This window comes from Tessaracoccus sp. OH4464_COT-324, from assembly GCF_003932855.1.
Classification (GTDB): domain Bacteria; phylum Actinomycetota; class Actinomycetes; order Propionibacteriales; family Propionibacteriaceae; genus Arachnia.
Map to the genome: position 1 here is coordinate 1 of NZ_RQYZ01000009.1, position 54,534 is coordinate 54,534.

Below are 54,534 nucleotides of genomic sequence, written 5' to 3' on the forward strand. Positions count from 1 at the left end.
GGTTGGGTGTCGTCGGCGGGTTGTTGGCGGTGTTGGTGGGGTTGCTGGTGGTGGTTGTGCTGCGGCCAGCTTCTCCCGATTCGTCGGCTCTTGGTCAGGGTTCGTCGTCGGCTCCGAGGTCTTCGATTGTGTTGCCGTCGCCGAGTGTGTCGGATGCTTGGCGGTCTTGGCAGGTGTGGGAGGTTATGCCGCCTGCGGAGATGTTGCCGCAGCTTTATGGCGGGGATCCGCTTAAGGGTGGGGAGCCGCGCGATGATTGGCGGTTGCCTAAGACTTTGCAGGGCTGGACGTTGAACGACCGCGACTATAGCCTGCCCGGCTTGAATGACTGGTCTACCGTTGTGGGCTATGAGGAGGGCGATGAAGAGCCTGATCGGGTCCTGAGGGTTGAGACACAGAGCTTTGAACTGCCTGACCTGTTTAACCGTTATCTGCGGCAGTTGGAAGATGTGCACTACACCGGGAGATTCACCTGTGGAAAGTCGGTTCTTTCCAAGAACATGGAGTGTTTTGCGTATGCGGAAGACACTCTGATCGGCGTGTGGCCATTTACGGGTAGGTTCACGGAGCAGGAGATCGTGGATGCGATGGATGAATTGGTGGATCATCTGTTGGCCACCAGGTGAGCTGTTTCGACGCAGGCGAAACCACCTGGGTCATACCGCTTCTGCCTCGTCAGGCAAACGCTGGCGGGACGGATGATCTGGACTCATAACGCCCGGCGCCGTCACCGAGGTGACGGCAAGGCCGGTCTCGGAAGAATCGACGCGATAATCCGCCTCGCGAGATCAGCCCACCGGCCGGCGCGATCCCCCCGGACACTCGGCCCTACGCCGCGGGCTAAGAGCCGTGAATCTCCTCACCGGCCAGCGAATAATGCCGTTGAGTGCCGTCGCAGCCAACGGTGATCCTAGGCTGCGCCTTCTCCGCAGCGCGGACGACCACCTCGCAGGACCCCTCAGGCAGCAGGCCCGTGATCACCTGAACATCAATCTGAGAAGCCAAAAAAGCCCGACCAGTGGGCCGCTGCGCGGGAACGATGTAGGCAGGCAGCCCGCCCATCCGCTGCCGGAGCACCGTCTCCCGGCCCCGATCGTACACAGCCCAATAACCCCGCTGGGCGGAGAAACCGACCTCCAGCAGGTGCGTCGCCGTGCCAATCACTGTGCTCAACCCACGCTCCACATCCGTGGGATCGGTCGTCCCGAGCTGCTCGACCGCAGTGGCGTCCTCGTTGAAGAACACCGTCTTGGTTTCCGGCTGGGAGGAAACGCTCTGCACCACCTCAAGATCTCGGAACTGCTGAACCTGGTAAACCACCCGACCCTTAACCCCCAGCATGTCCGCAATGTCCAGCATCAGCGGGAGCTGCGTCAACGGGAAATCCGCAGGGCGGAAAGTCTTCTGCCCCAGGAAAGCAAAGTCAGTGATCGTGCTGTCTACCACCCCGTCGTACCAGCGGTAGCTGAGCACGCGGTTCTCCGGCCCGAGGGCGATAAGCGTGGCATCGGTATCCGACACGTTCAGCTTCAGGATCGGAGCATGCTCCGTCACCCGGTCCAGCTCCGCCACCACCCGGGCCGCGTTGTCGCCCCGCGTGAGCGGGCCGTCAATCGGAAACGTATTGGGCAGCAACTCGCTCGGCCTGGGTGAGGCGCTCAGCGAGGGCGAGGCGGGCTCGACCGTCGGCTCAGCCGAAGAGCCGGCCGAACAGGCCGCGAACAACAGCGCAGCAAAGCCACAAAGAAGACGTTTCACCCTGTCAGTCTAGTCCCGGAGGGCTCAGTCAGCGGCCACCGGACGAGCGCGGGTCCCGCCCGCGCAACCTGTCGATCTCCCGACGGTCCTTCTTCGTCGGCCTGCCGGCCCCGGGATCGCGGCGCGCCATCGGGCTGGACAAATAAGCGGGCCGCGGCGGTGACTGATCGGTGTAGCAGGTCACCGCGATCGGTGCCCCAACCCGCTTGGTGATCACCTGCACAACCACAAACTTGCGCTCCCAGCCCGGCTCACGCACGGTCACCACGTCGCCAGGCTTCACGGGGTGCGCGGGCTTAGCATTCGACCCGTTCAGCTTCACATGCCCGCCGGAGACCGCCTTGTTCGCCGCCGAGCGGGTTTTGAACAACCGAACGGACCAAAGCCAAACGTCGAGCCTGCCTGTCATGGAGGCAGAGTCTAGCCGGGGAAAGCCGACAATGGCCCTAAGGTTGAGCCATGACCGCACCTCAAGCAGTACTCTTCGACCTCGACGGCACCCTGACCGACACAGTCGCCCTGATCGCCGAACACATAGCCCGCGTCCTAGACAGCCCCGAACGCCCGGTGACCACCCAAGCCGTCTACCCGTTCATCGGGCAGCCCCTCGCGGCCGCCTTCGAACATCTTGCGGGAGTGAAAGCCGACGAGCCACGCTACGAAGAACTGGCCGACGACTACCGGGCCGGGGCCCGTCGGGCCATTGAGGAACGCGGTCCGAGCCTGGTGCTGCCAGGAGTGGTGGAAACCCTCGACTGGTTGCGCGAGCGAGGCACCAAAGTGGGTGTGGTCACCGCGAAGAACAACTCCCAAGCCCGACACCTGCTCGACTACACCGATCTCACCCCGCTGATCGACATCATCGTCGGCACCGACGACGTGGCCCGTGGCAAACCCGCACCCGACCCGGCGCTGCTCGGCGCCAAGCGGCTCGGCGTCGCCCCCGGCGAATGCGTCTACGTTGGCGACGCCGCGACAGACGTGCAGATGGCGCTGGCCGCCAACATGGAATGCTGGGCCGTCACCACCGGGGCCTCACCGGCCGAGGAACTCCACACGGCGGGCGCCGCCGTCGTCGTGGACCGGCTCGACCACCTGATCCCGCGCTGGTCCACCACGTAGCCGGGGGCGCGACCAGGCCGCGAACTCAGCTCAATAGGATGACCGCAACGCCGCAAGCGAGAAAGCAGGAACCCGTGCTAGCCGAAACCATCGCCCGCATCCAACCCATCTCCGCTGAGCATCTTGCCGCAGCCGAGCGGCGCCAGGCCCAGCTCACCAAGCCGCCGGGCAGCCTCGCGATGCTGGAAGAAGTGGGCAACCGGCTGGCCGGCATCACCCGCCAGTGCCCGCCCCCCGTGCCGCGCCGCGCCGTCGTCGGGGTGTTCGCAGGCGACCACGGCGTCTGCGCCCACAACCTCACGCCCTGGCCCCAGGAAGTGACGCTGCTCATGCTCGCCAACATGGCCCGCTCCGGCGCCGCCATCAACGTGCTGAGCGACGAGCTGGGAGCCACGACGATGCTGACCGACGTCGGCGTCGCCGGCGAATACGATCCCCACCCCAACATCCGCAGGCGCAACGTCGGCAAGGGCGCCAGAGACTTCACCATCGAGCCCGCGATGACCCGCGACGAGACCACCCGGGCCGTCGAGGTAGGCATCGAAGCCGCCAACGAGGCCATCGACGGCGGGGCCGAGGTGCTGCTCACCGGCGAGATGGGGGTGGGCAACACCACGCCGTCGAGCGCGCTGATCGCGGTGTTCACCGGGCGGCCGCCCGCAGAGGTGACCGGATTCGGCACCGGGATGAGCGACGAGTTCCGCCAGCGCAAGCAGGCCGTGATCGAGCAAGCCCTGGCGCTGCACCACCCCTCGCCGCTCGACCCGCTGGGTGCGCTGGCCGCCGTCGGCGGATACGAGCAGGCCGCGCTGGCCGGATTCATCCTCGGCGGCGCGGCACGTGGCGTGCCCATCATCCTCGACGGAGTGATCGCCTGCGCGGCGGGCCTCGTCGCCGCCGCCCTCCACCCCGAGGTACGCGGCTACCTCTTCTCCGGCCACGCGGGCGCCGAGCCCGGCATCGAAGCCGCACTGGAAAAACTGGGGCTCACCCCGCTCGTAGACCTGGGGCTACGGCTCGGCGAAGGCACCGGGGCGGTGCTGGCCCTGCCGACGCTCCGGTCGGCGGCGCGCATCCTGACAGACATGGCCACGTTCGCCGACGCCGGGATCGAGAGCTAAATGGAATACCGCGTGCGCGTCAACGACGCCGACGATCTGGCCCGACAGCTGCTGGCAGCGCTGGCTGCGCGCGGCGAAGTTGAGCCGCTGGGCGGCGCCGCCGGGCGGGTGCTCGTCGTCGGGGGCGCCCGCTCCGGCAAATCTAAGTGGGCCGAGGAACAACTGCTGGATCGGGAGATCGACTACGTGGCCACCAGTTGGCTTGACCCTGCGGATCCCGAATGGGTGGAGCGAGTGCGCATCCATCGGGAGCGCCGCCCCGCGCACTGGCGAACCGTCGAAACCATCGACGTGGCACAACTCCTGGCCGCCCCCGGCCGGCCGATGCTGGTGGACTGCCTGGCGGTGTGGCTCACGCGAATCCTCGACGGCGTGGGCGCCTGGGCGGAAACCCCCGGGTGGCGCGAGGCGCTGGCGGGCCGGGTAGACGAGTTGGTGGCGGCCGTCGCCGACACCGGTCGGGAGGTGCTGTTCGTCAGCAACGAGGTGGGCTCAGGTGTCGTGCCCGCCACCGCGTCGGGGCGGATGTTCCGCGACGAACTGGGCCGACTGAACGCTCGCATCGGCGCCGCCTGCGACCAGGTGTGGCACGTCGTCGCCGGGGTGCCCAGGCGGCTCAAGTGAGGCCGATCACCGCGCTGAGCCTGTTCACTATCCTGCCGATGCCGATGCAGGAAATCGACCGGAGGTCCGCCGCCGGCGCGCTCGCCGCGCTGCCGCTGGTGGGGCTCGTGCTGGGCGTCGTCGCCGGCGCGGTGTTGTGGGGCGCGGCGGTGCTCGGCCTGACCTGGCTGGGCGCCGTGGCGGCGCTCGCTGTCCTGGCGGGGGCGACGGGCGGGCTACACCTCGACGGCGTCGCCGACACCGCGGACGGCCTCGGCTCGCGCAAACCTGCGGAGCAGGCCCTCGACATCATGAAGCGATCCGACATCGGGCCGATGGGGGTGATCGCCCTGGTGCTGGTGCTGCTGGCGCAGCTGGCGGCCATCGTCGACGCCGCTGCGGCCGGGCCGCAGGTGGCGGCTTGCGCGCTGGCGTTAGCGGCCGCGACGGGACGCGCTGGGGTGCTGTTGATCTCGCGGGGCCCCTCCGCCAGGCCGGGCGGTTTCGGTTCGATGCTTTCGGGCGCTCCCGCGCCAGGCTGGGTGGCGGCCAACCTGCTCGCGTTGGCCGGGCTGACTGCAGGCTGCGGCTGGTGGTTGTGGGGCCCGGTGGGCGCGCTGGCCTGGGCGGCGGCGTGGGCCGGTGCGCTGCTCGTCGGCTGGTGCTGGGCCCGCCACGTGGTGCGGCGCCTGGGCGGTACGACGGGCGACGTGTTCGGCTCCACGATCGAGATCACCCAGCTGGCGGTGCTGGCCGCGCTGGCCGGCGCGGCTCAGCTATTGTGACCCTGGTGAACCCGCCCGTTGCCAGGTCGAAGCGGCCCTCGACGCGCAGCTCGCCCGCAATATCCCTGGTGGCATAGCTCAGCAGATGCAGCTGCTCGACGAGCCACCCGCCCGGTGGGGGCACCGCAGCCAGCGCGTCGAGCACGCGCGCGACCGGCCACCGACCGGAGTAGAACCCCAGAGTGATGTGCGGACGGTAGGGGCGCAGCCGACGCACCTCGTCTTCACCGGCCAGCAGCGCGTGTGCGCCTTGCAGCCAGTCGCCCGTGACCTCCAGCATCGGGGAGCCGAGGAAGCTGCCCCATCCGAGGGGGCGGAGCCCGACAGGCCCGTCAGCCGCGCGGCGCAGCCGGGCGAGATCCGCGGCGAGGCGGGCATCGTCGAACTCCATCTCCGCCAGTCCGCAGTAGGCGAGCGTCACGTGCGGCTGCCGCTCGTAGCGGGGCAGGAGCAGCCCGGCCAGCGCGGCTCGGGCCGGTGCGAGATCCATGTCGACGAGGAACCCCCACAGGTAGGCCCGGTCGATGCCGCGGTGCCATTCGGGGTGGTCGCAGTCCTCGCAGGCGACGGTGTAGCTCACGCGAGCGCGATCAGGCTGGCGGCCATCACGATGATGCCGAGGAAGGCCCACAGAGAGACGGTGGTCTTCTTCTCGGTCTCCAGGGCCAGGGGCAGCAGCTCGTGGAAGGAGATGAACACCATGATTCCCGCGATGCCCGCGTTGATCGTGGCGTGGACGCCTTCGTTGAGGAAAGGCCCGACAGCCGCGTACAGCAGCAGCGCCCCGACGGGCTCGGCCAGCCCGGAGGCGGAGGCGTAGGCCCAGGCCTTCAGCCGGTGTCCGGAGGCGTGGTAGATGGGGATCGCTACGGCGATGCCTTCGGGGATGTTGTGGATGGCGATAGCCACAGCCACCGGCAACGCCAGGACGGGATCTTGCAGGGCGGTGATGAGCGTCACGAACCCCTCGGGCGCGTTGTGCGCGGCCAGCACGAGGGCCATCGTCAGGCCCAACCGGGTGAGTTTTGCCGGGCTGGGCTGCTCGGGGGCGCTCGGCATTCCGTGCTCCGCCACGGCCTGGCGCTGGCGCTCGCGGTCGGCCGGGGACCAGCGTCCGGCTACCCGTTCGACGAGTAGAACCAGCCCGGCGCCCGTCCCGAACGCGCTCAGCGCCAGCCAGGGGCTGCTGCCCGCCAGCGCCCCGGGCAGCAGCTCGATCAGGGAGACGCCGATCATCACGCCCGCGCTCAGCGCGACACCCGCGGACAGCATCCGGTGCGACGTATGCGGGCCCCAGACACCGATCAACCCGCCGAGCGCCGTCGCGGCCCCGGCCAACACAGTCATCACGATGGCCACCCACATACCCCCTTTAATAGCGCACCCGCGCCGCTTTTGGGGCGTGCCTAGAATTAGTCCATGAAATTGAGTGTTTATGGCGCCGATTGGTGCGGGGACTGCATCCGTACGAAGCGACAGCTCGACAACCTCGGTGTGGACTACGACTACCTGGACATCGTGGCCGATCCCGCGCTGGCGGATCGGGCGCGGGAGATCTCCGGCCGGACGAACATCCCGGTGGTGTGCTACCCGGACGGCACACACCACGTGGAGCCGCGCGACGCGGAAGTGTTCGCCAAGCTGGTAGAGCTGGGCATCGTCGATGGCTAGGGAGCCGGGCGCCCCGCTCAAGGTCAGCTCGGCGGAACTGGTGGCGCGCGCCGACGCGGTGGTGCCCGGGATCGACGTCGAGGAGGCCGCAGAGCTGCTGGGCGACGACGGCTGGCTCGTCGTTGACATCCGCGACCCGCGGGAGCGGGCCGGGACGGGCACCATTCCGGGTGCCTATCATGCGCCGCGCGGGATGCTGGAGTTCTGGGTGGATCCAGCCAGCCCCTACTATCGCCCGGCGCTCGACGACGGGCGGCGGCTGCTGCTCTACTGCGGGTCGGGTTGGCGCTCGGCGTTGGCCGGCGCCCAGCTGATCGGTATGGGGCGCGACGACGTGGCTCACCTGCGCGGCGGCTTCTCGGCTTGGCGGGAGGCGGGCCAGAGCGTCGAACCCGTGGCCATCGAGCGCTGACGATGGCGGGGGCGGCCGCGGGCGGGTAGGAGGTCCCGCTCGCGGCCGCCCGTCGCTCACATGGGAAGGGCCTGGCGGCCGCGAACAGGCAGCGCGGGTAAGGCACGTCGACAAAGAACCTTTTGGTAGGTCAACCCCCACGCTGCCGAGAACGGTTCTCATTATAGGCCATGTTGGGCCGCCCCGCAACCTGCCCTACACCGGCGGCCCCCGCACATCAGGACCCCTTCGGCGCCGCCCGCAGATCGATCAGCGCCGTAGCACACGCCGCCACCACCGTCGCCGAGATCAGGCCGAAGGCCGCCAGGAAGGCGAACTCCCACCCGTGGGTCGGCGTCAGCACGAAGAACACCGCCGTGATCGCCGCAGCACCGATCGCGCTGCCCACTCGCTGCCCCGTCTGGATGACGCCGCCCGCAGCGCCAGAGTCCGCGGGAGCCACCTCCAGCAGGCTCAACGTCTGATTCGGGCTCACCACTAGTCCCTGCCCAACGCCCAGCAGCGCTACCGTCGCGGCAAGCCACGCCGGATGCACGCCGTAGGGCCGAGCCCAAACCACCAGCATTGAGGCCAGCATCGAGGCCAATACCACCAAAAGCCCGACGAGCACCAGCCGCCGCCCCACCTCCAGCACCCGCCGCCCCGCATAGGACGAGAAGACGCCCGTCGCGAGCGCAGCGGGCAACCCGATCAGCGCCGCAGCCAGCGCACTCCAGCCGTGGCCGCGCTGCAGGTAGAGCGCCAACACGACGTGCACGCTGGTCACTCCGGTGAACTGCAACCCGATCAGCGCCGTGCCGAACGCGAAGCTGCGAATCCGAAACAGGCTGATCCTCACCATCGGTTGCCCGCCGCGCGCCGCATGGCGTTGCTCCCAGTGCACCCAGGAAGCCAGCAGCGCAAGCCCCACCGGCACCACGGCGAACACCACCGGTCCGGGGCCCCGCTCCAGAAAAGGCAGCATCAGACACAGCATGGCTACGGTAAACAGCGCCACCCCCACCGGGTCCAGGTCCGCGCGCGATTCGCGCCGTGCGCCGAACGCCTCCCGCGGAAACCACGCGAGCGCCAGCCCGACGATCAACACCGTCACTGGGACGTTCACCAAGAAGGTGAGCCGCCAGCCGAGATCATCGCCCAACAACCAGATCGCGGCCCCGCCCATCAGCGGGCCAACCGAAACCGAGAGCCCCACCGCCGCGCCGAAGCTGCCGAAGGCCCGCGCCCTGGCTCGCCCCGAGAAGAACTGCTGGATCAGGCCGATCACCTGCGGATTCACCATGCCCGAGCCCACGCCCATCAGCAGGCGCGCGGCATCCAGCAGTATGCCGCCTGAGGCCAGGCCTGCGATCAGCGAACTGAGGCCGAAAATTGCGATGCCGCCGACGAACAGCCGACCTCGGCCGTACACATCACCGGCCCGGCCCGCCGGCACCAGCACCACGCCGAAGGTCAGTGCGTAGCCAGCCAGCACCCATTGCAACTGCGAGTCGGTGGCGGAGATGGACGACTGGATCGCGGGCAACACCACGTTGATGCTGGAGACCGACATCATCGTTAGGAAGACGGTAGTCAGGCTCACCGCGAGCACCCTGCGCTGAGCCGCTCCATCGTCGGACATCCGGGATCTCCTCTCTGGAGGTAACCTACCCTCAGTGGCGGGCTCGGCCGATGGCGGGCTCACAACGTGGGCCTACACTGGGTGCCATGTACGTGCCCAACCATTTCCGCATCCCCGACGATGAGCTTGCTCGTATCCTGTCGGTGGCCCGCGGTGGAAACCTGGTGACGGTGCACCCCGACGGGCCCCGAGCCACCTACATTCCCGTGCACCTAGAGGAGCGCGACGGTCAGCAGGTGGTGGTGACGCATCTGGTGCGCAACAACCCGTCAGCCCGCGACATCATCGCCGATGGGCTGGTGATCATCGACGTGGCCGACGCCTACGTCTCGCCGGCCTGGTACGCGACGAACGAGCAGCTACCCAACGTGCCTACCTGGGACTACATCACGGTGCACCTCACGGGCAAGGTCACGGTGGATACCTCTCCCGAGGGCGCGCTGCGTGCGGCGCGGGTGCTCACCGAGCGGATGGGCGAGGAGTGGTGCCTGGAGCTCGTCGGCGAGGAGAAACTGGCGAAGATGGCGCGGGCCATCGTCGGGGTGGAGCTGGTGGTGGAGCGGGTCGAGGCGAAGGCCAAGATGAGCCAGAACCGGCATCCCGACGATGTGGCCAGCCTGCTCGCGCACTTCGACGAGCACGGGCCAGGGGAGCTGGCCGACTACCTGCGCGACGTGAGCCTGCCCTATGCGCGCAGCCGATTCGAGTCGATCGAGCGCACTCGCGCCCGGGAGCTTCGGGCGTTCGGCAAGTGATGCTCAGCACCCTGTCCTCGGCAGTTTGGGCCGGGGATGGTCAGGTCCGGAGGGCCGGGCGGGCTGTGGCGAGGCACTTCCGCTGGACGTCGCGCTCGGATGCTGGGTGGGTGTGCCGGGGCAGAGGCTCGGCGACGCGCTTGCCGGCGTCGGTGGCGGTGGCAAGCACGGTCCCGTTGTTGGCGACGTCCCAGGCGACGCCGAGGCCGTCGGCGTTCGGGGAGGGCAGTCGGGTGATGGTGCTCCGCCAGCTGACCGGGACGTTGCGGCCGCTCGCGTTGAAAGCTTCGCCGGCGACGGTGCCGTCGGCTCCGATATCGAAGGCCCGGGCGAACTTGGAGCCGGCCAGGTGAGGAAGTGGCTGGGCGTCGGCCTTGCCGGGGAGCCAGAGCGCTGCCTCCTGTGGCTGGGCGCTGGCGCCGGGGCGGAGTAGCCCGACGATGGTGCCGTCATCGTTCAGGCCGTTGGCGGCGGCCGCCGCGTGGCCGGGGGAGCCGAGCAGCAGCAGGTCGTATTCGACGGTGTCGCCCCCGGTGGGGCGTGGCGGCCCGGCCCTCAGGACAGGTCGTGGGTGACGTCTCGCGTCACGATGTGCTTGGGAGATGCCGGCAACTCCGCCAACTCCGTGGCGAAAAACCGTGGGTACGCCGGGTAACTGGCAAACTCGGCCACCGGGAGCCAAACCGCATCCTCGGGTTGTCCATAGGCATCGCAGCTGTTCACCTCGAAGGACTCCCCGGCATAGCGCATCAGAAAGTAGAGCGCCACCTCGTGGCACAGCTTGCCGCGAAGCACGTCAGTGGTGGCGTCAGTGAAGACGTTCTCGTGCACGAACAGCAGTCGGTCAACCTCAAGATCCAGCCCGAGTTCCTCGCGCACCTCCCGACGCACCGCGTCCTCAGCGCTCTCGCCGTGCTCGATGGCGCCGCCCACCGAGTAGAAGTAGGAAGTGGCTGGATTCGACATCATCAGCACCTGCGAGTCATGCATAATCACTGCGGCCGCCCGCAACCTGAACCAGGCGCCGCCCTCGTCGTAGGCGCACTCTCGACATTGCATGGCGCCAAGTGTAGATCGGGCCGCGAAAAGGCCGTTGGCGCGAGGGCGTCCTGGAGGGGGGGCGATCCAGGCGTCGAAGAAGGTGGGAGACCGGCCAGAATTGGTTGCGCGAGCACAGAACCTTTCCGTCAGGTGGATCGTTTGGCGGGGTGAAAGGAGGGCGAAATGAACAAGGCTGACGCCCGATCGAACTTCGAAGAGTTCGTGGCCAGCAACCTGAACACCTTAGTACGCATAGCGCGCTCGCTCACCGGCGACGCCGACGCGGCCGACGACCTGACCCAACTGGCCCTGGAGAAGGCCTACCGCTCTTGGGCGAAAGTGATGCTCCTGTCCGACCCGCTCGCTTACGTTCGGCGCATCCTGGTGAACAGCGCATACGACTCCTGGCGGCGAAAGAAGCGATTCCGAGAGTTGTTCGGGGCCAAATCCGACGCGGCCGACCTGCCCGCGCAGAGCAGGTGGGGAAACCCGGAGCTGAGCTTCGACGCCTCGGCGCAACTGGACGAGCTGCTGCGTCCCCTGACCGAGCGCGAACGCGCAGTGATCACGCTGCGCTTCCTGGTGGACCTGTCCGAGGCAGCCACCGCCGACGAACTGGGCATCGCCGTCGGCACCGTCAAATCAACCACAGCCCGCGCGCTGAACCGTATGCGGTCGGCCAACCCGCTGAAGATTGGAGCCTGACATGGATCCGCGAGACCTGAAAGACCTGTTCGATAACCAGAAAGTGACCACCAGGCTCACCCCGTCCGCAGTGGCCGACAGCGCCGAACGAAAGATGAAAGTGCGACGGGTGGGCGTCGTCGTGGCAGCCCTCGCGCTGGCCGTCGGCGGCGGGATCGGGGCAACGCAGGTGGGCAGCTGGCTGCGAAGCGATGTGATCCACGTCAACCCGGCAGAAGCAAGCCCGAGTATGACGCCCGCCAGCGAAACTCCCGCCAGCGAAACTCCCGCCAGCGAAACTCCCTCCGAACCAACACCCTCAGCTACGACGCAGGATCCCGCCACGCCCGATCCCACACCCACCGATCAGCCGACAAAGGAGGACCCGCCCGCCCCGGCATTCCCGGAGCAAAAGTGCAGTGTCAAAGCCCCAAAGGGCTGGCTGGCGATGATTGATCAGGTGCAGTTCCGGCGCTACTACGGAGGAATCGGGCTAAGAGAGGTTGATACCCGAATCAACTTCGTGTTCGACGGCGAAAGGATTACAGAAGCCCGCTGGAAGTCACCAAACGGCGAAAACCTGCTCATCAGCAAGACTGATGACTTCTCGGGCGAAATGCAGTCCGACGGGCGGTTCGTTACCTACCTGAAGGCCGTCGATTCCGGAGACGTGCGGCTGTTCGTCTGGGATTCGCAGAACCCGGAGAACACAATGCAGATCGGCGACATGGATTTCGGTCAACCCAGCGATTACGGCGCCTACCTCAGCAAGGGGAAGCTCTGGGTCTTCTCCGACGATGGTGCTAAAGCCACGATCTGGCTGGCGGACCTCGCAACCGGGCCCGAACTCAGGCAAGTGATCGAGGGGAAGAATCTGTCGATCTTCCCCGCCCTCAACGGCAAGTTGCAGGTGACGAACAAGGGCAAAACCAGCTGGCTCACCCCGGACGGCGAATTGACCCCGCTGCCCGCAGGAACCGAAGGCTACTTCTTCGACGGGGAGTCGAACGGGGTGTACCTGCTGCGGACCACCGCGCCGAACGAAGTGCAGACGGCGCTTTGGCACGACTCCTGGGGCAAGAAGTTCCCATTGTCAGCCATAGAAATGGTGGGCGACTGGGTGGAACTGGACGACGGCCTATTCAACTACCGCACCGGCGTCACGATCAAGCAAGATCACGCCAGCCAGTACTGGAGCTTGCTCAACGGGCACGACGGGGGATACCTGGAAGTCCATGGCAACCGGGAGGACGCGGCGGAGCGCAAACTGATCCGGCTGGATGAGTTGCCCGAGGTGGGCTGCTAGCGCCAACTGGGGCCGACGAGGTGGCGGGGAACAAACACCCGCCACCTTCCCTCCGGGCCGGTCCGTGGTCAGTCGGCCGAAGGGCCGCACCGCACACCGGTGGCATGAACGGGGCAGTAGCCGTCGGGATTCTTGTGCAGGTACTGCTGATGATCCTCCTCGGCGTAGTAGAAGGTTTGGCCCGGAGAGATTTCGGTGGTGATCTCCCCGAAACCGGCCGCAGACAGCGCCTGTTGGAACGCCGCCCGCGAAGCCTCAGCGGCCGACAGTTGCGCGTCGTCAACGGGGAACAGCGCGGAGCGGTACTCCGTGCCGACGTCCGCACCCTGCCGATTGAGCTGGGTGGGATCGTGAGCCTCCCAGAAGGCGCGCAGCAACTCGTCGTAGCTCACTCGCAGCGGATCAAAGATCACCTGCACAGTCTCCGCATGACCAGTCCGGCCCGTACAGGACTCCCGGTAGGTGGGGTTGGGCGTGAAACCGCCCATGAACCCGACCGCGGTGTTGAGCACGCCGTCGGTGGTCCAGAAGAGACGCTCCGCTCCCCAATAACAGCCGAGCGCGAAGTACGCCACCTCAGCGCCAGACGGCACCTCGTCAAGCGGCAGCCCAAGGACAGCGTGGCGGGGGATGGGCTGCAGGATGGGCGTCTCGCGCCCCGGAAGCGCCTGCTCAGGCGCCACCATCTCGGGGCGCAGCCTGCGTTTGATCCAACCCTGCACGTCAATTTCCATGCGCCTCAGCCTACCCAGCCCACCCAAGAGCGCCGCCTACACTGGCGGCGTGCTCAAGAAGATCTGTGCGGGGACGCTCATCCTCCTCGGCGCGCTGAGCCTGGGCCACGTCGCCCGGGCCGTGGTGCCCGACATGCGCGGGAGCGACGTGGTGCGCGACCAGCTGGGCTGGCTGGCGGGCACGCTGCCGGCCGCCGCGCCCGAGATGCAGGAACTGTTCCCCGAGGGCGAACTGTTCATGTGGCTGCTGCCGGGCCTAGCGGCCGGGGCCGTCGGCGGCGACGAAGGCGCGGCCATCGTCGAACGCGCCTGGGAAGCGGTCAATGCCGGGCACGTCGCCCGTCGCTTCGGCACCGGGCACCGGCTGGAGTGGGGGACCTTCTACCGTGGCTGGCGGTTGCTGCTGATGGTGGAACGGGCCAGGCTGGCGGGCGACGAGCGGCGGCCCGCCCTGCTGGCCGAACTGAGCACCGAGGCGACGGCGGTGCTCGACGCGCTGCGGACGGAACCCGTCCCCACCTCCTACCCGGGAAGGTCCTGGCCCTGCGACGCCGTGGTGGCCATGGCGGGTGTGCACCGGGCGGCTCAGCTCGTCGAGCTGAGCGGGCTGCGCGAGGCCACGGAGGGCTGGTTCGACAGGTTGCAGCCGCACCGCGACGCCGCCGGCCTGCTGGTGCACGAGGTGGGCTCGCCGTCGGCGAGGGGATCGTCGCAGGCGATCATCCAGGTCTTCCTGCCCGACATCGACGCGCGGCGCGCGGCCGAGGAGTGGCGGGTGTTCCGAGAGCGTTTCGTATCGGCGACGTTGGGCCTGGTGGGGGTGCGGGAGCACCCCAAGGGCATCGACCTGCCCGGGGACGTGGACTCTGGGCCGCTGATCAATGGGGTCTCTGCCAGCGCGTCGGCGGTCACCCTGGCGGCAGCGCGTCGCAACGGCGACCACGAACTGGTCAGGGTGCTGGACCGGGAGGCCGACCTACTCGGCCTGCCGCTGCCGACGGGGCGCGGCCCCGCCTACGCCTTCGGCTTGCTGCCGGTGGGGGACGCTTTCCTGGCCTGGGCGCGCTCCACGGAGTTGGCACCGCCCACGGGGGCGGGCGCGCCGCAGCCTGTGTGGTGGCTGTTCTGGCTGGCGGCCGCGCTGCCCGGGGCCCTCGGTGGCTGGTGGCTGTGGCGGCTCAGAGCGCCCAGTCGATCGGGTCGGCTCCTTGCCGGGCGAGGGCCTCGTTGACCCGTGAGAAGGGGCGCGATCCGAAGAATCCGTTGTGCGCGGACAGTGGAGAAGGGTGCGCCGACTTGATCACTGGCACGCCGCCCAGCAGGGGCTCAGCGCCCTGCGCGTCGCGGCCCCAGAGCAGAGCGACGAGCGGGCCGCCTCGCGCGGCCAAGGCTTCGACGGCGCGGGTCGTGACCAGCTCCCAGCCGTGGCCGCGGTGTGATCCGGCCGAGCCGGGCCGCACCGTGAGCACCCGGTTCATCAGCAGCACGCCCTGCTCGAACCAGTGGCTGAGGTCGCCGTGCTGGGCCGGCGGGATGCCGAGGTCGTCGTGCAACTCGCGGTAGATGTTGATGAGGCTCTTCGGCAGCGGGCGGACGTCGCGGGCCACGGAGAAGCTGAGCCCGACGGCATGGCCGGGCGTGGGGTAGGGATCCTGCCCGATCACCAGCACCCGCACGTCGGCCATAGGGCGGGTGAAGGCGCGCAACACGTTCTCGCCTGCGGGCAGATAGCCGCGGCCCGCGGCCAGTTCCGCGCGCAGGAAGTCACCCATCGCGTGGATCTGGCCTTCGACGGGGGCTAGCGCCTCCGCCCAATCAGGGGCAACGAGCTGGGTCAGTGGTTTCGGCATGGCCCAAACTCTGCCATGCTCGCCGCCCGAACGAGGAAAGCCTCGCAGACTCTTCCAAAATGGAAAGAAGTCCTTTATAATCTCGCATATGAGCAAGCCAAACTTTGAACCGATCCTCGCGGAGCTGGCTGAGGGGAAGATTTCCGCCGAAGAAGCCCGCCGCCGCATCGAAGAGCTCAAGCAAGTGGCCGCACTCGCCGCCCAAGCCGAAAAAGATCTCGGCCTCGACGACGAGCCGGTCGCAGAAGAGGGCCCCCGTTTCCGCCCCGGCGGGCTGGAGCGAGTGCGCATCCAAGCCACCGGGCGCCGCGTCCGGGTGGAAGGCGACTCGACCATCTCGACACTCAGCGTGGAGGGCCAGCACCTGCTGCGCCGCACCGGCACGGTCATGGAAATCACCGCCAACGGCGAGATCGGGCCCCGTTTCGACGGCTTTTCCCTGATCCGCCCGCCGCGCTCTATGGACGACCTGAGCGACATCGCGCTCGGCAAGGAGCTCGTGATCAAGGTCAACCCGAAGCTGATCGTTGACGTGGAGATCACCACCGGTGGCCTCAAGATCACCCGAGTGCCCCGCGTCGGGCGCATCCGGGTCACCGCGGCCGCCTGCACCATCGAGGGGGCGGCGGAGGTGTCCGACCTGCTCGCGCAGGCCGCGGGCGTCACCGTCGAAGGACCCATCAGTGTGGGCCGCTCGCGGCTGCGCGTCGAATCAGGCTCGCTGACGGTGAACCTCACCCCCGGCGCCAACGTGGCCGTCCGAGGCGAGGCCAAGGTGGGGCGCATCTCCTGGCCCGGCGAGGCCTCCGACGTGAACGAGTACGTGATCGGCAACGGCTCCGCGTCGCTGGAGGTCAGCGCGTTCATGGGCATGGCCACCATCCGAGCGGAGGAGTGAGATGAGCCTGCACCGTGCTCCCGCAGACTGCCCGGTGTGCGGCGACAACCTGATCGTCATTACTAAGGGCTGCCAGCAGTGCGGCACCGAGCTGCGCGGACAGTTCGCCGGCACCGAGTTCGACCTGCTCGACGAAGCGGAGCTGGAGCTGCTGCGCGTGTTCCTCGCCTCCCGCGGCAACCTCCGGGAGGTGGAGAAACACCTCAAGGTGTCCTACCCGACGGCGCGCTCCCGCTTCGATGCGGTGCTGGCCAAGCTGGGCCTCACCCCCGGCGGGGAGGAACCCTCCGGCGATGCCCGGGAGGCAGCAGCAGCGGACACCGACGATGTGCTCGCCCGCGTGGCCCGGGGAGAACTGAGCGCCCACGAGGCCGCAACCCTGCTGGGCTAGGGGCTTCGAAAGAGCTGCCGACGCTTGAGTCGTCCGGGCCCATGAGCGTGAAGCGTCCGCCCAGCTGACTGGGCGGACGCTTCACAAGCCGCTTCAGAGTTCAGAGGGTGTCGACGGCGGTCACCCTGACGTGGATCGTGCGCCCATTCGGCGCCTCGTAGCTGACATCGTCGCCCACCTTGTGGCCGATGACGGCCGCCCCCAGCGGGGACTGCGGCGAGTACACCGGGTGCTCGACGGAGCCGTCCACGCCCAACACCTCCCGGGAACCGAGCAGGAAGGTCTCGGTGTCGTCGGGGTCACCGTCGAAAGCGATGGTGATCAGCTTGCCGGGCGCCACCTCGTCGCGTCCACCGGTGGGCTCACCCACCTGGGCGCGGCGCAGCAGGTCTTCGAGCTGGGCGATTCGGCCTTCCATCTGGCCCTGCTCCTCGCGCGCGGCATGATAGCCGCCGTTCTCGCTGAGGTCGCCCTCCTCGCGGGCGGCAGCGATCCGCGCGCTGACCTCCGGGCGGCCAACGGTCTTCAACTCGTTGAGTTCGGCTTCAAGCTTGTCGTAGGCGTCTTGAGTGAGCCAGACGACATCAGTGGTGTCGGACATCCGGCAAGCCTATCACTGCGCAAGCCGACAGCCCTGAACATCGACCGCGGCGGCCTGCTTGGTGGTGGCGAGCGTGACGATGTGCGATGAGACGTGCTCCGGGCTGGGCGGGAGTATCACCAGCTTTTCACCCACCTGCTCGTAGCTGGCGGCCTGCGCGAACACCTTGCACTCGGCAGGCTTTGTAGGGTCAGTGCGCTGCAGCAGTAGGTCCACCTTGACTTGGTTGGGGGAGAGCACCTCGAACGCGCGGATGGTGGCCTGCGCCGGCGGGTTGGAGCGCACCAGCCCGGAAAGCAAAGCGGACACGATCACCGCACCCACCCCGATGGCCACCCCACCGTAGATCAGGTAGTCCCAGACGGTGCGCTTCGGGTAGCGGCGGGCGATGCGTTCTTCGTCGGTTGGGCTCACAGGGTTCATCCTGCCGTACCGGAGCCGGAGCGCACCGGCCTGGCATAGATCAGCCAGGCCGCCAGCACGCCACCGATGGCGCCACCGAGGTGGGCCTGCCAGGAGACCCCGGGCGTCGTCGGCAGCACGCCCCAGAGCAGGCCGCCATAGACGACGAACACCAGCACCGCGATGAGAATCTGCGAAAGCTGCTTGGAGAACAGGCCGCGCACCAGCACGTAGGCGAGGTAGCCGAAGACGACCCCCGACGCGCCGAGCGTCACCGTGTGCGCGGGCGCGATCAACCAAACGACGATGCCCGAGGCGAGGACGCTGAGCACCGTCACCGTCAGGTAATTCCGCCAGCCCGACAGCAGGATCAGGGTGCCCAACAGAATGAAGGGCACCGAGTTGCTGAGCAGGTGCCCCCAACCGACGTGCAGCCAGGGCGCTGCGAGGATGCCGCCCAGCGCGGTGAAATCGCGCGGCAGGATGCCGAAGCTGTCCAGGGAGGCGGGGGTAAGGGCGTCGAGGACCTCCAACACCCACATGATGCCCACCACCACGAGGTTGGGCACCAGAGCGGTCATGGTGGCGGATCGGGGCTGCGCGGGTTGAGTCATGCCCCCATTGTCCCACCAACGGGCAAACCTCACGTCGGCCAGCCCATCATCGTCGTCTAACGTCCCGTGGGGGTGGGCCGCTAGCCTAGGGCGCATGGTCAACCGTCTCGCCGAATCAGCCAGCGACTACCTGCGCATGCACTCCACCCAGCCCGTTGACTGGTGGGAATGGGGGGCGCCCGCCTTCGCGGAGGCCGCCCGCTTGGACGTGCCGGTGCTGTTGTCCATCGGCTACGCCTCGTGCCACTGGTGCCATGTGATGAACGACGAGTCCTTCGCCGACCGGGAGATCGCGCAGCTCATCAACCACAACTTCGTCGCGATCAAGGTAGACCGGCAGCAGCTGCCGGACGTCGACGCCGTGTTTATCACCGCCACCCAGGCCATGAACCAGGGGGCCGCAGGCTGGCCCATGACCCTATTTCTCACTCCCGAGGGCATCCCCTTCTTCTCGGGCACCTACTTCCCCGTGGAGGGCGGCCCGGGCCTGCCATCGTTCCGCCAGGTGCTGGAGGTGATCGCCGAGGGGTGGCGCGAGCGTCGCGAGCAGTTCACCGCCACCGGCGAGTACGTGTCCCGGCATCTGGCCGAGTTGGTTCCCGAGGTGGCCGACGCCGCGCCGGAGCCCCGCGAGATGATCGAGAAGGTTGAGGGCAAGTTCGACGTCGCGCACGGCGGCTTCGGCGGCGCTCCCAAGTTCCCGGCCCCAACGCTGATCGACGCGCTGCTGGTCAAAGGTGACCGGCAGAGCCTGGAGCTGGCGCAGCGATCGCTGGAGGCGATGGCCCGCGGTGGCATCCACGATCAGGTGGGCGGCGGCTTCCACCGGTACAGCGTCGACGCGGGCTGGGTGGTGCCGCATTTCGAGAAGATGCTCTACGACAACGCGCTGCTGCTGGGCAGCTATGTCCGCGGTTGGCGGCGCACCGCCGATCACGATTCCGGGCTGCGTGCGCTGCTGGAGCGCACCGCCTACGGCATCGTCGAGTGGCTGCAGCGGGAGATGACGAGCGAGGAGGGCGCGTTCCATTCGGGGCTCGACGCTGACTCCACCGACATCCGCGGCTCCGTGCACGAGGGCATCTTCTACCTGTGGAACCACGAGCTACTCGCGGACGCGCTGGGCGAGGAGGACGGCAGATGGGCCTCCGAGGTATTCCACGTCACCACGCAAGGCACCTTCGAGCACGGGCTGTCCACACTGCAGCTGCGGGGCCGCCCCGACTTTGAGCGGCTGCAGCGGGTGTGCGACGCGCTGCTGGCTGAGCGCGCCAACCGGTTCCGACCGGGTACCGACCGCCTGGTGGTGGCGGCCTGGAACGGGTGGATGATCTCCTCGTTGGTGTCGGGGGCGCTCATCTTTAACGAGCCCGGCTGGCTGGAACTGGCGCTCGGGGCCGGGCGCTACCTGGAGCGGGTGCACGTCGTCGACGATGTGCTCGCCCGTTCCTCCTACGCCGGGCAGGCCGCCCAGCACGAGGGGGGAGCGGAGGACTACGGTGCGGTGGCGGAGGCGTTTGCGCACCTGGCTAGCGCGACGGGTGAGGCCGGCTGGCTGCGGTTGGCCGAGCGGCTGCTGGAGCGCGCGCTGCAGCAGTTCGGCCACGACGATGGCGGTTTCTACGACGCCGCAGAAACGGGCCTCTTCATGAGGCCGCGGTCGCTCACGGACAGTGTCACTCCGTCGGGCACCTCGACGATGGTGTCGGCCTTGCGGCTTGTCGGCCTGCTGGCGCAGCGGCCAGAGTTCGTCGAGCGCGCGGACCTGGCGGCGCGGACCACCTGGGCGACGCTGGCCGACTTCCCGCACTTCGCTGGATCCGCGCTGGCGGATCTGCTGGTGGCTGACGAGGCGCGGCGGGGTCTGAAGCCGGCGGTGGCGGTCGTCGTGAGCGATGACCCGTTCGACGAGCTGGCACGGGCCGCGTGGCGGCTGGCGCCGCCGGGATCGGTCGTGCTGCGGGCCTCTGCGGGCGCGGAGGGTTGGGGCAGCCACCTGGAGGGCCGGGCCGAACGGGCGGTCCACGTGTGCCGTGGCACGGTGTGTTTCGACCCGGTGAGCGACTACACGCAGCTCAAGACTCCGTTGTGGAGCCGGGTCTAGCCTGCGGCTGATCGTCCGGCTCGGCCTCGTCGGCGTAGGTGCCGGTCTCGTAGTCGTACTCGACGGGGCTGCCGTCGAAGTCGGTGCGCTGATACCACCGGGTGTATTCCTCGGCTGAGGTGTCGAAGCTCGTTCCCACGCCGCTGCCGGGGGCGGCCGATTCGACGCCCAGCACGAAGTCGTCGCCGTGTTTCTCCAGGCCCTGGCGCACGGCCTGGTCAACGGCGAGTTTGCCGAAACGGTCGCGGATCATCATCGGGTCGCGGCGCAGTTCCCGCATAAGGGCCACGGCCATGAGGATCAGGATTGCGGAGAACGGCAGCGCGGTGACGACGATCAGGTTCTGCAGCCCTTGCAGCGCATCGCGGCCGGCGAGCAGCAGCATGACGGCGGCGATGCCGGCCATGCAGATGGCCCAGAACGCGGTGACCAGCCGGTTGGGCTCGGGATTGCCGCCCTGGGAGAGCTGGGAGTTGACGATGGAGGCGGAGTCGGACGAGGTGATGAAGAAGATGGCGAGCAGCACCATCACCAGGGGCGTGATCAGGTGGCCGCCGGGCAGCTGATCGAGCACGAGGAAGATGGTCTGTTCGATGGGCGGCAGGTTGTCGGGCGAGTTACCCGGCGCGAGCGATCCCGTTTGCCGTTGGAGCCAGATGCTCGTGCCGCCCATGATGGTGTAGGCGGACACGGTGACCGCTGCGGGCAGGAACAGCACCCCCAGCACGAATTGCCGGACGGTACGGCCGCGGGAGATCTTCGCAGTGAAGACGCCGACGAACGGGGCCCAGCTGACCCACCAAGCCCAGTAGAAAGTGGTCCAGTAGCTGAGGTACTCGATGGTAGGTTGCCCGTCGGAGGTGGTGGCGCTGAGCATGGCCGGCGCGTTCGACACGTAGGTGGCAAGGACCCCGGGCACGAGATTGGTGAGGAAGATCGTCGGCCCGAGGAGGAAGATGGCGAAGGCGAGAGCGACAGCGAGGCCGAGGTTGATCGTCGAGAGGCGCCGGATGCCCTTGGCCACGCCCGATACGGCGGAGATGATGGTGCCGATGGTGAGCACGACGATGATGCCGAGCGCGAGGGCGTTGGCCTCGACGCTCCACCCGCTGATCAGTTTTACGCCTTGGCCGATCTGGAGCGCGCCGATACCGAGCGAGGCTGCGGTGCCGAAGAGGGTGGCGATGATGGCCAGCCCGTCGATGATGCGCGCGCCGGGGGCGGTGCGGTCGGTGAAGCCGAACAGTGGCTGGAGCACCGAACTCATCAGTGGGACTCGGCCCTTGCGGTAGGAGACGTAGGCGACGGAGAGCCCGACGATGGCGTAGATAGCCCAGGCGTTGACGCCGTAGTGCAGCGCGGTCTGGGCGAGGGCCCCCTTGACGGCGGCGTCGGTGGCGGGCTCATAGAGGCCGGGCAGCGGCCACAGGTAGTGCGAGAGCGGCTCGTAGGGGCCGAAGACGATGATGCCGATGCCGATGCCGGCGCCGAAGAGCATGGCCACCCAGGAGAGCGTGGAGTATTCGCGTTGCTCCCCGTCGAGGCCCAGCGGGATGCGGCCGTAGCGGGAGGCGGCGATTGCGAGGAGGAAGATCCCCATGCCGAGCGCGAGGCTGTTGAACAGCCAGCCGAAGTTGAGCACCGTCCAGTTGAGCGCGGTGGAGCTGACGGAGCGTAGGTGCTGTGGGGCCACTATGCCCCAGATAATGAACGCCAGGATCAATGCGCCGACGCCGATCAGCAGGGGGCGGTCGATTCCGTAGCGCACGCGCTGGTCGTCAATGGAGACTCCGGGGACGAGGGCGGGGTGGATGCCGTGGGGGTAGTCCATGTCACGGATGACGCGGCCTGCGCGTCGTGCGGTGGCCCGGGCCGCGTCGGCCGCGGGCTGAAAGGGTGCTCTGTTGGGGTGCTTGCTCGTCATCGAATGCCCTGCTCAAGTTGGTGTTGGTGTCAAGCACCTTAGCGGATACTTGACCACCGTTAAGACTGTATATACACTGTATATACAGATAGAACGGAGTTGAGATGCGCATCGTGCTGTCGAACACTTCTGGCCAGCCGATCTACGAGCAGATCGCCCGGCAGGCGAAGTCCGCCATCCTCTCAGGCGAGCTGGCTGAAGGCCACGCGCTGCCCTCGATCAGGGCGCTAGCCAAGGATCTGCGGGTGAGCGTGATCACCACCAAGCGCGCGTACGACGAGCTGGTGGCGGAGGGCTTCGTCGCCAACGTTCCCGGGAAAGGGTGTTACGTGCTCCCGGTCAACCGGGCACTGGTGCGGGAGAGCGTGCTGCGCGACATCGAGGCGCTGCTGGCGGAAGCCGCGGTCAAGGCGAGAACGGCGGGCATCGGCAGAGCCGAGATGGACGAAATCTGGCAACTTGCGATGGAGGAGTGACATGATTCCCTTGGCTGTAACCGGGCTGGTGAAGCGGTTCCCCGGCTTTGAGCTGGCCCTTGATTTCGAGTTGGCGCCCGGCTACGTGACGGGCCTCGTCGGAGCCAACGGCTCCGGCAAGACCACTCTGATCAAGGCGGCGCTCGGCGCCGTCATCCCCGACGCGGGTCGCGTGCACCTGCTGCCACGCGAGCACGTCGGCACCGTGTTCGACGCCGTTCCCTATCCACGCGGTTGGCGAGTAGGGATGGTGGCGCGCTACGTCGCCGGATTCCACCCAGGGTGGGACGAGCAGCGCTTCCAAAAGCTTTGCGCCCGCTGGGAGATCCCGCTCGATGCCCGGGTGAAAGAGCTGTCGCGCGGCCTCGGCATGCGCCTGCAGCTCGCGACAGCGCTCTCGCGCGACGCGCGGCTGCTCATCCTCGACGAGCCCACCGCCGGCCTGGACCCGCTGGTGCGCGACGACCTGTTGGAGACGCTCGCCGAGCACATCACCGACGACCGAAACACCGTGCTTATCTCCACGCACATCACGAGCGACCTGGAGAAGATCGCCGACTATGTCGCGATCCTCGACGGTGGTCGCCTGATCGAACACCGCGCCGCCGACGAACTACACGCGACCTATCGGGCGGTGCGCGGCGGAGCATTGCCGGACGACAGCAGTGCGCTGATCGGCCTGCGGCAGCATCGCTCGGGCTGGGAGGCGCTGGTGCGTGCGGAGGACGCGCCTAGGCTTGGGCCGGGCGTCGTCGTCGAACGCCCCACCCTGGAAGAGATCACGATCCGGCTCGCCAGGCGCGGGCTGGAGGCGAGGAAGGAACGCTGAAATGGTTAACCTGAAAGCCGTGCTGCGCGGCGATCTCTACACCGCGCGCGGCGTGGCGCCATACGTTGCAGGCTACGCGCTGCTCGGGGTGGCGCTCACGGTGGCGTACCCGTCGGCGGGTATCGCTTGGCTGTGCACAGTGGTGCTTGTCATGCTGCCCACGAGCGTCGGCCCACGTTCCTCGCGGGGGGGTGACGCGCCCAGCGGATTGCTGCTCAGTAGCTTGCCCACCACCCGGCGAACCGTGGTGGCCTCCGGCTTCATCCTCTCGGGGTCATTCGTTGCCGCCGTGCAGCTGGTGCTCGGACTGGTGCTGGCCCTGACGCCGGTGGGTGAAGGGGCGAGTATAGGCTGGCTCGGGTTCGCGCTGCTCGCGCTGCCTGCAGCGCTGTTTGCCGTCATGACGCCTGCTCAGGCGCGCTTCGGACAGCGATCCGTGTCTTTTGTGTTGCTCGCCATCTTCGGCTGCATGGTGCTGGTTGCGCTCGGCGTGACCTGGGCCCTTCCCGGGTGGGGAGACTCCTTGGAGGCGGTGTTCCGGGCGGCGGCGGCCCGCCCGACGGTCACCATCGTCGGCGCGTGGACAGTGGTGGCTGCCGCGTGGGCGGTGTCCTACCTGGCAACGGCCCGGGTGTTCGAGTCCAAGGACTTTTAGGGTTTGTCTACGACAATGCTGCGAGGCGCAGTGCGCCGGATCGAGTGATGGTGATCTGGAGCCTCCGCAACTTGACTGCACGTCCAGCGCAGGAGGCAGCTGCTTTTTCAGTGTCCGTCTTGTTCCGCTCGGAGAGTCCTCGCTCGACGGCACTTTCGGGTCCTAGGCGAACACGGCCAGCCAGATGGCGATCATGTGGCAGATGGCGGCGATGATCGTCGCGGCATGGAATACCTCGTGGAAGCCGAACCACTTGGGTGAAAGCCTCGGCCACTTGGTGCCGTAGGCGACGGCTCCCAGTGAGTAGACCACGCCGCCGACGATGATCAGCACCACGACCGCCGGGCCACCCGCCTGCCACAATGGCACTAGCCACCCGAGCGCAACCCAGCCCATCGCGACGTAGAGCACGGTGTAGAGCCAGCGCGGGGCGCTCAGCCAGACGAGTCGGAACACGACCCCTGCGACGGCGAGGCCCCAGATCAGTCCGAGCAGCACCCACTGGCTGGTGCCCTCCAGTAGGGCGGCGGCGAGCGGGGTGTAGGTGCCGGCAATGAAGATGTTGATGTTTGAGTGGTCCATGCGGCGCAACACTGCCTCCATGCGCGGAGACCAGTTGCCGCGGTGGTAGACGGCGCTGGTGCCGAAGAGCTGCACCGCGGCCAGTGTGTAGGCCGCAGAGGCCAGCCTGGTCTCCAGAGTGGGGGAGAGCGCGGTGAGGAGCAGGCCGACGATCATCGCCACGGGGGCCATGCCGAGGTGGAGCCAGCCGCGCATGAGGGGCTTGGTATCCTCCGCCTGATCAGCAGATTCGAGGGAGGCCTGCGAGGAAAGGGTGTCGATCATGGTCTTACCTACGGACTAGTAACTTACGTATCCGTAGGTTACCTGTTGGGCAGTCCGAGGACAACCCATACTGCAAGCGACGGCTAGAATCGCACCATGTCACGGTTGAGCCGCCTGATGGACCGGATCTTGCCGCCACGCTTTCTCTACTCGACCTACGAGAGAAGCGTGCTGGCCAAGCTCGACCGCGCCAGCCTGCCCAAACACGTCGCCGTGCTCGCCGACGGCAACCGCCGCTGGGCCCGGCTCAACGCCCCGGGCCAACCGCTCGTCGCGGGCTACCGTGCTGGAGCAGCGAAACTCGTCGAGTTCGTCAACTGGTGCGACGAGGTGGGCATCGAGGTGGTCACCCTCTGGGTGCTCTCCACCGACAACCTCCACCGATCCAACGACGACGAACTGAGCCCCCTGCTCGGCGTGATCGATCAGCTGGTGGCCGACCTCGCAGCCACCGGAAGGTGGCGCGTCGGGGCCGTCGGAGACCTGGATCTGCTCCCCGCCGACGTGGCCGCCTCCCTGCGCCGCTCGTCGCAGATGCCCGCGCCCGCCGACGCGATGCAGGTCAACGTCGCCGTCGCCTACGGCGGGCGGCACGAGCTGCGCGACGCCGTGCGCTCCCTGCTGCGCGCCAAAGCAGAGGAAGGCGCCACGCTAGAGAGCGTCGCCCAGGCCCTCGACATCGAGGAGATCTCCAGCCACCTGTACACCAAGGGCCAACCCGACCCCGACCTCATCATCCGCACCTCCGGTGAGCAGCGGCTCTCCGGGTTCCTGCTGTGGCAATCCGCGCACAGCGAGTTCTACTTCTGCGAGGCGCTCTGGCCCGACTTCCGCCGCACCGACTTCGTCCGCGCGCTGCGCTCCTTCAGCCAGCGCGAGCGGCGCTTCGGGCGCTGAGAATCGACGCGTCCCCGCCAGCCGTGGGAAGATGAGCCCATGGCCAGGCCGAACCTGAACTCGCGCTCCAGGGACATGATCATCTCCTTGGGCGTGCTCCTGGTACCCATCTTGCTGATCGTCTGGTTCTTCACCAGCAACCCGGAGGCGAAGCCCGAACCCGTTGACGTGCGCGACAAACTCGCCCGCGCCGAGGCCGAATCGCCCTACCCGGTGCTGCGCGCCACCAACCTGCCCGACGGTTGGGTGCCCGTGCGCGTCGCTTGGGCCAAAGCTGGATCGCCCTGGCTGGACGACAAACCCGCCGACAGCAACATCTGGCTGCTCGGCTACCTCGGCCCCGACGGGATCTACTACGGCATCCAGCAAAGCGACTCCGCCGCCGACGTCGTCGAGCGTGCCACCCGACAGGGCAAGCCCACCGGGGAAGAGATACAGGCCGCAGGCCGCACCTGGCAAGGCTACGAGTCGCTCGACGGGCGCACCCGGAGCCTGGTCAGCAGGCAGGAGGGTGTCACGTCGGTGGTGAGCGCCGACACCAGCGGCGACGCCGTGCGCGCCTTCGCCGAGACCCTCACCACGGGCTAGCTCTCCTCGGCCTGCGCCCGTGCCACCCGCTGCTTCGCACCGTCGAGATGCGCCTGACAGATGCGCGCCAGCTGCTCGCCGCGCTCCCACAGCGCCATCGAATCCGCCAGGGACTCCCCGCCCGACTCCAGCCTGCGCACCACCTCAGCCAATTCGTCACGTGCCTGCTCATAGGTTGGTTCAGCCATCTCGGTTCCTTTCCTGGGCGGCCACCACGTCGAGAGTGAGCTGGCCATCGGCCAGATGGGCCTTGATCCGGTCACCGGGCTGGGCGGCGGCCACCGACGAGACCGCGCCGTCGTCGCCGACCAGCACGGCGTAGCCGCGCTCCAAGGTGCCCTTCGGGGAAAGCGCGCGGGTGGCGGTCAGCAGCCGGAGCACCTCGGCCGACTCCGCATTCAGCAAACGACCGATCGCGGCACGCAGCCGAACGGTGAGCAGCGCGACGCGCTCGCGGTGCGCGACGAAGGCGCGCGTCGGGTCCAGCAGCACCGGACGAGAGCGCAGCTCCGCCAGCCAACGCTCCTCCTGCGCCACCTTCGCCTGAAACGCCCCACGAAGCCGCGCACGCGCGGTGGCGAGGCTGGCCAGCTCAGCGGCCGCGTCCGGGACGATGCGTTTCGCGGCATCCGTCGGGGTGGACGCCCGCAGGTCGGCCACCAGGTCGAGAATCGGCGTGTCCCGCTCGTGGCCGATGGCCGACACCACCGGCGTTCCGGCGGCCACGACCGCGCGCACCAGCCCCTCGTCGGAAAACGGCAGCAGGTCCTCAAGTGAGCCGCCACCGCGGGCGATCACGATGACATCCACGTCGGGGTCGGCATCCAGCTCGGCCAGCGCACGCATCACCGACGCCGCAGCCTCCCTACCCTGCATCAGCGCGTGTTCGACGCGGAACTGCGCCGCCGGCCAGCGCAACTCGACGTTGCGCAGCACGTCGCGCTCCGCGTCCGAACTGCGTCCCGTGATGAGCCCGATCTGGTTAGGCAGCACAGGCAGAGCACGCTTCAGCGAAACGTCGAACAGCCCCTCGGCCTGGAGCTTGCGCTTCAACTGCTCCAGCTCCATCAGCAGCCGACCCTCGCCCGCGACGTGCAACTCCAGCACCTCGAACGTCAGCGCCGCCGACCGCTCGAACACGCGCGGCTTCAGGCGGGCCACGATGCTCGATCCCTCCGGCAGCGGGCCGGCCAAATCCAGCACGTACGCCGACGACGTGGCCTGGCAGGAGAACTGGCCGGTCAGGTCGCGCAACGTGAGAAACTGGGTGGGTGCGTTGCGCCGCTTCAACTCGACGATCTGAGCGGAAACCCAGACCTCGCCCAGCCTGCCCACCCAATCCTTGACCGCAGCGACCACCCGCCCCAGGGGCAGCGGTTCGTCGCGGGAGTTGGCCATGCTCATGCGCGTTCCCACAGCCCGGAGGAGGCGCTCAGCGTGAAGGTGCCGAGCACGACGTTGCCCGGCACCACGTCGAGGCCTGCGGGCAACGCGAAGGCCAGCGGCACCACCGAGCGGCCCACCCCGTACCAGAACTCCAGCCCGGACAGCTCGGTGGTACGGGGCTCGGCCCGCTCCACGGTGAACCCGACGAGGGCGCGGGCCGTCAACTCCTGCTCGCCCAGCAGCCCCACCGCAGCCACCGAAGGCGACACGAGCGTGCGCGACGACCAGGGCCGGTCGTCGTCGGGGCGGCTGGCCAGGAAATGCTCCTCGTCGCGGTAGACATCGGCGCGCACGCAGATGGCGCCCAGGGTGAGCGCCGAGATGAGCGCGAACTGGCCGGTCTCGGCCAGCGGGTACTGCGTCGGATCGTCCACGCTCACGATCAGCTCGACCGCGTCGTCGTCGAGCAACACCGACGCGTGCGCCAGATGGTCGTTCAGGCGGCGGACGCTGGCTCGGGTGGCCTGAGCGGAGACCAGGGCGGGCGTCACGACGACGTCGTGGCCCCGGCGGCGCACCAGGCCGAGGCGGGCCCCCGACGGGTCTGTGTATGCGCCGATCAGATCGAAACCCGGCACCCGCTGCAGCCCGCGGACACGGCCGCTGGCGATGGCTGCGTCCACCAGCTTGGTGGCGGAGGACGTTGCGAAACCGAGGCTGGCGTACTCACTGACCTGCATAGCCCCAGCCTAGCGGCGTGCTCCGGCAGTTTCGATTACGTAGACTGGGGCGCATGTCTGGCACCAAACGAGTCATCCTGGCCGCGCCGCGCGGGTACTGCGCGGGCGTGGATCGGGCCGTGATCACCGTCGAGAAATCCCTCGAACTCTATGAAGGCCCGGTGTACGTGCGCAAGGAGATCGTGCACAACAAGCACGTGGTGGAGAACCTGGAGGAACGCGGAGCCATCTTCGTTGACGAGCTAGACCAGGTGCCGCAGGGCGCCACGGTGGTTTTCTCCGCGCACGGCGTGTCGCCGGCCGTGCACGCCGAGGCGGGCGTGCGGCAGCTGAAAACCATCGACGCCACCTGCCCGCTGGTCACCAAGGTGCATCACGAGGCCAAGCGTTTCGCAAAGGAGAACCTCACCATCTTGCTGATCGGCCACAATGGGCACGAAGAGGTGGAGGGGACGATGGGGGAAGCCCCCGACAACACGATCCTCGTCGAGAGCCCGGACGACGTGGACAGGCTCGACCTGCCCGCCGACGCCAACGTCGCATGGTTGTCTCAGACCACGCTCTCCGTCGACGAGACGCTCGCCACCGTGCAGCGGCTGCGGGAGCGCTTCCCCCAGCTGATGGATCCGCCGTCGGACGACATCTGCTACGCGACACAGAACCGGCAGATGGCGGTGAAGCAGATCGCCAGCAGGGGCTGCGACCTCATGATCGTCGTGGGCTCTCGTAACTCCTCCAACACGCGACGGCTCGTCGAGGTGGCATTGGAGAGCGGCGCCAAGGCTTCATACCGGGTGGACAACCACACCGAGATCGCCGACGAGTGGCTGCTCGGCGCGGACGTGATTGGGGTCACCTCCGGCGCCTCGGTACCCGACCGGCTGGTGCAGGGGGTACTCGATCTCCTGGAGAGCAAGGGATACCCCCCGGCGGAGGAAGAACGGCTCACTGAAGAGACGTTGCACTTTGCGTTGCCCCCGGAGCTGCGCAAAGATCTGCGGCGCGCGCTCAAGCACTAGCGGCGGGCGCAACTGATGACCGGGCAGAACTGGGTGCGGGAGACCCCGCCCAGGACGGGGGCGTGGTTCTGGCGGCTGCTCGCGGTGCTCGTCGTCGTGGTGACGATCGTCGCCCTCTGGTTCAATGCGCCGTGGCGCTCTGGCGTGGAGAAGGCGGAGGACGGGCACGACCCGACGGCCCTCAGACCGTCGGGGACGCCGTGGAATGAGCTGCCGAACAGGCCGCACTCGCCGAGCCCCACGTCGCCGGCCCCGGCCGAGCCGTCGAGCGGCGGCCAGTCGCACTCGCGGCGGGACTGCCCGCAGGCCACCCTCCAGCAGTTCTCCTCACCGGCGGGGCTGCTGACTGCGGGCAAGCTGCGCGTGGATCTCCCGGGAGACTGGTCCGAGGCCGGGCGCGTCTCCCAGGTGCTGGGTGTCAGCAGCACCAAGACCCAAAAGGTGTCGAGCCGGTGGGCCAACTTTGCCGAGGCCGGTGTGGTGGCCGCCGAGCGGGGGTTCAACCAGCCGCAGGAAGCGGCGGAGAACATCATCGCCTGCCACGTGACCGGCGGGTTCTTCACCGGCTACGCCGACCACGAGATCATCGAATCGGAGCCGGTGACCATCGATGGCTTCAGCGGCCACCGGGTGCGGGCGCACGCCGCGAACGAGCGGGTGCCCGGCGGGGGAGCGGTCTACGACGCGGTGGTGCTCGATGTCGGAAACCTGGCGGGCCTGGAGGTGTTCTGGTCCGGCGCGGTGGATGAGGACGCGCGCGCCGGCGAGGCGCTCGTCGCGGCCCGTAGGTCGCTGCGCGTCGGTTAGCACCTGCCGCGAAAGTGCTGCCTGAGCCGTCCAAAGCAGCAGCCCCCGAACCCTTAGCTCATCTCGAAGAGTTCCCCGCGATGTGGGAAAGCCAGCCGCCGGCCGGGCGGCAGCAGGAAAGCGTGCTCCCTATGCACCCGCAGCGGCTCGCAGTCGCCGTCGGTGATGATGAGCAGCGGCCCGTCGGGCGGGAAGTCGCCGGCGTTCTCCAGCAGATTTATCGCGGGTTGCAGCACCGTGCCGCCCCGGCCGCGGATCTGCACCCGGCCCGCGATGTCTCCGGCAGGCATCCAGCCCAGATCGTAGGGCGCGGCGTCGCAGCACACCACCCTGACCACCGGCACCTCCTTGGCTTCCGCGAAACTGGCGATCGCGCCCAGCGCCTTCGCCAGCGTCTGCCGATCCATCGAGGCCGACGTGTCCAGCACCACGCCGAAGGTGCGGCCCTCGCGCTTCTCCGGGTCGGGCACGACGCGTGGCCGCGGAATATCCGGGGTGGCGGACTGTCGTCGGCTCAGCTGGGTCCAGCGGCGCACGGTCTCCACGGGCGGGAAGTTGTGATCGAACCAGCGCGCCAACCGCACCTCCCAGCCGATTGGCGGCTGCAGCACCGCGTTGATCTCCTCCAGCAGGCCGGCGGGCAGCAGCCCGCGCCCCTGCTGCTGGTGCAGCAGCAGGCCCTTGCCGAGCTGTTCGCGGCAGAAGGCGTCCAGGTCGGTGAAGTAGGGCGCAGACTCCACGATCCTGCGCCGCAGCATGTCGCCCTGGCGGCCGGCGAGGGTGAGCAGCTTGCGGTAGCGGCGGAGGTCGTTCACCATCCGGTCGTAGACCTCCTCCGCGGACAGGCCCCGCAGCTCGTCGTCGTGCAGCAGCCCGAGGCTCGGCGGCTCGCCGACGCGCATCTGGATCAGCCAGTCGTTGATCACGAAATCACAGGCGACGTTCCACAGGAAGAAGTCGCGCCCCCGGCGCCGGGCGTCGTGCCGCAGGGCGACGTGCAGCACCTCGTGCGCAATCACGAAGCGTAACTCCTCCTCAGACAGCTGGGCGGCGGGGTTTAAGTAAACGGTGCGGGACAGCTCGTCGACGGCGGCCACCAGGATGTTCTCCCGGCGGCAGATCTCGGTGTCCTCGACGAACTCGAAGGCCGCCACCATCGAACCGAGCAGCGGATAGCTGCTGATGAACCAGTCGCGGGCCCAGCGCGTCTTCTTGCTCAGCTTGCCGCGCCGGGCGTCGTCGGGCTCGGCACCCAGCTCGGAGCGGATCCCGGCCGCCACCTCGACGGCCTGCCGCACCGACTCGGCGATGCCGGCCGCAAAGTCATCCCCCCAGGGCACGCTCCAGATTGAGCGGTGCTCGCGCCAGCGGCTGGGCGGGTCCATCGTCGGCTCGCTCGGCCCACCCAGGCTCAGCGCGTGCGCCCAATCCGGCACCCCCTCCTCACAGAACTGGCGGTACCAGCGCTCCTCGTCCCACAGCGGAAGGCCCGCGGGCAAGCTCATTCCACCGGGAGCCAGGCCAAACTTGATGCCCTGCACGAACCTCGCGGTCACGACATCGCAGGCCGCGCTCCATCTCGGCCAGTCGCCGCGGTCGCGCCGCCACAGGCCCATCGCGTGGATCAGCATGGCCCGGGCCATGAGCTGAGCCCACTCCTCGGGGCGAGCCAGCCGCTTGGGGTGCACGTGCACCGTCTCCTGCCGCTCGACGAGCAGCCACCCGTCGGGCGGCACCGGGCCCTCCGAATAGCGTGACCACGTGAGCCTGCCCCGCAGCCGCCTAAAGATCGGGTGCGCGTTGACAAGGACCGCGGCGTCGTCGAAGGCCTTAGCCGCGGGCTTCTTCCGTGAGGTCTCCCGGCTCACTGCTTCTCGCGCCGCTCCGCCAGGCGCGGCAGGTCGCGCACCACCTCGACCAGGTACCAGGTGGGCAGCGTGGTGCCCGCGTCGTCGGCGATCACGATCTGCGCCATCTCCAGGCTGATCTGGGCCAGGTCGCGCAGCAGCCCCTTCGACGTGTGCACCAGCTGCTGCGTCTCCGGGCTGGCGTCGGCCTTGGCGGGCGGCAATAGCTTCATCAGCCGCGCGCGGAAGGCCTGCGCCAGGAAGTACAGCAGGTCGCGTTCCTCCGGCGAGCTCGGCCACCGCGCGTCGCCCTTGAGGATCGCGTCGAGGCGGTGCCGGTCGTCGGCGAGTTTGCTGAACGCCTTGAACTGGGCCGCGTGCTGCGGGGTCAGGCAGCCATCGGCGACGGCGGCCACCAGATGCTCCGCTGCGGCCTCACCCAGCGTGAACAGCGCGTCGCTCACCATGTGCCAGGAGCGCGGCGTGGAGAACGGTTCCTCGTGGCGTGGGGGTTTGCTCCACAGGTGATCGGGGCGCTGCGACAGGTACTCGATCACCAGCGGGTGCAGCCCGGCGCCGGTGGCCCAGTCGAGCCACTCGCTCGCGGAGACGCGCAGGTGGACGTGCACCATGCGGTTCATCAGCGCCGACGACATCGGCTTCACGATCGCCGAATCCTGCGCCCGGTTGCCCGCGCCGACCACGATCGAGCCCTCGGGGAGGGAATATTCGCCGATGCGACGGTCGTGGATCAGGCTGTAGAAGGCTTTTTGCACGTCCTGCGAGCAGGCATTCAGCTCGTCGAGGAAGAGGCAGTAGGGTTCGGCGCGGGCGATCAGCGCAGGCGGGAAGAACCGGGTCACCCCGTCGGCGATCTGCGGAACGCCCATCAGGTCCTCGGGGGCCAGCTGGCTGCCCAGCATCGACACGCACTCCAAGCCGACGTCGTGCGCGAAGCGTTCGACGAGCGACGACTTCCCGATGCCCGGGGCGCCCCAGATAAACACCGGGCGGGCCGTGGCGACGCTCAGTAGGAAGTCGCTGAGCTGGGTGGGGGTGAGAGAATGTGCGGCCTGCATGGCGTCCTCTGGATTTCAGCTTCACTGATCGATGTACACGATACTGCACGTTCTTGGCCTCAGGCGCGCTTTAATGGCCAGTATGAGTGACCACGAGGCCGGTGCATACCAAAGGTTTCGACGACCGGGCGAGGAGCTGGGAGGAGCCGAGCCGAAGCCGAATGACTGGCTGGCCGAGCCCGGCGAGCCGGCCGAACCTGCGCGGGGGTGGGCGGAGGTCGTAGCGGGCGGGACAGCACCGTCCGAGGCCGGCGCCCCGGGGCAACCGGCCCAGTCGGGGAAGCCGACGGCGGGCTTTCCCTGGCTTGCGCTGGCTGCCCTGATCGCCGCAGTGGTGGCGGCCGTGGTGTGGGCCTGGTGGCCGCGGCCGCACGTCGCGGTGGAGGTGGGCTTCAACGGCGACGTGTGGCCAGTGGACGCCACGCGCGCCCTGGTGGTGGGGGAGCGGGTGGCGCTCGTGGACTGGCGGGCGCAGCAGGTCCTTTGGGAGACGAATGTGCCGGGCTCGCACGTTGCGCTGGACGCGGCGAAGAGCCGGGTCGTGGTGGGTAACGGTCTTGATGTGCTCAGCCTGAACATGGTTGACGGGAAGCAGACGGGCTCCGCGCCCCGACTGGATCCGAACAGCCTGCTGGTGGCCTGTGACGAGGAAACGCTTGAGTTCGTTCACGATCACGGCCTGCGTTACGGAGACCGCTCGCTGAGCGCGCCCGCCGAGGTGAGCTACGACTCCGGCAGCTCTTTCTATGCGCTTGAGGGTATCGTCTGCGAGCGGGAGGGCGAGAAGCTTACGATGAGCATCGCGGACCACCACGCCGGGACGGTGGATGCCGACAACGTCTTTCGCGGGAGATTTGAGCAGGTCAGGGTGAACGGCACCTGGCAGAACACCAGCCTGTTCACCGGGCAGGTGAACGACTCCGGTTTCGACATTGAGGGAATGGTGCAGACCAGCAAGGGCTGGCGTCTGATCTCGTCGCCGCTGGGCCCCGGGGATGACTACGAGTTCGATCCGAAGTGGGCTCTAGCGAACCGAGAGTCGCTGGGCATCAAGGTGTACGAGATCGACGACCAGCTCTCCGTGACGAACGCGGTCACGATGCCCGCGACTCAGGTGAGCCCGGATGGGGAACTGGACCATATTCGTGGCGACCGGATGCTGTACCGGACGCTGGACGGGGCGTGGGTGGTGGTGGACCTGGCCGAGAAACGGGTGCTGCTGACGCTGCCCTCCGAAAACGCGCCACACGCCTACCTCGATCTCGACTCCCACCTGTGTTTCGTCGAGGTGCAGCAGCGCGGCGGCGACTACCTCTCCGTGAAACGCTGTCTCGACCCGGGAAGCGGCGAGGAATTGCCGAGCGTCGATCTGCCGCTCGGTGCCGCCTACACCGAGCAGCATGGCGTGCTGCGGGTCACCAAGGGGGCAGGCGGGTTGCTGCTCTACCCGTGAACCGACGGGAACCCGCCCGGGCTGCGCCGCGAGAGCGCTGCCGGAGCGAGAACCTGCGGGCCGAACCGTCCCGCAGCTGCTTAGATCAGGAACCGGAACAGCGGGGAGCCGTAGGTGATCAACTCCACCTCCATGCCGACCTCGTTGATGCGCTGCATCAGGAACGGGTAGTCGCCGGGGTTGTGCAACTCGATGCCGACGACGGCAGGCCCCGTCTCCCGGGAGCTGCGCTTGATGTACTCGAAGTGCGTGATGTCGTCCTCCGGGCCGAGCACGTCGTCGAGGAAACGGCGCAGCGCGCCCGGCGCCTGCGGGAAACTCACCAGGAAGTAGCGCTTGCGGCCCTCGTGGATGAGTGAGCGCTCCACCACCTCGGCGTAGCGGGCCACGTCGTTGTTGCCGCCGGAGACCAGTACCAGAACCTTGGAGCCGGGCGGGATCTGCACGCGGTGGCCGACGCCACCCGTCGGGAGGGCCGCCGCAGCCAAGGCGCCGGCGGGCTCCGCGATGATGCCGTCCACCTGATACATGGCCAGCATTTCGGAGCACACCTGCCCCTCGGGGATGCGCACCAGCTCCGGCCTGGCCTCGCGGATGATCTCGAAGGGAACATCCCCCACCCGGGAGACGGCCGCGCCGTCGACGAATGTGTCGATCTCCTGCAGCTTCATCGGCCGCCCGGCGGACAGCGCTGCGGCGACGCAGGGCGCGCCCTCCGGCTCCACACCCACGATGCGCACCGACGGGTGGTTGGACCTTAGCCAGGCGCAGCACCCCGCGAACAGCCCGCCGCCGCCGACGGGTACCGCCACCACATCGGGCACGAAACCCAGCTGGTCAACGGCCTCGACGATGCAGGTGGCCTGGCCCGCGATGGTGCGGGGATCGTCGAAGGCGGGTACCAGCACGCGGCCCTCCTGAGCGGCGAACGCCTTGGCGGCCTCGCTGGCCTGGTCGTACGTTGAGCCCGCGAGCACGAGCTGTACGCTGCCCCGGCCGATGGCCAGGATGCGCTCGCGTTTCTGGCGCGGGGTGGTGTGCGGGACGTAGATCGTCGCCTGGATGCCGAGCTGGGCGCAGCTGAACGCAACACCTTGGGCGTGGTTGCCGGCGGAGGCGCACACCACGCCTGCCGCCTTTTCCTCTTCGGACAGCTGCGCGATGAGGTTGTAGGCGCCGCGCAATTTGTACGAGCGCACCGGCTGTAGGTCCTCACGCTTCAGCCAAATCTCGCTTCCCGTGGCCTGGCTGAGGCGGGGATTGTGCAGCACCGGGGTGCGGGCGGCGACACCGTCGAGGCGCTCCAAAGCGGCCGGGATTGCCTGGGCGAGTTCGGAAAGCGTTGTCATGCAGGCCATTGTTGCGCAAGTTTCCCGAGGGGAGTGCATCGCATCCTGTCAGCCGGGAGGGGCCCCGCCCGCACCGCCCGTGAACAACTCGGGGAAATCGCGTCACGGCCAGGTCTGGAGCGCTACTCTTCCCCCATGCGCCCGCCACAGTTTCCCGCTCAGCCTTCCGGCCCCCGCCCGCCGCAGAATCAACCCGGTGGGATGCCGCCTATGCCGCCCGGGGGAGGCCCCGGTGGTGTGCCGGGCGGGATGCCGCCTATGCCGCCCTCTGCGGGACGTCCCGGCGGTGTGCCCGGTGGGATGCCGCCAACTGCACCACCCGCAGGCCAGCCGGGGAGCTGGTCACCGATGCCGCCGCAGCAGAGCCAGCCCGGGGGCTGGCCGCCGGTACCGCCGCAGCAGAAGTCGCGCATCAAGTGGCCGTTGATCGTCCTGGCTGGTGTGGGGACGTTCGTGCTCGGTGTTGGTGGCGCGCTGTGGGCGAACGGGGTGCTCGGCTACCTGCTCGACTTCGAGGCCACCCCGGCGAAGCCGACCTCGTCTGCCACACCGAGGGCAACAGCCTCTGCCAGTCCGACGCCTAGCGAAACTCCGTCGCCGAGTCCCAGCCCGAGCCCCAGCCCCCCCACTGTGCTGTCCCCGCCACCGGACAGGCCCAACCCGACGGCGAGCTTCACCATGGCGGGGGAGGCCTGGGCCAGCATGGTGGACGAGAACCGAGCACTGATCCACAGCGAAACGGAGACGCAACTCGTCGACTTCGCCACTGGTCAGGTGCTGTGGCACAACAACTTCGGGGGTGTTTTCTCCGGTGCCGATGCGCGCACCGACAGCTTCGCCATGGTGGCGGATGGCAAGATCCAGGTCAGGAAGATCAGCGATGCCAGCCTTTACGCTGAGACACCGATTTCCGAAAGCTACCTGAATGTCGTGCACTGCGGCGGCCAGACCGTCGTGCTCACCGACAATGCTGCCACGCTCTACCCATCGCTCGCGCTGAGCGGCCCAGTGGAGTTGACCGACAGCGGCTACAGCGGAGCAGAAGGCAACCCGGTGTGCCGTGCGGTCGGCGATACGGTAGTTGTCGGCTGGGACGATTTCTCCGTTTTCCTGCTGGTCCGGCCCGACGGGTTGGCCCAGACGGACGGAGTGATCCTCGATGAGTACATCCTGGATGCCGGCGAGGTTGAGCAGATGTTTGCCTCCGTGGGGCCCGAAGCCATGTTCCTGGCTGCGGTTCGAACCGAACAAGGGTGGAACATCGCGGCCGCCAGCTTCGAGGCGAAGAAGACCGCCGTCCTCTCCGTCGACGGCGAAGCCAACCCAATCGGTGAGCCGGTGGTCTTCGACGGGCAGGGCTTCGAATCGGGCGGCGCGGTCCTGGCCGTCCACCGGGAGGGCAGCGTCGAGATCATCGACCTAGCGCAGAAGCGCTCCCTGAACACAATCGCCGTGGGAGACGACAACTCCCTCAAGGTCGATCGCTACGGCAACGTGTGCCGCATAAGCGGTGGGGAATCCAGCGTCTACTCTTGGGATGGTCCGGGTACCGTCAGCTGTCAGAATCCCGCGACCGGCGAGACCGTGTTCACCCAGGAGCTGGCCCAGGGCGACTCTCTCAGCTACGACGGTGAGCTGTTCCTGAGGTGGGCTGGGCAGCAGACGACGGTTTTCCGGTAGATCCTGTTTCGGAAACGCCGCCCTGAGCGACGGGATCGTCGCCCTGGGCGAGTTCCGGCGCGCTGGGCCAGGCGGGGAGCACATCGAGTGGCTCCGGGGACGGCAGCTGAGCCGTGGCCGCGTCCAGGTCCGCGAACTTGCGGGCCGTGACGAGCACGCGCCGCTCCAGGCTGCCGATCGCCCGGTTGTAGTCGGTGACCGCTTGGGTGAGGCCCCGCCCGAGCTTGGCGAAATGCTCGCCCATCGTGCCCAATCGCTTGTGCAACTCCCGGCCCAGTGCGACGATCTGGCCCGCGGCCTCCGCCAGCGAAGCCTGCGACCACCCGTGTGCGACGATGTGCAGCATCGGGATGAGGATGCCGGGGCAGGCGAGCATCACGCCGCGCCGCGCCGCGTAGTCGTGCAGGTCGGGTAGCTGCTCCTGCGCCAGCCGATAGAATTCGTCGGAGCCCAAGAACAGCACCACGAACTCCGGTGACTTGAGGTCGAGTTCCCAGTAGTTCTTGCTGGCCAGAGCATCGATGTGGCCGCGCACGTGCCGGGCGAATCGGGCCAGATGCCGGGCCTGCTCGGCCTCGTCGTCGGTGTTGTACGCCTCCAGCACGGCCGCCAGCGGCACCTTCGAGTCGACGAAGATCACCTTGTCGCCCGCGAGCCGGATCCGCATGTCGGGCCGCTGACGCGAGCCATCGTCGGCGGTAGCGCTCACCTGTTCGTCGAAATCCACCCGGGCGGTCAGGCCGGAGACCTCCACCATGCGCCGGAGGCTTTGCTCGCCCCAGGAGCCGCGCACCTGCGGGGTGCGCAGGGCATTGCTGAGCGAGAGGGTTTCGCGACGAAGCTGCTCGCCCGAGCTGCGCACCTGCGAGATCTGCTCCTTGAGCTCCGCGGCGAGTTGGGCGCGTTCCTTCTCCACCGCACCGATGTGCTCCCGCAGCTGCTTCAGCCCCTCTGTCATCGGCACGATCAACTGCTCGCGCGCCTGCGCACCCTGCTTTTCCAGCGACTGCTGGGCCAGCGCCGCGAACCGCTCCTGCAACTCGGCGCGGTCGGAGAGCACCTCGTCCATCCGCTGCACGGCGGCGTCACGTTTCGCCTCGGCGCGCGCGGTCTCGGCGCGTTGGGCGGCAGCCTGCGCGTTCGCCTCCGCCAGCCGCGCCTCCAGCCGCGCCACCTGGGTCTGCCCTGTTGCGAGACGCGACTCGAAGCCGGCCTGCCTGGCCTCCGCCTCCGCCAGCTCCCTGCGCGCCACCGCGGTCTCCTCGTGGGCGCGGGCCACGTCGGCGCGGGCGGCCGACACGTCGACCCGGGCATCGGCGACCCCGCGGGAACCCAACAGCCAACCGACGCTCAGCCCGGCCAGCAGCACGACGACGAGCAGCAGAATCCAAACCCAGGTTTCCATGAACCAATAGTGGCGCCCGCCACTGACTCTTTCGGCAGGCACGCCCTGGACAGGCGGCGGGCGGCGCCCTCATTCGGCGGTGCCGCGACTCGCCGTGCGGCGGGCCCAGGGTGGCCGGCGGGTGCTTGCCGAGGCGCGGGGATATGGTGGCAACCATGAATCAACACATCGCCGACCTGAAACAGTTCGTCATCGACTCGCCCACCTCCTACCACGCCGCCGCGACGATCGCACGCCGGCTGAGCGCGGCAGGCTTCAGCGAACTCGACGAGAAGCGCGATTGGGAATCGGTCACGGGCAGGAACTACATCGTCCGGCACGGCGCGGTGGTGGCCTGGATCGCGCCCGATGAGCTGGCCGGCGACGCCGAGGTGCGGATAGTCGGCACGCACAACGATTCGCCCGCCTTCAAGCTGAAGCCCGGCAATCCGCTGCGCAGCTCGGGCTGGACCCAGCTCGGGGTGGAGATCTACGGCGGCCCGCTGCTCAACTCGTGGCTCGACCGCGACCTCGGCCTGGCCGGACGTCTGGTCACCAAGGACGGCGCACAGCATCTGGTGAAGACTGGCCCGATCTGCCGGATACCCCAGCTCGCCATCCACCTCGACCGGGAAGCCAACAACGGCCTGAAACTCGACCGCCAGTTGCACCTGCAACCCATCATGGGAGCCAAGCGTGCCGGGGGGTTGCTAGACCTGCTGTGTGAGCAGGCCGGGATTTCGCGCGACGATGTGGCCTTCCACGAGCTATACACCTTCGACACGCAGCCCCCACAGGTGATCGGGCTGGACGGGGAGTTCCTGGCCTCCGGGCGGCTCGACAACCTCTCCTGCACTCATGCCGCGCTCGTCGCGTTCGAGGCCGCCCAACCGACCCGCAACATCCAGCTGTTCGTCTCGTTCGACCACGAGGAGGTGGGCTCCGACACCACGTCGGGCGCCAGCGGGCCGCTGCTTGAGGACGTCCTCTACCGGCTGGCCGACGGCTACGGGCTCGGCATGGGCGCCACCCGCGCACTGCTCGCGCGCTCGACCTGCGTCTCCGCAGACACCGGACACCTGGTGCACCCCAACTACCCCAACCACCACGACCCGATGGTGCGCCCAGCCGTCAACGCGGGCCCCCTGCTGAAGCTGAACGCGCAGCAGCGCTACGCCTCCGACGCGGTGGGCACCGCCCTGTGGCTGCGGGCCTGCGAGTTCGCCGGCGTCGAGACGCAGCCCTTTGTGAGCAACAACGCGGTGCCGTGCGGCTCCACCATCGGCCCCATCACCGCCACGCGGCTCGGCATCACCACGGTCGACGTGGGCGTGGGGCTGCTGTCCATGCATTCGGCGCGCGAAATGTGCGGCGTCGAGGATCCGGGGAAGCTGGCCGCCGCCTTGGCCGGCTACTGGGCGATGCCCTAAAACCTGTTGGTCAGGTCACGCCGGGCTGCGGCGCGTCCCGCGTCGGCCGCCAGCCCGGCGGAGGCCAGCGCCCCAGCGCAGCCGTTCGCGCCCGAGCGCGGCAGGTAGAAGTGGGCGATCGGGTTGCCCCCGCACTCGCCGATCTCCATCTCGACGTCGAACACCTCCCGCATGAGTTCCGCCCGCACGATCTCCTGTGGGGTGCCGACGGCCACCAGCCGGCCCTGCTTCATTGCGACGATCTGATCCGACCAACATGAGGCGTAGTTGATGTCGTGCACCACCAGCACCACCGTTTTGCCAAGCTCGTCGGCGGCCCGGCGCAGCGTCGCGAGCATGCTCAGCGAGTGGGCCACGTCGAGATTGTTCAGGGGCTCGTCGAGCAGCAGGTATTGGGTGTCCTGCGCGAGCACCATCGCGACGAAGGCCCGCTGCCGCTGCCCGCCGGACATCTGGTCGAGGAAGCGGTCGCGCAGGTCGGTCAGGTCCATCCAGCCGATGGCCTGGTCGATGATCTCCCGATCCCGTGCGGTGAGGCGGCCGTGGCTGTGCGGGAAACGGCCGAAGCCGACGAGATCCGCGACGGTGAGGCGGGCGGGCAGCTCGTTGGACTGCCGCAGGATGGCCAGCTTCCGGGCAAGTTCCCTGGAGTCCGCGTGCGTCACGTCGAGGCCGCCGACAGTGATCCGTCCGGAGTCGGAGTCGAGCAGCCGGGCGATCATCGACAGCAACGTGGACTTGCCCGCGCCGTTGGCGCCGACGATGGTGGTGATCCCGCCTGGGTGCAGGGTGAGGCTCACGCCATCGACGACGACCGACTTCGCGTAGCTCTTGGTGACCGACTTCACTTCAATCATTTGCTGCTCCTCAACACGAGCACGATGAACACGATGCCACCAACGAACTCGATGATGACGCTCAGCAGGGTCGCCTGTCCGAACCCGTGCTCCAGAATTGTCTGCCCCGCGACGATTAGCAGCGCCCCCAGGACGCCGGACATGGGCAGGGCATAGCGGTGTCTGGCCGAGCCGGCCAGCAGGTTCGTGAGCGCCGCCACGATCAGCCCGAGGAACATGATCGGCCCAACCAGTGCGGTCGACACCGCCACCAGGAGGATCGAGGCGAGCAGCACAGAACGGACGACGCGCCGGTAGTTGACCCCGAGCGAGACGGCGGGGTCGTGGCCGAGGAGCACCACGTCGAGGGTGGGGGATCGGCTCAGCAGCCAGGCCGACGCCAGCGCGACGATAGCCGCGCTCAGCCACATGAGGGCCGGGTTGACGAGGTTGAACGACGCGAAGAGGCTGCCTTGCAGCACGGTGTACGACGTGGGGTCGAGGATGCGCTGCAGCAGTGCCGTGGCGGAGCGCAGCACCGTGCCGAGCACGAGCCCGGCCAACACGAGGGTGTGCACGGAGCGGCGCCTGCGGCCGAACAGCAGACCGATCAACGCCAGGGAACACAGCATGATCAGGCCCGTGTTTAACCCGAACAGCGGGAGCGGGCCGATGACGGTGATGAAGCTCACCCCGAGCGTGAAGACCAGCAGAGTCTGCAGGAAAACGTAGAGCGCGTCCAGGCCCATGATTGACGGGGTGAGCAGCTTGTTGTGGGTCACCGTCTGGAATGCGACGGTGGCCACCCCGGTGGCCCAGCCGAGCAGCACCATGACCAGCAGCTTCGGCAGCCGCAGCTCCATGACGAAAGAGAAGCTGGTTTTGATGCCCAGGGTGAGGTTAAAGACAATGCCCACCGCAAGCAGCGCCACGGCGACGCCGATGCGGGTGAGGGGCGAGAGGAGGCGGGCGCTCATTGTCTGGTGAGCCTTCCGCTGAGCAGCAGAACGAGGAAGATGGTCCCGCCGAGCACGCCCGAGACGGTGCCTACGGGCAACTCGTAGGGCTGGTTCAGGGTGCGCGCGAGCAGGTCGCAAACCAACACGAAACCGGAGCCGAGGAGCACACACCAGGCGACGTTTCGTCGCAAGTTGTCGCCCAGCCACATGCTGATGAGGTTGGGCACGATGAGCCCGACGAACGGGATGGAGCCGACGACAACCAAGGTCACCGCGCTGGCGACGGCGACCAGCGACAGGCCGAGGTTGACGGTGCGCCGGTAGTTGAGGCCGAGGCCGGTGGCCAGGTCCTTACCGAGGGAGGCGACGGTCAGGCGGTCGGCGAACAGCCACACCAGCAGCCCGACGCCCGCCAGCAGCCACAGCAGCTCGTAGCGGCCGCGTAGGATTCCGGCGAAGTCGCCGGCCAGCCAGGTGCCGAGGGCCTGAAGCAGGTCGTAGTGGTAGGCGAAGTATGTGGTGCCCGCCGAGATCACGCCGCCGAGCATGATGCCCACCAGCGGAACAGCGACGACGGGCGCGGTGGGCGGGAGGCTGCGGACAAGCCTCGTGAAGATCGCGGTGCCGACGAGTGCGGTCAGCGCCGCGATGAACATCTTCACGGGCACCGGCGCCGATGGGTGGAGCAGGGTCACGGCGAGGATGCCGACGCTGGCGGACTCCGGGGTGCCCACGGTGCCGGGTTCGACGAAGCGGTTGCGCACGAGCAGCTGCATCAGCAGCCCGGCCAGAGCCAGTGCGGCGCCCGCCAGCAGCACCGCCACGGTGCGGGGGACACGTGACGCGTAGAGGATGAGTTCCTGCTCGGGGGTCAGCCCGTCGAGCAGCTGGCCGATGGCCAGATCCTGTGCTCCGACGAACAGGCTGACGGCGGCGAGGGCGAGTACAGCGACGAGACCGCCGACCCAGCGGATGCGCCAGGCGGCGGTGCTCGTCGGTTTGGTGTGGGTCATGCGTCCTTGGTGATCTCCTTGAGCATTTCGCCCACGTTGTCGACACCGTGGATCATCACATACCAGCGGCTGCCGTCGACGTAGTGCACCTTGCCGTTCTTCCAAGCGGTGGTGGCGTGCATCAGCTCGTTGTCGAGCACTTGGGCGGCGGCCTGTCCGCCTTCGTTGCCGATCGCCGCGTCGCGGTCGAGCACGTAGATGACGTCGGGGTTGGCTTGCTGGATGGCCTCGAAGGAGACCGCGTCACCGTGGGCCTGGGTGTCGTCGGCCTTCTTGTCGATGGCGGGCTTCATGCCCAGGTTGTCGTAGATGAGGTCGAAGCGGTTCTGGGGGTGGACGATGCTTACTTTGCCGCCGGAAACCATGAGGACGAGCACCTTAGCGTTGGTGTCGGTGGTGGCCTTGGCAGCGTCGATTTCCTTCTTCAGGGCCGCGAGCTTGGCGTCCACCTCGGTCTCCTTGCCCACAGCCTGCGCGACGAGCTTGGCGGCGGAGGAAACACCGTCGAAGAAGTCGCCTGCGGTGTCGTAGGTGACGTCGATCGTCGGGAACTTGGTCATGAGGTCCGGGGCGATCTTCGAGGAGCGGAAGCCTGCTATGACGAGGTCGGGGTTGAGTTGCGCGATGGCTTCGAGGTTGGGTTCCTTCAGCGCGCCCACGTCGGCGTACTTCGCGTCGTTGAACTCTTCGAGGGCCTTGGGGAGTTTGGTTCCCTTGGCGACGCCGACGACCTTGTCGCTCATGCCGAGGGCGCGCAGGGTGTCCAGGGCCCCGAGGTCGAGCACGACGATGCGCTGGGCCGGGCCGTCGAGCTCGGTGGTGCCGGCCTTGTGAGTGAGGGTGATCTTGCCGGCGGGCGCGGCGTCCGCGCCGGCGGTCTCGGACGCGGCTTTCGGTGTGTTCCCGCTGGCGCCGGAGGTCGGGGCATTCTGGGCGCAGGCTGTGCTGAGGGCCATGAGGCCGGCGGCCAGCGCGGCAGCCAATCGGTTGAGCTTCATCGTCTTCCTTCTGGTCGTTTCGGAGGCCGGGCTTGGCCCGATGACTTAGGGGAGCCTAACCCAGACAAATTAATCACGCAAAACATTCGTAATTACCGCGTGTCGAGCCGGTAGGGTGTTGCCCCATGGTGAATGAAGTGGGCCGGGCCTGCCTGGGCGCGGTGGTGCGCGCGGCGCGCGTCGATGAGGTGGCGGAGCTGTCCCGGCTGGCCGTGCGGACACTGCTGCCGATCTGCCCAACAGACCTCCCGCAAGCCGATATTCAATCATTCATCGACGATCACCTGACACCCGAACGGTTCGCTGGCTACCTGGTCAACGCCGAGGCGGAGGTGATCGTCGCGGAGCTCGACGGCCGGGCGCGGGGCTACGCGCTGCTCCTCTTTGGAGACGCTGCCCGCCCGCCGAGCAGCAGCGGTGTGACGGTCTACCCGGTGGCATTGTTGTCCAAATGTTACGTTGACGAAGAGTTTCACGGGGCCGGTGTGGGCAAGCTGCTGCTCGACGCCGCCCTCGACGTGGCGCGCCGCCGGCGCACGCGCGCCGTCTGGCTCAACACGAACCACCGCAACCATCGCGCCCAGCGCTTTTACGCCAAGCACGGCTGGCGGCAGACCGGCTGGCTTGACTTCGTCGTCGGGCAGATGGTGTATCACGATCCGGTGTTCATGTGCGACTGCTGAGCGGGCACGGCCGCTCGGTGCGCGCGCCTTGGGTGCAGCGACCGTCGCCCATTAGACTGCCGGAGTGGCACTCACTATTGGAATCGTCGGTCTGCCCAACGCAGGCAAGTCAACCCTCTTCAACGCGCTGACCCGAAACAACGTGCTCGCCGCCAACTACCCGTTCGCGACGATCGAGCCCAACGTCGGCGTGGTGGGGGTGCCGGACGCGCGCCTGGCGCGGCTGGCGGAGATCTACGGCTCGCAGAAGATCATCCCCGCCACCGTGAGCTTCGTGGACATCGCGGGCATCGTCAAGGGGGCCAGCCAGGGCGAGGGCATGGGCAACGCCTTCCTCGCCAACATCCGCGAGGCCGACGCGATCTGCCAAGTGACCCGCGTGTTTGAGGACGAGGACGTGACCCACGTCGACGGCCGGGTGGACCCCGCCAACGACATCGACACCATCACCACCGAGCTGATCCTCGCGGACCTGCAAACCATCGAGAAGGCGCTGCCGCGCGTCGAGAAGGAGGCGCGGATCAAGAAGGAGACGCGGCCGAAGCTGGAGGCCATGCGGGCCGCGCAGGAAGCGCTCGGCCGGGGCGTGGGCGTGCGCAACGCCGGGCTGGAACTGGACCTGCTCTACGACCTGCACCTGCTCACCGCGAAGCCGTACATCTACGTCTTCAACTGCGACCAGGACGAACTGGGCGACGACGAACTCAAAGCGCGGATGCGGGAGATCGTCGCGCCCAGCGAAGCGATCTTCCTGGACGCGAAGTTCGAGTCGGAGCTGGTCGAGATGGAGGAGGACGAGGCGCGCGAGTTCCTCGCGGAGATGGGGGTCGAGGAGCCCGGCCTCGACGTGCTGGCGCGGGTCGGCTACGACACGCTGGGCCTGCAGAGCTACCTGACCGCCGGCCCGAAAGAAGCCCGTGGTTGGACCATCAAGAAGGGCTGGACCGCACCCGAAGCCGCCGGAGTCATCCACACCGATTTCCAGAAGGGCTTCATCAAGGCCCAGGTGATGAGCTTCGCTGATCTCGACGAACTCGGCTCCGAAGCCGCAGTCAAAGCCGCCGGCAAGATGCGCCTTGAAGGCAAGGACTACGTCATGCAGGACGGCGACGTGGTGGAGTTCAGAACGGGGCTTACGTCCGGGGGTAAGAAGTGATTGATGCGCTGGGTAGCACTCTGCTGGGCGCTGTGGCAGGCGGGGCTGTCTCCTGGTTTCTGACGCTTTGGCAGATGCGCCGCGAGCGGAGCGAGCGGGTGAAAGACGCACAGCTGGACCTAGTTCGGCGCATAGTCAGGAACAAGAGCGGTGGGGCTGAGTTGGCATCGGCGCTGAACGAAGTGCCAGTGGTCTTTTCTGGAGATGATCGCGCCCTTAGTCTTTATCTTGCCGTGATTCCAGAATGCGGGGGTAAAGCGAATACGGAATTGGTCATTGACTTGCTGGTGCACCTCGCATCCTCTGTTGGCCTTAGAGTCGATCAAGAGCATCTAGTTAAAGGATTTCAATAATGAATTGTGGCACTGGGGAGTGCAGCGGAGTCATATCTGAAGGTCGTCTATCTCGATCACGACTTCCCGCATACTTCCGATAGTGCGGTTTGTGTTCTGCGTCTGCAGACGATTGGCGCTGACGCCGCCGACAGGCTCGCGAGGTTCCACCAGCTTGTCGTGGTGTCGCTGGATCAGTCCTTGTCCGAGATAGCGTGACGCTACGGCAGGCCGCAGAGATTGAACGGAGTGGGGCTCAAACTCAGCGCCTGATTCCCCGAGACCCCAGGGGACCGGCCCAGTCCTTGGTCGTGGGCCTCGGGTGCGCCAGAGGGCGCGTCGTGTGATCATGTCTGCTCTGTTATGGGGCTCATGTTTGCTTACCAGGGTGGCTCAAAAATGCTAGGTTGGGTCCATGAAGCTGACAGGTATCGTTCCGCGCCGGGTGAGCGAGGTCTTCGTGGAGCAGGTGCGGGTGGAGCCGGTGGTGGCGCTTCACGGTCCCCGATCGGTCGGCAAATCGACGGTTCTGCGCGCGTTCGCGGCGCAGGCGGGCAGTACCGTCATCGACCTCGACGACATCGAGGTCCGTGAGGCCGTGGAAGGGAACCTGGCGTCCGCTGTATCGACGGCTACGACGCTGTGCGTCGATGAGTACCAGCGCCTCCCGGACGTCCTGGACGCGATCAAGGCGCGCCTGAACCGAGAGGGAAGCAATCCGGGTACTGCGGTCATCACGGGATCCACGCGGCAAGATGCCTTGCCGCGCACGGCCCAAGCGCTCACGGGGCGCTTGCACTCGCACGTGATCTGGCCCTTGTCTCAAGGGGAGATCGTCGGCGTTCGAGAGGATTTCCTTGAGCGTCTGCTCGGGGACGTCGCGGCGACGGTGGCGGCGATCCCCACATCGACGACCGCGAGGGATGAGTACGTGGATCGGGTCTGCTCGGGCGGAATGCCGTTGGCGCTGCGCCGCACCGGGGCGTCGCGTGCGCGATGGTTCGATGACTTCGTCCGTGCTTCCGTCGAGCGCGATGCCGTCGAGCTCAGCCGAATTCGGGAGCGTCAGGCTCTCGCCGATCTGCTGGGGCACCTTGCCTCGCAGACCGGACAGTTGTTGAATGTCTCCGCTGGAGCGGAGGAGCTGGGGATCAACAGGGCCACCGCCGAGAGTCACCTGCGCCTGTTGGAGGATCTGCTCCTGGTCGTGCGGCTGCCAGCCTGGGGCAAGACGCTGCGTTCCCGGGTGAGCGTCAAGCCGAAGATCCACGTCGTCGATTCCGGACTTGCCGCACGGCTGCTTCGCCTCACCCCCGACAAGCTGCGGGGCATTGATCCGGCGGCGCTGACCGATTTCGGCCATCTTCTGGAGACGTTCGTGGTGGGGGAGGTCCGCAAACAGGCTTCGTGGCTGGGGGAGCCAGTTGCGCTCGGGCATTGGCGTACCAGTGACGGCGACGAGGTCGATCTCGTCATCGAGCGCGACGACGGACGCGTGCTGGCAATAGAGGTCAAAGCGAGCGAACGAGCGCCGGGCTCGGAGTTTCGCGGCATGGCTAAACTTCGTGATCTGCTCGGCGAGCGTTTCCTGGGCGGCATCATGATGACGACCGGCAAGCGCTCCTATACCTACCAGGATCGTCTGCATGTGATCCCCGTCGACCGCTTGTGGACGACCGTCGGCGGGTATGCGTCTGGTGCGGGGGCGAGGGGCTAGATCTGTTGGAGGCCCAGTGGAGTTCCGAAGCGGGCTTACGTCTGGAGGTAAAAGGTGATCAACACAGATGCGGGGGCGCGCTGGATCCGGGCTGCGTTGCAGGTCAACCCCTTCACCTATGAGGGGCGAAATTCGCCGAAGACATTCTTCAGCGACGAGGCTGCCTACAACTCCGCGCTCTTAGATACGTGTCAGGAAATGGGCATTAGCATGATCGCTGTGACCGACCATTGGTGCGTCGACTCGGCAGCGGGCCTTATCGCTGCCGCTGAGGATCGTGGAATCGTCGCCCTTCCAGGGTTCGAGGCGAACTCGTCGGAGGGGATTCACATCCTGGTCATCTTCGAGGCTGGGACACCTATTGCGACAATCGATGCTGCTATTGGTCGGTGCGGAGCCACCCCTGGGTGCAACAATGGGACTACTGGCGAACCATTTGCGAAGATCATGGAGCACATGACCGCTGCTGGAGCATTGCCTGTTCCCGCCCATGTGAACGTAGAGCCTGCCGGGCTGCTGACGACTCGCTCGGGCCAGCCGCTTGCGATGATGATTCTGCACGAGGATCTTCATGCCATTGGCGTATCGCCAAATGCCAAACTAGCCAAGGATCAGGAGGCGGTTGTCAACGGGAGCGGGATCTTTGAGCGTGTTCACCCTTTAGCAGTGATCCACGCCGACGACGTTATGGGTCCTCGTCAGCTGCGTCAACCCGGTGCAAGCACATGGTTCAAGGTCAGTTCGTGCTCGCTTGAGAGCTTGAAACTTGCAGTGAGGACACCAGAGACAAGAGTGTCCCTCGATGACCCACAGTCGAAGCCACAGCCCCGCATCAAGAGCGTGTCGTGGGTCGGGGGATACTTCGATGGGGTAACTGTGCCGATCTCCTCTGACTTGACAGCGCTCATCGGTGGAAGGGGCGCTGGAAAGTCAACTGTGATCGAGAGTATCCGTTATGCGCTCGAGATCCAGCCGATATCGGCCCAGATGGTTCGGGATCACAAGGCAATCGTTGACCAAGTGCTTAACGTGGGCACGATTGTGCGCGTTGAGGTTGAGAGCGTTGCTCCGACTCTCCAGAGCTACACCATCCAACGAGAGGTACCACATCCACCAGTTGTGCTGGATTCTGCGGGCATACGTACCAGTCTCGCTCCTGCTGACGTAATCGGGGCGGTGGAGGTATTCGGCCAGCATGAGCTGGCGGAGCTTTCTGGTGATTCAGATAGCATTGCCAAGCTCATCAGGCGCTTTAATGGCTCCGTCGGAGAAGATCCGGCGTTGGAGGACGTCCGCAAGCGGCTGCGTGAGAATCGAGAAGAACTCAGGAAAGCCGAGGAGGCCAAGGTAGAGCTTGAAGAGGAGTTAGCGCAAGCTGACCGTCTTGAGGAGCAACTCGATCGGTATAAGGAAACCGACGTGCCCGGTAAGCTTCGCGGGCACGAGCAGATTACTTTGGATCAAGCGGTATTCACAGAAGGGACGTCGCGGATAGCTGCGGCCAGAACCTTGCTGGACCAGTACCGAAAGTCGGCATCGCTGACGAATCTCGATGCGGTGATCGACAACATTGACGGTGCACCGCAGATGGAGCGACTGTCTCGCGTGAAGACCACTCTGGAGGATCTACGTCGAGTGCTGGAAGAACTTGGCGACCAGGCCGCTGACGCGATCAATGCAGCGCAGGCTGAGATCCAGGCTGCCCAGGCTGATTGGGAAGCTGCTACTAGCGTTGAGAGGGAGGGCTACGGAGAGGTGCTCCGATCTCTCGCTGATGAGGGGCTTGATCCTGGTAAATACATCGCAGCCAAGGAGAGGCTGGCGTCGATTAAAGCCGCAGCGCCTCGCCTGGATGCAAACGCCAAGGTGATCCGGGAATTGCTCGAAGCGCGCAGCGGCATGCTTGACGAGCTCCGTGCTCACGAGACGGACGCGACCGAGCGCCTGCACGAGGCGATCAGGTCTGCGAACAATGCCGCAGGGGGCGTTGTGGTGGTGAAGCCCTTGCCGACCAAGGACCGCTCACACGTCGTCGACTTGATTAAAGCTAAGGTCTCCGGTCAGAGGACGCAGATAGTCGCGGCTATCCAAGAACCGACATTCTCCCCGCAAGCGCTCGCCGAGGCGATCAGGGCTGGCACTGAAGAACTCGCTAAGTTGGGGATTCGGGGGGCGCAGGCGTCGAACCTGCTCGGGGTTGGAGAGGAACTGGCCCGCGAGCTGGAAGAGCTGACGTTAAGCCTCGGAGTCGAGGTGCTACTCATGATCGACGGACTGCAGGGGCTCCGGAGCCTCGATCAGCTCTCGAAGGGGCAGCGAGCCACCGCTTTGCTTCTACTTCTTCTCAGTGCTTCCGACGCGCCTCTGATCATCGACCAGCCAGAAGACGACCTTGACAACAATTTCATCTATAAGGGAGTGGTCCGGCACCTACGTGAACTGAAAGGTAAGCGGCAGATCATCGCGAGCACCCATAATGCAAACGTGCCCGTGCTTGGCGACGCAGAGCTCATCGTGGTCCTCGAAAACGATGGGGATCATGGGCGCCCGTCTGATTCGGGTGTTGGCTCGCTTGATGACCGAACCATCCGCTCTCTGGCGGAGAACATTCTCGAGGGCGGGCCAGCAGCCTTCAATGCCCGTCAGCACCTGTATGGGTTCTGACACCATGACGTCGTCAAGCATTGAGTCGTTGTAGGGTGGCAAGATGCGTCCAGCAACTGGTGTTCTCCAAGACCGTCCGGGATTCTGGGGGCATCAGGTTCGCGCTGATTTGAGTGCGGCTGACAAACCTGCTCGGTGTAACATTGTGGAGTTTAGGTTCAACGTGTAAGTGGGCTGGCCGGGGCAGTTTAAACTGAGCCGCGAGGGAATGGCGATGCGGGCTGCGTTCCCGGGCCGCTTCATTTGGGTGTTGGCTTGAGCGACGTGGCGCGGGCGATGCGGAGGAGTCGGCTTTTCGAAGCCGCGAGTTCTGTGGCCGTGGTCGGAGGTTTGATTGCCCAGGCGCTCCCGGATGCGCTTGGATGGAGGCCATGAGCTTCGACGACCCACGGATCGCAGCCATCTACGACATCGACAATCCGGACGGTCCGGATCATGACTTTTTCCGGGCCCTGGCCGGAGAGGCGGGGGCCAGAACGATCGTCGACCTCGGATGCGGCACCGGAATCCTGACCGTGACGCTCGCCGCCCCGGGCCGGCGGATCGTCGGCATCGACCCCACCCGAGCCATGCTCGACCACGCCCGACGTAGGCCGGGCGGCGAGCTCGTCGAGTGGCGGCTTGGCACCGCGGATCAGATCCCGCAAGGCGCGGCAGACCTGGTGTTGATGACGGGAAACGTCGCGATGCACATCGTCGGTGACGAGTGGTCCGCTGCCCTGTCGCACATTTCGGCGGGCCTGAAACCGGGCGGGATTCTGGCCTTCGAGCCGCGCAACCCGGCGGCTTGCGCCTGGAAGCAATGGCACATGCCGCCCACCCGGCGGCAGACCCCGGTGGGCCTGCTGCGGGAGTCGCTGAGGACCGACCCGCCCAACTCGCAGGGCGTGGTGGTGATGCACTGCCGCAACGAGTTTCTGGACGACGGGGACACGGCAGACTTTGAGCAGCGGCTTCAATTCCGCAGCTACCGACAGCTGTGCGCGGATCTGTTCCGCGCCGGTTTGACGGTGCGCGCCACCTACCGCGACTGGCGCCGTAGCCCGTTCGAGGAGGGCAGCGCAGAGCCGCTCATGGTGTTTGTTGCCGAGCGCTCCGACGGCTGACCGCTGAACATGGGTAGGCCCTGCTCCTGGGCGCAATCGCCAATCGACGTAGGCGAGGGCCGGCGACGTGCGGGCAGCTCACCGGAAGGTGATGGCCGCCTCATACATGCCTTTGACCAGCCGCATGGTGGCGAAGGTGGCGCGGATTGGCCAAGGCAGCAGGGATTTGTCCCTCAGATAGGTGGAAAAATCGTATTCGATGTGCACATCGGCTATCTGGGTGCTCCAGCCCCGGATGCTGCGGGGGTCGCGAAGGCGGAACGGCATCCGGGCGTCGGGGGTGCCGCTGCGGCGAATCATCCACTCGCTGACCGCTGTGACGCGAGGAGACTCAGCGTCGAAACAGAGCCTACCTCCCGGGAACCTATCAGCCAGCGCGCGCGTCAGTGCGCGGACCTCGGAAACCTCCAGGTAGTAGAACACCCCCGCCGCGACGGCCACCATGCCTCGGGAACCGTCTACGTCGTCGAGCCACCGGTGATCGGTGATGGAGTAGGCCAGATCCGCCTCCCGATCGGAGCGGTCAACCCACCGGTTGCGCGCCTCAAGAACCTCGGGGAAGTCGAGGTTGTAAACAGTTGCTTCGGGGTCGTCGAGCTCGTCTACCAGGCGGTCGAGACCACACCCAAGGTTCACGACGGCGGCCCCCGGGTGCTCCCGCAAATACTTGTTGATCTCGGTGATCGTGACCAGGTGGCGCAGCCCGTAGGTCACCGTCGGGAATAGGCCGACGTGTTCGGCAACGCTGCCCTCGGCGTCGCGGATCGCGACGGCCTGCTCCGCCCAAGGATCCCGAAACAGCCCAGGCCATTCGCGCGCGGCCCGAGCGCGTCCGATCAGGGGAAAGAAGAGTGTCTGCTGCACGTCGTTGAGGCCCATGTCGTTCCCTCATTCGGTCGGATGCCTGGCCCGGCCAGCCCACAGGGTGGCCGTCACACATATTAGGACACGTTGGGACAGCATTATTGCCGGGGTGGCCAACCGCGACCGCAGGAACACCCCAGATTCCCGAGCCGCGGCCGGGGTTGGATGAACCGATGGGGTGCTAGTCTTGTTGCATGCATTCAGAACAACAACATTTGCAGTTTGATGACCTTGCGATCGCATTCTTACAGAACCCCGATGAGTCGATAGCAAAGACTCTCCGTGAAGCTGTTAGTAACCTACCGGATTTTGAAATTGCGGCAAGAGGCTTGGCTGATTTGGTCCGAGCTGTGGATCGTGGAGAAGAAGACTTTGCTTTCACTCATCTAGTCCAGCAGAGGAAAGCGCTATTCCTAAGTCCGCTTGCTCACCAGCTGCTGAGTGATGGCTGGCGAAGGCGTGGAAAAAGTGATCTGGCTGACCTTGAGCAGCGGCTTGCTGCTGCAAGTTTGGCAGTCCTGCTGGAATCTGGTGATGGCTCTGAGGGGCGGCCTTACGTGGTTCTAAGAGTGTCTGACGAGTATGACGTTCTTCGCTACCTAAGCTTTCACTATGCGTCGCAGGGGGTTGTCTCACTTACTCCTCGTAAGGATGTATTTATTAGTTCGAATGGGGGGCGACTGTTCTTTGAGTTTTTTCAGGGAGGAGTGCTGTGAGGTTTCGAGAAAGCTCCCAGGCTATAACGGTCTTGGAAAGCCGGACAGCTTCGGCTTTAATCTCTCTCGTAGAATTCACGGATGGCCGCTGCACGGCACTGCAACTACGACCCGCGGTGACGAATGTAGACCTGGATGCTCTAGGTGAGAGATTGTCTGCGGACGCGCAGCTTATTAACCAGGCTTGGGCGCAACACCGCCAAGAGGTGCTGTCCGCGACGATGAGCGAGTATGCTGTCGCAGATACCGCTTCCATGCAGGTCGTTCTTGACTTTGCCAAACAAGTCCGTGATCAGATCGAAGACGCGGAAGCGTGTCCTGCCGTTTCGCGTGGTGCCGGTGAGAGTCGAATCGAGGCCGAATCGGTTTCGCTGATTTGTGAAGGGGATCGCATTGTCCGAGTCGAAGTTTCACTTCCCATGGGCGTGGATCGAGTGAGGCAGCGAATAGAGTCGGGGATGATGTTGGCCATTAATTCCAACCTGGAGCGGCGAGACTCTGATGTAATGACGGTAATGGAAATCGCCCAAAAGGAAAACTCCGGCTCTCTTCAATGGGACGAGTTGGCCGAAGAAATCATTAACCAGAAGAAGGGAATCTATTGATGAGTGATGTAGTCTTCTCTCCG

Annotated in this window: 59 protein-coding genes (1 of these 59 only partly in view); 34 read left to right on the forward strand and 25 right to left on the reverse strand. The window is 66.9% G+C overall.

The genetic code is table 11. The features are described from left to right. The coding region (locus EII42_RS12890) for a hypothetical protein (RefSeq protein ID WP_158676425.1) at positions 1-626 on the forward strand (626 nt) is incomplete at its 5' end. 214 nt (positions 627-840) lie between these two features. Here EII42_RS12890 and EII42_RS06575 read toward each other — a convergent pair. Further along, on the reverse strand, positions 841-1,758 hold the full coding sequence (locus EII42_RS06575) for a hypothetical protein (RefSeq protein ID WP_125171323.1): 918 nt from the start codon (positions 1,756-1,758) through the stop codon (positions 841-843). Between the two features lie 28 nt (positions 1,759-1,786). Continuing rightward, a complete protein-coding gene (locus EII42_RS06580; RefSeq protein ID WP_125171324.1) occupies positions 1,787-2,167 on the reverse strand; it encodes an RNA-binding S4 domain-containing protein in 381 nt (126 codons plus the stop codon). Positions 2,168-2,217: 50 nt separating this feature from the next. Between EII42_RS06580 and EII42_RS06585 the strand changes: the two genes are divergently transcribed. From EII42_RS06585 to EII42_RS06595, 4 genes are all read left to right on the forward strand, one after another. Continuing rightward, positions 2,218-2,880, forward strand: coding sequence for an HAD family hydrolase (locus tag EII42_RS06585; protein WP_125171325.1), 663 nt, complete (start codon positions 2,218-2,220; stop codon positions 2,878-2,880). 74 nt (positions 2,881-2,954) lie between these two features. After that, a complete protein-coding gene (gene cobT / locus EII42_RS13465) occupies positions 2,955-4,001 on the forward strand; it encodes a nicotinate-nucleotide--dimethylbenzimidazole phosphoribosyltransferase (RefSeq protein WP_233558302.1) in 1,047 nt (348 codons plus the stop codon). Continuing rightward, the gene (cobU, locus tag EII42_RS13470) at positions 4,002-4,625 is read left to right on the forward strand and encodes a bifunctional adenosylcobinamide kinase/adenosylcobinamide-phosphate guanylyltransferase (RefSeq protein WP_233558303.1); all 624 of its coding nucleotides are present in this window, start codon (positions 4,002-4,004) and stop codon (positions 4,623-4,625) included. 38 nt (positions 4,626-4,663) lie between these two features. Next, positions 4,664-5,389 carry an adenosylcobinamide-GDP ribazoletransferase gene (locus EII42_RS06595; RefSeq protein WP_125171410.1) on the forward strand — a complete coding sequence of 242 codons (726 nt, stop codon included), beginning with the start codon at positions 4,664-4,666 and terminating at the stop codon, positions 5,387-5,389. Here EII42_RS06595 and EII42_RS06600 read toward each other — a convergent pair. Together EII42_RS06600 and EII42_RS06605 are read right to left on the reverse strand one after the other, a co-directional pair. Then, positions 5,337-5,969 carry a 2'-5' RNA ligase family protein gene (locus EII42_RS06600; protein ID WP_125171326.1) on the reverse strand — a complete coding sequence of 211 codons (633 nt, stop codon included), beginning with the start codon at positions 5,967-5,969 and terminating at the stop codon, positions 5,337-5,339. The genes EII42_RS06595 and EII42_RS06600 overlap by 53 nt on opposite strands. After that, entirely contained in the window at positions 5,966-6,736 is a 771-nt protein-coding gene (locus EII42_RS06605; protein ID WP_233558308.1) for a ZIP family metal transporter, read from the reverse strand. The genes EII42_RS06600 and EII42_RS06605 overlap by 4 nt, the downstream gene beginning before the upstream one ends. A 72-nt stretch (positions 6,737-6,808) precedes the next feature. On the opposite strand from EII42_RS06605, the gene EII42_RS06610 reads away from it, so the two are divergent. Together EII42_RS06610 and EII42_RS06615 are read left to right on the forward strand one after the other, a co-directional pair. Beyond that, a complete protein-coding gene (locus tag EII42_RS06610; RefSeq protein WP_125171328.1) occupies positions 6,809-7,060 on the forward strand; it encodes a glutaredoxin domain-containing protein in 252 nt (83 codons plus the stop codon). Beyond that, positions 7,053-7,472, forward strand: coding sequence for a rhodanese-like domain-containing protein (locus tag EII42_RS06615; protein ID WP_125171329.1), 420 nt, complete (start codon positions 7,053-7,055; stop codon positions 7,470-7,472). Before EII42_RS06610 ends, EII42_RS06615 begins: the two co-directional genes overlap by 8 nt. A 217-nt stretch (positions 7,473-7,689) precedes the next feature. Here EII42_RS06615 and EII42_RS06620 read toward each other — a convergent pair whose 3' ends face one another. Continuing rightward, entirely contained in the window at positions 7,690-9,093 is a 1,404-nt protein-coding gene (locus tag EII42_RS06620) for an MFS transporter (RefSeq protein WP_125171330.1), read from the reverse strand. Between the two features lie 86 nt (positions 9,094-9,179). Here EII42_RS06620 and EII42_RS06625 point away from each other — a divergent pair, with 86 nt between their 5' ends. After that, positions 9,180-9,848 carry an FMN-binding negative transcriptional regulator gene (locus EII42_RS06625; protein ID WP_125171331.1) on the forward strand — a complete coding sequence of 223 codons (669 nt, stop codon included), beginning with the start codon at positions 9,180-9,182 and terminating at the stop codon, positions 9,846-9,848. 555 nt (positions 9,849-10,403) lie between these two features. On the opposite strand, the gene EII42_RS13760 is transcribed toward EII42_RS06625, so the two are convergent. Continuing rightward, on the reverse strand, positions 10,404-10,907 hold the full coding sequence (locus tag EII42_RS13760) for an NUDIX hydrolase (protein WP_125171333.1): 504 nt from the start codon (positions 10,905-10,907) through the stop codon (positions 10,404-10,406). A 165-nt stretch (positions 10,908-11,072) separates the two neighbouring features. Here EII42_RS13760 and EII42_RS06640 point away from each other — a divergent pair, with 165 nt between their 5' ends. Next, complete coding sequence (locus EII42_RS06640) at positions 11,073-11,594, forward strand: SigE family RNA polymerase sigma factor (RefSeq protein ID WP_125171334.1); 522 nt, start codon at positions 11,073-11,075, stop codon at positions 11,592-11,594. A gap of 1 nt (position 11,595) precedes the next feature. Next, a complete protein-coding gene (locus EII42_RS06645; protein WP_125171335.1) occupies positions 11,596-12,879 on the forward strand; it encodes a hypothetical protein in 1,284 nt (427 codons plus the stop codon). A 68-nt stretch (positions 12,880-12,947) separates the two neighbouring features. Here the strand turns inward: EII42_RS06645 and msrA are convergent, their stop codons facing one another. Further along, on the reverse strand, positions 12,948-13,613 hold the full coding sequence (gene msrA, locus EII42_RS06650; RefSeq protein ID WP_125171336.1) for a peptide-methionine (S)-S-oxide reductase MsrA: 666 nt from the start codon (positions 13,611-13,613) through the stop codon (positions 12,948-12,950). 49 nt (positions 13,614-13,662) lie between these two features. Here msrA and EII42_RS06655 point away from each other — a divergent pair, with 49 nt between their 5' ends. After that, positions 13,663-14,844, forward strand: a complete 1,182-nt coding sequence (locus EII42_RS06655) for a hypothetical protein (protein ID WP_125171337.1) — start codon at positions 13,663-13,665, stop codon at positions 14,842-14,844. Here EII42_RS06655 and EII42_RS06660 read toward each other — a convergent pair. Further along, positions 14,792-15,463 carry a uracil-DNA glycosylase gene (locus tag EII42_RS06660; protein WP_125171338.1) on the reverse strand — a complete coding sequence of 224 codons (672 nt, stop codon included), beginning with the start codon at positions 15,461-15,463 and terminating at the stop codon, positions 14,792-14,794. The genes EII42_RS06655 and EII42_RS06660 overlap by 53 nt on opposite strands. Positions 15,464-15,551: 88 nt before the next feature. On the opposite strand from EII42_RS06660, the gene EII42_RS06665 reads away from it, so the two are divergent. After that, positions 15,552-16,361: a hypothetical protein gene (locus EII42_RS06665; protein WP_125171339.1), complete on the forward strand. Its 810-nt coding sequence runs from the start codon at positions 15,552-15,554 to the stop codon at positions 16,359-16,361. 1 nt (position 16,362) lies between these two features. Further along, positions 16,363-16,752 carry a DUF2089 domain-containing protein gene (locus EII42_RS06670; RefSeq protein WP_125171340.1) on the forward strand — a complete coding sequence of 130 codons (390 nt, stop codon included), beginning with the start codon at positions 16,363-16,365 and terminating at the stop codon, positions 16,750-16,752. Positions 16,753-16,852: 100 nt separating this feature from the next. On the opposite strand, the gene greA is transcribed toward EII42_RS06670, so the two are convergent. From greA to EII42_RS06685, 3 genes are read right to left on the reverse strand one after another with little or no spacing between them, the layout of a single operon-like run. Further along, complete coding sequence (gene greA / locus EII42_RS06675) at positions 16,853-17,353, reverse strand: transcription elongation factor GreA (protein WP_125171341.1); 501 nt, start codon at positions 17,351-17,353, stop codon at positions 16,853-16,855. A 12-nt stretch (positions 17,354-17,365) separates the two neighbouring features. Next, positions 17,366-17,767, reverse strand: a complete 402-nt coding sequence (locus tag EII42_RS06680; RefSeq protein WP_158676427.1) for a DUF4307 domain-containing protein — start codon at positions 17,765-17,767, stop codon at positions 17,366-17,368. Between the two features lie 5 nt (positions 17,768-17,772). Next, positions 17,773-18,369 (reverse strand): rhomboid family intramembrane serine protease, encoded by a 597-nt coding sequence (locus EII42_RS06685; protein WP_233558306.1) that lies wholly within the window; start codon positions 18,367-18,369, stop codon positions 17,773-17,775. 94 nt (positions 18,370-18,463) lie between these two features. On the opposite strand from EII42_RS06685, the gene EII42_RS06690 reads away from it, so the two are divergent. After that, positions 18,464-20,473, forward strand: a complete 2,010-nt coding sequence (locus EII42_RS06690) for a thioredoxin domain-containing protein (RefSeq protein ID WP_125171343.1) — start codon at positions 18,464-18,466, stop codon at positions 20,471-20,473. On the opposite strand, the gene EII42_RS06695 is transcribed toward EII42_RS06690, so the two are convergent. Beyond that, positions 20,445-22,397 carry a BCCT family transporter gene (locus EII42_RS06695; RefSeq protein ID WP_199729818.1) on the reverse strand — a complete coding sequence of 651 codons (1,953 nt, stop codon included), beginning with the start codon at positions 22,395-22,397 and terminating at the stop codon, positions 20,445-20,447. The genes EII42_RS06690 and EII42_RS06695 overlap by 29 nt on opposite strands. 104 nt (positions 22,398-22,501) lie before the next feature. On the opposite strand from EII42_RS06695, the gene EII42_RS06700 reads away from it, so the two are divergent. The 3 genes from EII42_RS06700 to EII42_RS06710 are packed head-to-tail and all read left to right on the forward strand — an operon-like array spanning position 22,502 to position 24,357. Beyond that, the gene (locus tag EII42_RS06700; protein WP_125171344.1) at positions 22,502-22,873 is read left to right on the forward strand and encodes a GntR family transcriptional regulator; all 372 of its coding nucleotides are present in this window, start codon (positions 22,502-22,504) and stop codon (positions 22,871-22,873) included. Position 22,874: 1 nt separating this feature from the next. After that, on the forward strand, positions 22,875-23,702 hold the full coding sequence (locus tag EII42_RS06705) for an ABC transporter ATP-binding protein (RefSeq protein ID WP_125171345.1): 828 nt from the start codon (positions 22,875-22,877) through the stop codon (positions 23,700-23,702). A gap of 1 nt (position 23,703) precedes the next feature. Beyond that, a complete protein-coding gene (locus EII42_RS06710) occupies positions 23,704-24,357 on the forward strand; it encodes an ABC-2 transporter permease (protein WP_125171346.1) in 654 nt (217 codons plus the stop codon). Positions 24,358-24,519: 162 nt separating this feature from the next. Here EII42_RS06710 and EII42_RS06715 read toward each other — a convergent pair whose 3' ends face one another. After that, a complete protein-coding gene (locus EII42_RS06715; RefSeq protein ID WP_125171347.1) occupies positions 24,520-25,203 on the reverse strand; it encodes a hemolysin III family protein in 684 nt (227 codons plus the stop codon). 96 nt (positions 25,204-25,299) lie between these two features. Between EII42_RS06715 and EII42_RS06720 the strand changes: the two genes are divergently transcribed. Next, positions 25,300-26,100: an isoprenyl transferase gene (locus EII42_RS06720; RefSeq protein ID WP_125171348.1), complete on the forward strand. Its 801-nt coding sequence runs from the start codon at positions 25,300-25,302 to the stop codon at positions 26,098-26,100. Between the two features lie 39 nt (positions 26,101-26,139). Next, positions 26,140-26,688, forward strand: coding sequence for a DUF4245 domain-containing protein (locus EII42_RS06725; protein ID WP_125171349.1), 549 nt, complete (start codon positions 26,140-26,142; stop codon positions 26,686-26,688). Here the strand turns inward: EII42_RS06725 and EII42_RS06730 are convergent. From EII42_RS06730 to EII42_RS06740, 3 genes are read right to left on the reverse strand one after another with little or no spacing between them, the layout of a single operon-like run. Further along, positions 26,685-26,876: an exodeoxyribonuclease VII small subunit gene (locus EII42_RS06730; RefSeq protein WP_125171350.1), complete on the reverse strand. Its 192-nt coding sequence runs from the start codon at positions 26,874-26,876 to the stop codon at positions 26,685-26,687. The genes EII42_RS06725 and EII42_RS06730 overlap by 4 nt on opposite strands. After that, positions 26,869-28,092, reverse strand: a complete 1,224-nt coding sequence (xseA, locus tag EII42_RS06735; protein ID WP_125171351.1) for an exodeoxyribonuclease VII large subunit — start codon at positions 28,090-28,092, stop codon at positions 26,869-26,871. Before xseA ends, EII42_RS06730 begins: the two co-directional genes overlap by 8 nt. After that, complete coding sequence (locus tag EII42_RS06740; protein WP_125171352.1) at positions 28,089-28,814, reverse strand: hypothetical protein; 726 nt, start codon at positions 28,812-28,814, stop codon at positions 28,089-28,091. Before EII42_RS06740 ends, xseA begins: the two co-directional genes overlap by 4 nt. A gap of 53 nt (positions 28,815-28,867) precedes the next feature. Between EII42_RS06740 and EII42_RS06745 the strand changes: the two genes are divergently transcribed. Both EII42_RS06745 and EII42_RS06750 read left to right on the forward strand, forming a co-directional pair. After that, positions 28,868-29,833, forward strand: coding sequence for a 4-hydroxy-3-methylbut-2-enyl diphosphate reductase (locus tag EII42_RS06745; RefSeq protein WP_125171353.1), 966 nt, complete (start codon positions 28,868-28,870; stop codon positions 29,831-29,833). Positions 29,834-29,848: 15 nt separating this feature from the next. After that, positions 29,849-30,640: a hypothetical protein gene (locus EII42_RS06750; RefSeq protein ID WP_125171354.1), complete on the forward strand. Its 792-nt coding sequence runs from the start codon at positions 29,849-29,851 to the stop codon at positions 30,638-30,640. Between the two features lie 53 nt (positions 30,641-30,693). Here EII42_RS06750 and EII42_RS06755 read toward each other — a convergent pair whose 3' ends face one another. Together EII42_RS06755 and EII42_RS06760 are read right to left on the reverse strand one after the other, a co-directional pair. Further along, on the reverse strand, positions 30,694-32,508 hold the full coding sequence (locus EII42_RS06755; protein ID WP_125171355.1) for a VWA-like domain-containing protein: 1,815 nt from the start codon (positions 32,506-32,508) through the stop codon (positions 30,694-30,696). Next, positions 32,505-33,566, reverse strand: coding sequence for an AAA family ATPase (locus tag EII42_RS06760; RefSeq protein ID WP_125171356.1), 1,062 nt, complete (start codon positions 33,564-33,566; stop codon positions 32,505-32,507). The genes EII42_RS06755 and EII42_RS06760 overlap by 4 nt, the downstream gene beginning before the upstream one ends. Positions 33,567-33,648: 82 nt before the next feature. Here EII42_RS06760 and EII42_RS06765 point away from each other — a divergent pair, with 82 nt between their 5' ends. Then, a complete protein-coding gene (locus EII42_RS06765) occupies positions 33,649-35,019 on the forward strand; it encodes a hypothetical protein (RefSeq protein WP_125171357.1) in 1,371 nt (456 codons plus the stop codon). An 80-nt stretch (positions 35,020-35,099) separates the two neighbouring features. On the opposite strand, the gene ilvA is transcribed toward EII42_RS06765, so the two are convergent. Then, complete coding sequence (ilvA, locus tag EII42_RS06770) at positions 35,100-36,368, reverse strand: threonine ammonia-lyase IlvA (protein WP_199729819.1); 1,269 nt, start codon at positions 36,366-36,368, stop codon at positions 35,100-35,102. A gap of 348 nt (positions 36,369-36,716) precedes the next feature. Here ilvA and EII42_RS06775 point away from each other — a divergent pair, with 348 nt between their 5' ends. Beyond that, entirely contained in the window at positions 36,717-38,048 is a 1,332-nt protein-coding gene (locus EII42_RS06775; RefSeq protein ID WP_125171359.1) for a hypothetical protein, read from the forward strand. Here the strand turns inward: EII42_RS06775 and rmuC are convergent. Continuing rightward, entirely contained in the window at positions 37,987-39,453 is a 1,467-nt protein-coding gene (gene rmuC / locus EII42_RS06780; RefSeq protein WP_125171360.1) for a DNA recombination protein RmuC, read from the reverse strand. The genes EII42_RS06775 and rmuC overlap by 62 nt on opposite strands. Before the next feature lie 155 nt (positions 39,454-39,608). On the opposite strand from rmuC, the gene EII42_RS06785 reads away from it, so the two are divergent. Next, positions 39,609-40,862, forward strand: coding sequence for a M18 family aminopeptidase (locus EII42_RS06785; RefSeq protein WP_233558307.1), 1,254 nt, complete (start codon positions 39,609-39,611; stop codon positions 40,860-40,862). Here EII42_RS06785 and EII42_RS06790 read toward each other — a convergent pair. Genes EII42_RS06790 through EII42_RS06805 form a run of 4 tightly spaced genes read right to left on the reverse strand, consistent with a single transcriptional unit; the run spans position 40,859 to position 44,668 of the window. Further along, positions 40,859-41,719, reverse strand: coding sequence for an ABC transporter ATP-binding protein (locus tag EII42_RS06790; protein ID WP_125171362.1), 861 nt, complete (start codon positions 41,717-41,719; stop codon positions 40,859-40,861). The genes EII42_RS06785 and EII42_RS06790 overlap by 4 nt on opposite strands. Further along, positions 41,716-42,675: an iron chelate uptake ABC transporter family permease subunit gene (locus tag EII42_RS06795; protein ID WP_125171363.1), complete on the reverse strand. Its 960-nt coding sequence runs from the start codon at positions 42,673-42,675 to the stop codon at positions 41,716-41,718. The genes EII42_RS06790 and EII42_RS06795 overlap by 4 nt, the downstream gene beginning before the upstream one ends. Next, entirely contained in the window at positions 42,672-43,670 is a 999-nt protein-coding gene (locus tag EII42_RS06800) for an ABC transporter permease (protein ID WP_125171364.1), read from the reverse strand. The genes EII42_RS06795 and EII42_RS06800 overlap by 4 nt, the downstream gene beginning before the upstream one ends. Further along, positions 43,667-44,668: a siderophore ABC transporter substrate-binding protein gene (locus EII42_RS06805; protein WP_125171365.1), complete on the reverse strand. Its 1,002-nt coding sequence runs from the start codon at positions 44,666-44,668 to the stop codon at positions 43,667-43,669. The genes EII42_RS06800 and EII42_RS06805 overlap by 4 nt, the downstream gene beginning before the upstream one ends. A 125-nt stretch (positions 44,669-44,793) precedes the next feature. On the opposite strand from EII42_RS06805, the gene EII42_RS06810 reads away from it, so the two are divergent. The 7 genes from EII42_RS06810 (at position 44,794) to EII42_RS06840 (ending at position 52,326) form a co-directional block, all read left to right on the forward strand. Then, the gene (locus EII42_RS06810; protein ID WP_125171366.1) at positions 44,794-45,351 is read left to right on the forward strand and encodes a GNAT family N-acetyltransferase; all 558 of its coding nucleotides are present in this window, start codon (positions 44,794-44,796) and stop codon (positions 45,349-45,351) included. A 64-nt stretch (positions 45,352-45,415) separates the two neighbouring features. Then, a complete protein-coding gene (gene ychF, locus EII42_RS06815) occupies positions 45,416-46,507 on the forward strand; it encodes a redox-regulated ATPase YchF (protein WP_125171367.1) in 1,092 nt (363 codons plus the stop codon). Then, positions 46,504-46,860: a hypothetical protein gene (locus tag EII42_RS06820; RefSeq protein WP_125171368.1), complete on the forward strand. Its 357-nt coding sequence runs from the start codon at positions 46,504-46,506 to the stop codon at positions 46,858-46,860. The genes ychF and EII42_RS06820 overlap by 4 nt, the downstream gene beginning before the upstream one ends. Before the next feature lie 6 nt (positions 46,861-46,866). Next, the gene (locus tag EII42_RS12895; protein WP_125171369.1) at positions 46,867-47,058 is read left to right on the forward strand and encodes a hypothetical protein; all 192 of its coding nucleotides are present in this window, start codon (positions 46,867-46,869) and stop codon (positions 47,056-47,058) included. Positions 47,059-47,254: 196 nt separating this feature from the next. Beyond that, the gene (locus EII42_RS06830) at positions 47,255-48,556 is read left to right on the forward strand and encodes an ATP-binding protein (protein ID WP_125171370.1); all 1,302 of its coding nucleotides are present in this window, start codon (positions 47,255-47,257) and stop codon (positions 48,554-48,556) included. Between the two features lie 54 nt (positions 48,557-48,610). Further along, entirely contained in the window at positions 48,611-51,220 is a 2,610-nt protein-coding gene (locus EII42_RS06835) for a TrlF family AAA-like ATPase (protein WP_125171371.1), read from the forward strand. A gap of 371 nt (positions 51,221-51,591) precedes the next feature. Beyond that, positions 51,592-52,326, forward strand: coding sequence for a class I SAM-dependent methyltransferase (locus tag EII42_RS06840; RefSeq protein ID WP_199729820.1), 735 nt, complete (start codon positions 51,592-51,594; stop codon positions 52,324-52,326). A 78-nt stretch (positions 52,327-52,404) separates the two neighbouring features. On the opposite strand, the gene EII42_RS06845 is transcribed toward EII42_RS06840, so the two are convergent. Then, positions 52,405-53,205, reverse strand: a complete 801-nt coding sequence (locus EII42_RS06845) for a class I SAM-dependent methyltransferase (protein ID WP_125171373.1) — start codon at positions 53,203-53,205, stop codon at positions 52,405-52,407. A 179-nt stretch (positions 53,206-53,384) separates the two neighbouring features. Here EII42_RS06845 and EII42_RS06850 point away from each other — a divergent pair, with 179 nt between their 5' ends. From EII42_RS06850 to EII42_RS06860, 3 genes are all read left to right on the forward strand, one after another. Beyond that, positions 53,385-53,906 (forward strand): hypothetical protein, encoded by a 522-nt coding sequence (locus tag EII42_RS06850; protein ID WP_125171374.1) that lies wholly within the window; start codon positions 53,385-53,387, stop codon positions 53,904-53,906. A gap of 152 nt (positions 53,907-54,058) precedes the next feature. Continuing rightward, the gene (locus EII42_RS06855; protein WP_125171375.1) at positions 54,059-54,511 is read left to right on the forward strand and encodes a hypothetical protein; all 453 of its coding nucleotides are present in this window, start codon (positions 54,059-54,061) and stop codon (positions 54,509-54,511) included. After that, positions 54,511-54,534, forward strand: the start of a protein-coding gene (locus EII42_RS06860; protein ID WP_125171376.1) for a hypothetical protein. Its footprint extends 291 nt past the window's final position; the window shows 24 of its 315 coding nt (coding positions 1-24); its start codon is at positions 54,511-54,513; its stop codon lies beyond the right edge, outside the window. The genes EII42_RS06855 and EII42_RS06860 overlap by 1 nt, the downstream gene beginning before the upstream one ends.

What these genes read in the sequence shown, in the direction of transcription:
- EII42_RS06740 (WP_125171352.1), bottom strand. Translation starts at nt 28,814, where the DNA reads ATGCAGGTCAGTGAGTACGCCAGCCTCGGTTTCGCAACGTCCTCCGCC.
- EII42_RS06580 (WP_125171324.1), bottom strand. Translation starts at nt 2,167, where the DNA reads ATGACAGGCAGGCTCGACGTTTGGCTTTGGTCCGTTCGGTTGTTCAAA.
- EII42_RS06810 (WP_125171366.1), top strand. Translation starts at nt 44,794, where the DNA reads ATGGTGAATGAAGTGGGCCGGGCCTGCCTGGGCGCGGTGGTGCGCGCG.
- EII42_RS13760 (WP_125171333.1), bottom strand. Translation starts at nt 10,907, where the DNA reads ATGCAATGTCGAGAGTGCGCCTACGACGAGGGCGGCGCCTGGTTCAGG.
- EII42_RS06640 (WP_125171334.1), top strand. Translation starts at nt 11,073, where the DNA reads ATGAACAAGGCTGACGCCCGATCGAACTTCGAAGAGTTCGTGGCCAGC.
- EII42_RS06615 (WP_125171329.1), top strand. Translation starts at nt 7,053, where the DNA reads ATGGCTAGGGAGCCGGGCGCCCCGCTCAAGGTCAGCTCGGCGGAACTG.
- EII42_RS06750 (WP_125171354.1), top strand. Translation starts at nt 29,849, where the DNA reads ATGACCGGGCAGAACTGGGTGCGGGAGACCCCGCCCAGGACGGGGGCG.
- EII42_RS06695 (WP_199729818.1), bottom strand. Translation starts at nt 22,397, where the DNA reads ATGACGAGCAAGCACCCCAACAGAGCACCCTTTCAGCCCGCGGCCGAC.
- EII42_RS06690 (WP_125171343.1), top strand. Translation starts at nt 18,464, where the DNA reads ATGGTCAACCGTCTCGCCGAATCAGCCAGCGACTACCTGCGCATGCAC.
- EII42_RS06715 (WP_125171347.1), bottom strand. Translation starts at nt 25,203, where the DNA reads ATGATCGACACCCTTTCCTCGCAGGCCTCCCTCGAATCTGCTGATCAG.
- EII42_RS06665 (WP_125171339.1), top strand. Translation starts at nt 15,552, where the DNA reads ATGAGCAAGCCAAACTTTGAACCGATCCTCGCGGAGCTGGCTGAGGGG.
- EII42_RS06745 (WP_125171353.1), top strand. Translation starts at nt 28,868, where the DNA reads ATGTCTGGCACCAAACGAGTCATCCTGGCCGCGCCGCGCGGGTACTGC.
- EII42_RS06805 (WP_125171365.1), bottom strand. Translation starts at nt 44,668, where the DNA reads ATGAAGCTCAACCGATTGGCTGCCGCGCTGGCCGCCGGCCTCATGGCC.
- EII42_RS06705 (WP_125171345.1), top strand. Translation starts at nt 22,875, where the DNA reads ATGATTCCCTTGGCTGTAACCGGGCTGGTGAAGCGGTTCCCCGGCTTT.
- EII42_RS06585 (WP_125171325.1), top strand. Translation starts at nt 2,218, where the DNA reads ATGACCGCACCTCAAGCAGTACTCTTCGACCTCGACGGCACCCTGACC.
- EII42_RS06800 (WP_125171364.1), bottom strand. Translation starts at nt 43,670, where the DNA reads ATGACCCACACCAAACCGACGAGCACCGCCGCCTGGCGCATCCGCTGG.
- xseA (WP_125171351.1), bottom strand. Translation starts at nt 28,092, where the DNA reads ATGAGCATGGCCAACTCCCGCGACGAACCGCTGCCCCTGGGGCGGGTG.
- EII42_RS06725 (WP_125171349.1), top strand. Translation starts at nt 26,140, where the DNA reads ATGGCCAGGCCGAACCTGAACTCGCGCTCCAGGGACATGATCATCTCC.
- EII42_RS06645 (WP_125171335.1), top strand. Translation starts at nt 11,596, where the DNA reads ATGGATCCGCGAGACCTGAAAGACCTGTTCGATAACCAGAAAGTGACC.
- EII42_RS06620 (WP_125171330.1), bottom strand. Translation starts at nt 9,093, where the DNA reads ATGTCCGACGATGGAGCGGCTCAGCGCAGGGTGCTCGCGGTGAGCCTG.
- EII42_RS06840 (WP_199729820.1), top strand. Translation starts at nt 51,592, where the DNA reads ATGAGCTTCGACGACCCACGGATCGCAGCCATCTACGACATCGACAAT.
- EII42_RS06605 (WP_233558308.1), bottom strand. Translation starts at nt 6,736, where the DNA reads ATGACTGTGTTGGCCGGGGCCGCGACGGCGCTCGGCGGGTTGATCGGT.
- EII42_RS06795 (WP_125171363.1), bottom strand. Translation starts at nt 42,675, where the DNA reads ATGAGCGCCCGCCTCCTCTCGCCCCTCACCCGCATCGGCGTCGCCGTG.
- EII42_RS06790 (WP_125171362.1), bottom strand. Translation starts at nt 41,719, where the DNA reads ATGATTGAAGTGAAGTCGGTCACCAAGAGCTACGCGAAGTCGGTCGTC.
- EII42_RS06700 (WP_125171344.1), top strand. Translation starts at nt 22,502, where the DNA reads ATGCGCATCGTGCTGTCGAACACTTCTGGCCAGCCGATCTACGAGCAG.
- EII42_RS06720 (WP_125171348.1), top strand. Translation starts at nt 25,300, where the DNA reads ATGTCACGGTTGAGCCGCCTGATGGACCGGATCTTGCCGCCACGCTTT.
- msrA (WP_125171336.1), bottom strand. Translation starts at nt 13,613, where the DNA reads ATGGAAATTGACGTGCAGGGTTGGATCAAACGCAGGCTGCGCCCCGAG.
- EII42_RS06670 (WP_125171340.1), top strand. Translation starts at nt 16,363, where the DNA reads ATGAGCCTGCACCGTGCTCCCGCAGACTGCCCGGTGTGCGGCGACAAC.
- EII42_RS06845 (WP_125171373.1), bottom strand. Translation starts at nt 53,205, where the DNA reads ATGGGCCTCAACGACGTGCAGCAGACACTCTTCTTTCCCCTGATCGGA.
- cobU (WP_233558303.1), top strand. Translation starts at nt 4,002, where the DNA reads ATGGAATACCGCGTGCGCGTCAACGACGCCGACGATCTGGCCCGACAG.
- EII42_RS06595 (WP_125171410.1), top strand. Translation starts at nt 4,664, where the DNA reads ATGCCGATGCAGGAAATCGACCGGAGGTCCGCCGCCGGCGCGCTCGCC.
- rmuC (WP_125171360.1), bottom strand. Translation starts at nt 39,453, where the DNA reads ATGGAAACCTGGGTTTGGATTCTGCTGCTCGTCGTCGTGCTGCTGGCC.
- EII42_RS06830 (WP_125171370.1), top strand. Translation starts at nt 47,255, where the DNA reads ATGAAGCTGACAGGTATCGTTCCGCGCCGGGTGAGCGAGGTCTTCGTG.
- EII42_RS06765 (WP_125171357.1), top strand. Translation starts at nt 33,649, where the DNA reads ATGAGTGACCACGAGGCCGGTGCATACCAAAGGTTTCGACGACCGGGC.
- EII42_RS06685 (WP_233558306.1), bottom strand. Translation starts at nt 18,369, where the DNA reads ATGACTCAACCCGCGCAGCCCCGATCCGCCACCATGACCGCTCTGGTG.
- EII42_RS06625 (WP_125171331.1), top strand. Translation starts at nt 9,180, where the DNA reads ATGTACGTGCCCAACCATTTCCGCATCCCCGACGATGAGCTTGCTCGT.
- greA (WP_125171341.1), bottom strand. Translation starts at nt 17,353, where the DNA reads ATGTCCGACACCACTGATGTCGTCTGGCTCACTCAAGACGCCTACGAC.
- EII42_RS06730 (WP_125171350.1), bottom strand. Translation starts at nt 26,876, where the DNA reads ATGGCTGAACCAACCTATGAGCAGGCACGTGACGAATTGGCTGAGGTG.
- EII42_RS06610 (WP_125171328.1), top strand. Translation starts at nt 6,809, where the DNA reads ATGAAATTGAGTGTTTATGGCGCCGATTGGTGCGGGGACTGCATCCGT.
- EII42_RS06785 (WP_233558307.1), top strand. Translation starts at nt 39,609, where the DNA reads ATGAATCAACACATCGCCGACCTGAAACAGTTCGTCATCGACTCGCCC.
- EII42_RS06760 (WP_125171356.1), bottom strand. Translation starts at nt 33,566, where the DNA reads ATGCAGGCCGCACATTCTCTCACCCCCACCCAGCTCAGCGACTTCCTA.
- ilvA (WP_199729819.1), bottom strand. Translation starts at nt 36,368, where the DNA reads ATGACAACGCTTTCCGAACTCGCCCAGGCAATCCCGGCCGCTTTGGAG.
- EII42_RS06775 (WP_125171359.1), top strand. Translation starts at nt 36,717, where the DNA reads ATGCCGCCGCAGCAGAGCCAGCCCGGGGGCTGGCCGCCGGTACCGCCG.
- EII42_RS06850 (WP_125171374.1), top strand. Translation starts at nt 53,385, where the DNA reads ATGCATTCAGAACAACAACATTTGCAGTTTGATGACCTTGCGATCGCA.
- EII42_RS06660 (WP_125171338.1), bottom strand. Translation starts at nt 15,463, where the DNA reads ATGCCGAAACCACTGACCCAGCTCGTTGCCCCTGATTGGGCGGAGGCG.
- EII42_RS06710 (WP_125171346.1), top strand. Translation starts at nt 23,704, where the DNA reads ATGGTTAACCTGAAAGCCGTGCTGCGCGGCGATCTCTACACCGCGCGC.